Consider the following 54,958-nt stretch of genomic DNA (forward strand, 5'->3'; position numbering starts at 1 on the left):
AGATCGTCGCCGAGCATATCGGGGTCGAACAGCGCATTGAGGTCGACCCGGCCGTCGCGGATCATGAAGGAGAGATCTCCAAGCCCCCAGATCGCCACCGCATATTCATTGGCGACGAAGCCGAGCGGCCGCGCGCGGGCGCGCTCGAGGCGCCGCGTCAGCAGCATGCCGAGGGTTTGATGCGCGAGGCGTCCCTCGAAGGGGTAGCAGACCAGATAGTGCTTGTTGGCACGCGGAAAGCTCTCGACCAGAAGCTCGCGCACGGCCGGCACCTGCGAGACGTCCTTTTGCAGCGACAGCCAGTCGCGCACCTGTTCCGGCAATGCGCCCCACGCGCGGCCGTCATCGAGCAGCCGGCGCACGCGTTCGGCGAGATAGGTCGAGAGCGGAAACTTGCCGCCCATATAGGACGGCACTTTCGGGTCCTTGTCATGCGCGCGCGAGACATAGACCTGGTCCTCGACCAGGGTCTCGTAGCGCACCACCTCGCCCGAGAACACGAAGGTATCGCCGGGGCTCAGGCCCTCGATGAAGGCTTCCTCGATCTCGCCGAGCAACCTGCCGCCGCGCGCGATCACGCCGGTCGAGCCGCCCGCCTCTCCCTGCCTCCCGCCGCGCGAGCGCACCAGCCGCACCTTCAGCATGTCGTCCTCGACGATGGTGCCGACATTCATGCGGTAGCTCTGCCGCACCTTGGGATTGGCGACGCGCCAGCGTCCCTCCTTGTCCTGCTTGATGCGGGCGAAGCGCTCGTAGGTCTTCAGTGCGTAGCCACCGGACGCCACGAAATCGACGACGTCGTCGAAATCCTGCCGCGACAGGTCGGCGTAGGGGGCTGCGGTGCGAATCTCGGCATAAAGTTCATCGGACAGGAACGGCTCGCCGCAGGCACAGCCCAGCACATGCTGGGCCAGCACGTCGAGGCCACCGGTGCGCAACGGCGGCGTATCCTGCGCGTTCTCGGCGATCGCGTCGATGGCGACGCGGCACTCCAGCACTTCAAAACGGTTGGCCGGCACCAGCACCGCGCGCGAGGCCTCGTCGAGGCGGTGATTGGCGCGACCAATGCGCTGCATCAGGCGCGAGGAGCCCTTGGGCGCGCCGATATTGACGACGAGATCGACATCGCCCCAGTCGACGCCGAGGTCGAGCGAGGATGTGCAGACCACGCCGCGCAAGCGTCCCGCCGACATCGCGTCCTCGACCTTGCGGCGCTGGGCGACGTCGAGCGAACCGTGATGCAGCGCGATGGCGAGGCCGTCGTCGTTCATGCTCCAGAGATTCTGGAACAGCATCTCGGCCTGGCTGCGGGTATTGACGAAGACCAGCGTGGTCTTGTTGGCCTTGATCAGCTCGTAGATTTCAGGGAGCGCATGGCGCGCGCTATGGCCGGCCCAGGGCAGGCGCTCGCGCGTGTCGAGCATCTCGACCTCGGGCGGGGCCGCACCGCCGGCGACGACGATGTCGGCGGCGGCTTGCTTGCCGCCCGGCTGGGGCACCAGGAAGCGCGCGAGTTGATCCGGCTCGGCCACGGTTGCCGACAGGCCGATCGCGCGCATCTGCGGCGCGAGCCGCCACAACCGCGCAAGGCCCAGCGACAGCAAATCGCCGCGCTTGGACGTCACCAGTGCATGCAGCTCGTCGAGCACGATGCGTTTCAGGGAGGAGAACAGGAACGGCGCGTCGTCGGAGGAGAGCAGCAGTGCGAGCTGCTCGGGCGTCGTCAGCAACACGTCCGGCGGGTAGCGCCGCTGCCGCTGCCGCCGCGACACCGGCGTGTCGCCAGTGCGGGTCTCGACCTTGATCGGCAGGCCCATCTCGGCGACCGGCCGCTCCAGATTGCGCGCGATATCGACGGCGAGCGCTTTCAGCGGCGAGATGTAGAGCGTGTGCAGGCCACCGGTCCGTTGCACGCTCCGGCCGGTGGAGACGAGGCTTCTCTTCTCACCCGCCTCCCGCTCGATCGGCTGCATCGACAGTTCCACCAGCGTGGGCAGAAATCCCGCCAGCGTCTTGCCGGCGCCGGTCGGTGCGATCAGCAGCGCGCTGGCGTCCTCGCGCGCCTTCTCCAGCAGCGCCAATTGATGCGCGCGCGGCGACCAGCCGCGGCCCGCGAACCATTGCTGGAAGCGGTGAGGCAGCAGCGCGGCCGGCTCGGTCGATGTTTGGAGAATACGGGGCGGCACGGCATGACAGGTAAGCCGTGGGGATGGCTTCGTCGAGGGGTGGGGCCCTCCCCGCCTGCAGCGAGGAGGGTTGCCGCATATGGCATTTTGCGAGACCTGAGCGCGCGCCTCATCCTTCGAGACCACCGCTTCGCGGTCTCCTCGGGATTAGGCCAGGAAGCACCGGTGTCCCCGGAACGACAGCCACGCACTCGATCCTCATCCTGAGGGCCCGCCAGCGGCCGGCGTCTCGAAGGATGGCCGCGGGCGAGCTCGCTTCCGCGCAGCGGTGTCACGCCCCGGCCGGCACCTGATCGAGAAATCCGGTCACGCTTCTGATGCGGCCGTCCTTTAGCACGGCAAAATCAGTGCCCTTGATCGGGCTATCGGTGCCATCGGGACCAAGGCCCCAGGAAAAACGAACGTGCTCGCCATAGCCGTTGGGCTCACCGATCAGGCTGAACTTGAAATCCGGAAAGCGCTGCTGCACGCCTGCGATCAGCGCCTCGATGCCGTCGCGGCCATGGCCCTTCATCAGGGGATCGACATAGCTCGCATCCGCGGTCCAGTTTTCGCTGAGCAGCTCGCGGCGCCGGCCGGCCGTGCGCTCGTTCCAGAGCTCGATGTAGCGGCGGGCGATGGTGACGGGGTCGGTCATGGTGCTCTCCTTCGATGGCGCCGTGTTGTCCGGCTGACCTGACTATCGAAGGTTCACGCGCGTTGATCGATTACCTCGGAGGTCATCAACGCGCGTGAAGTTTTCGCGAAATCACTTCGCCGCAATGACCATGATCTCGACGGTGTATTGCGGCGCCGCCAGCTTGGCTTCGACGGTGGCGCGCGCCGGGGTGTTGCCCGGCGAGACCCAGGCGTCCCACACCGCATTCATCTCGGCGAAGGTCTTCATGTCGGTGATGTAGATCGTGGCCGAAAGCAGCTTCGACTTGTCGGTGCCGGCCTTGGCGAGATGGCCGTCGATGGTCGCCAGGATGTCCTGGGTCTGCTTCGTCACGCTTTCGCCGGCGGCTTTGTTCGCGACGACGCCGGCGAGATAAACGGTGTTGCCGTGCACGACGACCTGGCTCATGCGCGGGCCGGTTTCGAAACGTTCAATGCTCATTGGGGATCTCCTCACTGGAATGGCGGCCCTGTCTAGCCCAGCGACCCGCGCTCTGCCACCCCAGGGGTGCATGCGCTGCCCGCTCAACGAGACTGGCTGAAGAACGACCAGATCGTCTCGGCGCCGTCGATGTCGCCGTTCTGCGGGCCGAGCAACTTGGTTGCGACCCTTGGGAAGCGGGCATCCGGGGCGAAGCCGGGCATGCGGTGGCCGCCCTGGTTGATGCGATAGAGCATGACGTCGTGCCCGGGCGGGCAGCGCGAGGTGATCCGCGTGACCGTGGATTGATCCGCAACGTTCCTGTCGGGCAGATCGGACACGCTGGCGTCACCCGTCTCGCAGCCATTGAGCTTGCGCCAGAACGCCAGCGTCTCGTCGGTCGACCAGAATCCGTCCGCGGCATAATAGCTCGATCCGCGTCCGCCCTCGTAAGGCACCAGCGGATCGGCGGTGCCGTTCATGAGCAGCATCGGCAGCGGCCGGGACGGATGACAGGTGACCGCGGCCTCGTCGGTGAGATTCATGATCACGCTCGCGCCCGCGGCAAACAGATCGGCGCGGGCACAAACCAGCGTCATCGCCATGGCGCCGCCATTGGAGAGGCCGGCGACATAGACGCGCTTTGCATCGGCCGTGCCGTCGGCCACCAGCTTTTCGACGAGCTTGGCGATGAAGGCGACGTCATCGGTCCCCACCGGTGGGCCGCGCAGGGCAGGTCCCGCCTTGGTCCGCGCATCGGCCCAGGCGTGGTTGAGCCCGTCGGGAAACACCACGGCAAAACCTTCGCGTTTCGCGACCTGCGGCCACCCCGTCCGCGCGATCATGTCGGCGCCGCGCTGGGTCTTGCCGTGCAGCACGACCACCAGCGCGGCAGGCTTTTTGGCCGGCAGTTGCGTGGTGTAGGAGCGCTTCACGCCGCCAACGTCGATGGTCTCGGCGGATGCGGCCGAGGCGGCGGCCAATGCCGCGACCAGCGCGCCGATGCACAGCATCCACCGCCGCATGATCTAGCCCACCGCTTTGGCCGCGGCACGTCCCGCATTGCGGCCCGAGAACAGGCAGCCGCCGAGGAAAGTACCCTCCAGCGAGCGATAGCCGTGCACGCCGCCGCCGCCGAAGCCGGCGGCTTCGCCGACCGCATAGAGGCCGGGAATGACGCGTCCCTCCGCGCCGAACACACGGGAATCGAGATCGGTCTCGAAGCCGCCCAGCGTCTTGCGGGTGAGGATGTTGAGCTTCACCGCGATGAGCGGCCCATGCGCGGGGTCGAGGATGCGGTGCGGGGAGGCGGTGCGGATCAACTTGTCGCCGATATAGCGGCGCGCGTTGTGGATGTTCATCACCTGCGCGTCCTTGACGTAGGGATTGGCGATCTCGCGGTCGCGCGCCTCGATCTGCATCCTGATGTGCTCGAGCTTGAGAAGGTCGCTGCCGGCAAGCTTGTTCATCTCCGCAACAAGGTCGTCGATCTTGTCGCGTACGATGAAGTCGACACCATGGCTTTTGAACGCTTCCACCGGCGCCGGCGCGCCCTTGTTGGTGGCGCGGCGCAAGGTCATGCGCCAGCTCTTGCCGGTCAGATCGGGGTTCTGTTCCGAGCCCGACAGCGCAAACTCCTTCTTGATGATGCTCTGGGTCAGGATGAACCAGGAATAATCATAGCCCGTCGACATGATGTATTTGAGCTGGCCGAGCGTGTCTGAGCCGGGGAAGAGCGGCGCCGGCAGCCGCGTGCCTGTTGCGTCGAACCACATCGAGGAGGGTCCGGGAAGGATGCGGATGCCGTGGCGCGGCCAGATCGGCGACCAATTCTGGATGCCCTCGACATAATGCCACATGCGGTCGCGATTGATCAGGCGCGCGCCTGATTTCTCCGTGATGCCGATCATGCGGCCATCGACATGTTCGGGCACGCCGGAGATCATGAATTTCGGGGGATCTCCAAGCCGCTTCGGCCAGTGCTGCCGGACCAGCTCGTGATTGCCGCCGATGCCGCCGGAGGCCACGATCACGGCCTGCGCCTTCAGCGCGAACTCACCGACCACGTTGCGCGAGGAGCTCTTTCCGCGCTCGATATTGTCAGGCGCGAGGACGGCGCCGCTGACGCCATCCACCATGCCGTTGGTGATCGAGAGCGCGTCGACGCGGTGGCGGAACCGGAAGCTCAGCCGGCCGCCGCTGGCGGCCTCGCGCGCGCGGCGCTCGAACGGCGCGACGATGCCCGGGCCGGTGCCCCAGGTGACGTGAAAGCGCGGCACGGAATTGCCGTGGCCCATCGCGTCGTAGCCGCCGCGCTCGGCCCAGCCGACCACCGGAAAGATGCGATGGCCCATGGCCCGCAGCCAGGCGCGCTTCTCGCCGGCCGCGAACGCCACATAGGCCTCGGCCCATTGCCGCGGCCAGAAATCCTCGTCCCGGTCGAAGCCCGCCGCACCGACCCAGTCCTGCATGGCCAGGTCGAAGGAATCCTTGATGCCGAGCCGGCGCTGCTCCGGGGAATCGACCAGGAACAGTCCGCCGAACGACCAGAATGCCTGGCCGCCAAGCGACTGCTCGCCCTCCTGGTCGACCACGATCACGCGCTTGCCCGCCTCGGCGATCTCGGTTGCGGCAACCAGCCCCGATAGTCCCGCGCCGACAACGACCACGTCCGTCTCTTCAGCCATGTTTCCCCCCACCATGAATTCCCCTGTATTTGCCCGGATTGAAGCCAGCGGTTGTAACTGAGATCAAGTATGGGGCGCGCAAGACATCATTAACTTGTTCCACTTTGGGATGGAGACTCTCCGAGTGCAGCGCGGACGCAACACTGGATTTGAATTTGTTTCGAGCGAGCCGGCCTGCCTAGACAAAACCTCGGTTAAGACGGACGCTAGCCGTGCATCACCACCTGACACGCAGATTCGAATTCGACCGGGGCGGGGGCCAATGAAGTTTCTGACGGGGTTGCTTGCGGCGGTTCTGTTGATCGCTGGCATGGGGGCTTCTCACGCGGTGGTTCGGATCGCGGACGACCGCGGCGGCCGGATCGGAACCTACGTCGACAAATACCAGGATCTGCGTCAGTCGGGCGAAACCGTCATCATCGACGGCCTCTGCGCCTCCGCCTGCACCATCGTCCTCGGCGCTATCCCGCACGACCGGATTTGCGTGACCTCGAGCGCGACGCTTGGCTTCCACGCGGCCTGGGATTTCGGCAACAATGGCCGCGCGGTCACCAATATTGAAGCAACCCAGATGCTCTATGCGATGTACCCGTCGCAGGTGAGGCGCTGGATCAGCCAGCGCGGCGGCCTCACCCCGAACATGCTCTTCCTGAAGGGCAGGCAGCTCCAGGCCATGTACAAGCCCTGCTACATGGACGCGCAGGCCTCGGCAATCAAGCCGTCGCGCCGGTCTCTCCCGCAGGCGGACCGGATCGATTCCGCCCGCGGCCAGCTCCTGCGCTGACGTTCTCGACCTGACTGGGTCGTTCTGAGCCGCCGGCGGCGCCTTGCCCGCTGGCGGCGTCTTGTCCGTTGGCGGGCCGAAGCTTATCTGAAGGTTGGGAACCCGGGCTTTTTGCCCCATCATTGCCATGGCTCAACCACTGCACCCGGCACATCGCCTACAGGACAATTCGCCCACTGCCGGCCGGACATCATCCGTGCTGCTGTGGGCGGGCGCCGCGACCGGTGGACTGCTGGTGCTCGGCGCGCTGGCGCTGTGGTTCCACTACGGCACGCAGATGTTCTTCGAAATGATCAGGACCGGTTTCGCCGCCTGCTTCTGATCCGCGACAGGAAGTTTCCCGCTCATGAGTTCCGCCACCCGTCCGCTGGTGATCGCGACCGCCTTCGCCGCAAGCCTCGTTGTCGGGCTCCTGATCATGTTCTGGGCCATGGGCGGGGTCAGCAAGGTGGCGCAGCCGGCGGCGATCGGCGGTCCGTTCCAGCTCACCGATCAGAACGGCAAGGCCGTCACCGACAAGAACCTCAAGGGCAAGCCGACCCTGATCTTCTTCGGCTACACCCATTGCCCCGACGTCTGCCCGACCTCGCTGTTCGAGATCTCGGAAGTGCTGCGCGCAATGGGCAAGGATGCCGACAAGGTCAATGCGATCTTCATCTCGGTCGATCCCGAGCGCGACACGCCGGCGACGATGAAGGATTACCTGTCGAGCTTCGATCCGCACCTCCAGGGCCTGTCCGGCGACCCCGCCGAGACCGCAAAGGTCATCACCTCCTACCGGGTCTACGCCAAGAAGGTCCCGACCAAGGACGGCGACTACACCATGGACCACACCGCGCTGATCTATCTGATGGACCGCGACGGGAGGTTCGTGTCGCCGTTTAACCTGAAGCGGACGCCGGAAGAGGCGGCGGCGGATTTGAAGAAGTATCTCTGAGGGCCCAGCAGCCTGCCGCGAGTTCCGCTGCAACCCCTCCCGCTTGCTTGCGGGAAGGGAGAGCACCCACCTTGGCCGCATTCCGCGCTCGCGTTCCCGGTGGGATGGTCTATAAGGCCCTCCGATCTCACTGAAATTCGTTCATTTCCGGCCGATGGCTCCATCGCACCAGGCGAAATCGTCCAAATCTGCCCGTGGCTTGCTGACGGCACTGGCCGTCGGCGCCTGCCTGCTCACAGGCCTGCCCGGGGCCGAGGCCCAAGCTCCCGCCAAGCGGCCCCCGGCGGCACCTCAGGCCACGCCGCAGATCGCGCCTCAAGCCGCCCCGCAGGCCGTTCCCGGCTTCTGGGATCCGCGGCGGCGACCGGAACGGCCGGACCTGTCGCGCCTGACCGTGATCCGCTTCCTGACCGAGACCGACTACCCGCCGTTCAACTACACTGGCGCTGACGGCAACCCGGCCGGCTTCAATGTCGATCTCGCCCGCGCGCTGTGCGAGGAGATCAAGGTCACCTGCACCGTGCAGATGCGGCGCTTCGAGACGCTGGTCGATGCGCTCTCCTCCAACCGGGGCGATGCCATCATTGCCTCGATGGCGGTGAGCCCGCAGCTGCGCGCCCGAGTTGACTTCACCGATCCCTATTACCGCGTGCCGGCGCGCTTCGTCTCCCGCAAGGACGCGGTGATGCCGGAGATCCGCCCCGAATATCTCGAGGGCAAGAAGGTCGGCGCCATCGCCGGCTCCGCGCACGAGGCCTATCTCAAGGCCATGTTCACCGACGCCGAGCTGCATCCCTACCCCAACGACGACGCGATGCGCGCCGCCTTGCGCAAGGGCGAGGTCGATTTCATCTTCGGCGACGCCATCTCGCTCGCATTCTGGATCAACGGCACCGATTCCGGCGATTGCTGCGCCTTCTCCGGCGGCCCCTTCGTCGAGAGTCGTTTCTTCGGCGAGGGCATCGGCATCGCGGTGCGCAAGGGCAACGACGTGCTGCGCCAGGCGCTGAACTGGGCGCTGTTCCGCGTCTGGGAAAAAGGCCGCTACACCGATCTGTGGCTGCGGTATTTTTCAGTGAGCCCGTTTTAGTTCTTCGCCTCTCCCACCGCCGTCATTGCGAGGAGCCCTTGCGACGAAGCAATCCAGGCCGTCACCGCGGAAGTAGTCTGGATTGCTTCGCTTCGCTCGCAATGACGGCGGAGGCGGCTGTGTCGCCTCACAAAATTGCATTCTGCCCGGAAATCGCTATTTTCCGCGGCCCGGAGGCCCTTCTTGATGTCCGTTATCGATCCCGACATGAACCCGAGCGATTTGCGTGCGCTCGCCGAACAATCCAACGCCTGGCCGTTCGAGCAGGCGAAGGCCATCGTCGCGCGACTGAAGAAGAGCCCGAAGGACGAGGTGTTGTTCGAGACCGGTTACGGGCCGTCAGGCCTGCCGCATATCGGCACGTTCGGCGAGGTCGCGCGCACCTCGATGGTGCGACATGCCTTTCGCGTGCTGACCGAGGACAAGATCAAGACACGCCTGCTCGCCTTCTCCGACGACATGGACGGGTTTCGGAAGGTGCCCGACAACGTGCCCAACAAGGAGATGCTGACGGCGCATCTCGGCAAGCCGCTGACGCGGGTGCCGGATCCGTTCTCGAACGAATATGCGTCATTCGGCGCGCACAATAACGCGCGCTTGCGCGCGTTTCTGGATCATTTCGGCTTCGACTACGAGTTCGCGAGCTCGACCGACTACTACACATCAGGCCGCTTCGACGCGACGCTGCTCAAGATGCTGGCCGCCTACGACGAGGTGATGGCGATCATCCTGCCGACGCTGGGCCCCGATCGCCGCGCCACCTATTCGCCGTTCCTGCCCATCAGCAAGACGACGGGCGTCGTGCTGCAGGTGCCGATGATCCGCCGCGACGTCGCCGCGGGCACGGTGACCTATGTCGATCCCGATACCAATCAGGAGGTCGAGACGCCCGTCACCGGCGGCAATGTGAAGTGCCAATGGAAGGCCGACTGGGCGATGCGCTGGGTCGCGCTCGGCGTCGACTACGAGATGGCCGGCAAGGACCTGATCGACTCGGTGAAGCTGTCCGGCGCCATCGCGCGGGCGCTCGGCGCCACGCCGCCGGAAGGCTTCAACTACGAGCTCTTCCTCGACGAGAAGGGCCAGAAGATATCGAAGTCCAAGGGCAACGGCCTCACCATCGACGAATGGCTGCGCTACGCCTCGCCGGAATCGCTGTCGCTGTTCATGTATCGCGAGCCGAAGGCGGCCAAGCGGCTCTATTTCGACGTCATCCCGCGCAATGTCGACGACTACCAGCAATTCATCGACGGTTTTGCCAAGCAGGACGGCAAGCAACAGCTCGGCAATCCGGTCTGGCACATCCACAACGGCCGTCCGCCGAAGGGCGACATGCCCGTGACGTTCCAGCTTCTGCTGACGCTGGTGTCGTCGTCGAACGCGGAGAATGCCGAGACGTTGTGGGGCTTCATCGGGCGCTACCGTCCCGGCGTGAGCCCGCAGACGCATCCGAAGCTGGATGCGATGGTTGGCTATGCCATTAATTATTATCGCGATTTCGTCGCGCCGACGAAGACGTTCCGCGAACCCACCGAGACCGAGCGCGCCGCGCTGCAGGATCTGCGCGATGCGCTGTCGCAGCTCGCGCAGGACGCATCGGCCGAGGACATCCAGAACGTCGTCTACGAGATCGGCCGCCGCGAGCCGTTCCTCGATCCGGTCAAGAAGGGCAAGGACGGCCGCCCCGGCGTCACGCTGGACTGGTTCAACATGCTCTACCAGGTGCTGCTCGGCCAGGAGAAGGGCCCGCGCTTCGGCTCCTTCGTCGCGGTGTACGGCGTGCAGAACGCGGTCAACATGATCGATGGCGCGCTGGCGCGGAGCGCGTGAGGCCGGTGTAGCCCGGATGGAGCGAACCGCAATCCGGGGTTCTCACCAGATGCACGAGCCGTCCCAGATTGCGCTTCGCTCCATCCGGGCTACGAACTCCCGCTCAGATCGACCTTAGCACGTAGCGCCTGTTGTCCTTCTGCACCGGGCGCGCATTCATCGGATAGAGCTTTGCGAATGCGGCGACGTCGGTGGCCGACACCTGGATCGCGGTGGTCAGCAGCAGCCATTCGACCACCTCCGAGCACGGCGGCGTCGTCAGCGAGCCGGGATAGCGGAAATAGCTGAGCTTTTGGGGCAGCATGGCGTGCGGATCGATGCCGGCATCGGCCTTCACCGCCGGGCCTTCCGCCGCCGGCATGGTCTTGACGATCTTGCCGAAGGCCGCGTTCGGCCTGCCCTCGGCCATCAGCACGCCGACCACGGCGAGCCCGCCGGCCTCGTTGCGATGGACGAAATGCGCCTCCATCGGAAAATTCTTGCCGCCGATCATGTGCTCGCTCGGCCGGTGGAAGTGCACTTGAAGCAGCTTGTACTTGACGTCGCCGAGCATCAACGTGCTGCCCTCGGCGAAATTGAGCTGGATCGTGTGGCCGTTGTTGACGATGGTGTCGGCGCTCTTGCCCCAATTCAGTTTCAGAACCGGCAATTGCGACTTGATCGTCCCCTCGATGTCGATCGGCGATTGCTGCAGGCCGACCGCACAGGCCTTGTTGGCCGCGTCGAGATCGCCCCATTTGGCCGGGCCGCCGACGCCCTCATAGCTCCAATGCGCGCCTTCGGCGGCAAAGGCCGGCTTGCACAGCGGACAGAGCGCGAGACCCGCGAGGGCCTTCAAGGCATGACGGCGATTCATCATATTCCCCTAAGATAAAGGTGGGCCGGCAATATCGGCCGCAACCCATGCGAGAGGGTCGGTGAGTCGCAATGGCGATCACGGGGATCAGGAAGGCTCACGCCTTGTTGCGGAAGGTCTCCAATACCGCCGCGACGATCTTCTGTCCGTTTCTGCGCAGCTTCCTGGAATCGTCCGCGTAGGGGAGCAATAGCCCGATCTTGCAGATCATCGCGTCGATCATCCGGCTGAGCAGATCGACATCCTCCGCATTCAATTCGCCGTCGCGCTTCAGCGCCCGCAGCGTCGCGATCAGGAGCGCGGTCGGATAGGTCTCCTCGATCTCGCGATAGCGCGGTTCGCCGAGCACGGTCTGCGCTTCCTGGATGACGATGCGCGCATAGGCCGGCTCTTCGCAGGCGTCGAGATAGGCGTCGATGCCGGCGCTGAGACGGTCCCAGATCTTGCGCTCGCCCCTTGCCGCGGCCTCGATTCTGGCGGCCGCCTCGCGCTGCATGGCGACCACCACGGCGTCGAACAGCGCCTTCTTGTCCTCGAAGTGATGGTAGAACGCACCGCGCGTGACCCGCGCCGCCCGCGAGATGGCCTCCATGCCCGCCGCCTGAAATCCATTGGCGGCGAACGCTTCGCGTCCGGCATCGAGCAGCGCCTGCCTGGTGGCCTCGCTGTACTCTTCCCGACGGCTCTTTGGAGGATCCTTCGCCCGCATCGCGCGCAACCTAATGCTTGACGCGTCTGTATCAAACCGCATATAACATACACTATGTATGTATTAGACACATGGAATGTCATGAGGTGCCCTATGGACAGCAGGCGGATGTTCGAGCTGGCGGAACGGCTGGCGATCGCGAAGAGCCGGCAGGACGTTCCTGCGGCGCTGGAGGTGCTGCATCCGGACATGGTGCTGGAGACGCCGGCCTTCGGCACCAGGGTGCAAGGTCTCGCCGAAAACGAGCGCATCCTGACGCGCTTCTTCAAGTCCTTCCCCGACTATCACGTCACGCTCGACGGCCACGCCAATTCCGCCGATACGCTGATCTGCTGGGGCACCGCCCGGATGACGATGACGGGCGATCGCTTCGGAGGCGAGCCCAACGGACGCCGTGCCGAGCTGCCCGTGTTCATCGCCTTCTCCTTTCGCGACGACAAAATCGTGCATGAACGCTTCGTCTTCGATCTCTCCGAACTGTGCGCCCAATCCGGCCTCTCGACCGACGCGGTCAGGCGCAAGCTGTTCGGCGATGTGCCACGGGCGGCATAGCCGGCACATTCCATCCAAGACGTCCATCCGAGACAATCAAGGAGTGCCAGACCATGGCCGATCCCCGCCTCAAATCCGTCGGCGATCTCGAGACCCGGCATCTCCTGGACATCGTCGTCGATCTCGATCCGCGCCTCAATTTCGGTGCCGGTCCCGTCGGGCAGCGCGTGCTGTTCCGCGCAGCCAAGGGATCGTTCGAAGGCCCGCGCCTGCGCGGCGAGGTGCTGCAGGGCGGCGGTGACTGGGCCTTGTTTCGCGCCGATGGCACCATGACGCTCGATGTCCGCCTGTCGCTGCGGACGCATGATGGCGAGCTGATCTATATGACGTATGGCGGCCGCTGGGTGACGCCGCAGGCTCTGCGCGCCGAGATGGCGGATCCCGCGCGGCGCACCAAGGTCGATCCCGCCCGATATTACTTCCGCACCAATCCGCTGTTCGAAACCGGCTCGCAGAGCTACGCCTGGCTCAATGACATCGTCTGTGTCGGCAGGGGCTATCTCGTCGAGGGCGCGGTCGCCTACAAGATCTTCGAAGTGCTGTGAGGCGTTTCGTGAATGCGGTGAGCGAGTTGCGTCATGCCGGTGGTCGCAATGACGGACCTTCCCTCGCGCGGTCACTGGTGGCAGAGGGACTCGGCACCGCCTACCTCCTCATCGCGATCGTAGGCTCCGGTATCCTTGGCGAGAGGCTGGCCGCAGGCAATATCGCTCTGGCCTTGCTCGCAAATGCGCTCTCGACGGGGGCAGCGCTCTAGGCCCTGATCGTCTGGCTCGCGCCGTTGTCGGGCGCTCATTTCAATCCACTGATCTCGCTGGTACTGGCATTTCGCGGCGACATCGCGCCGCGCGTCGCCGGATTATATGTGCCAGCCCAGTTGGCCGGCGCCATCGCCGGCGTCGCCATCGCTGACGCGATTTTCGACATGCCGCTCTACTCGCTGTCATCCCATCTGCGCAGCGGTCATTCGCAATGGCTGAGCGAATTCCTGATCACGTTTGGCCTGATCGGAATGGTGTGGACCTGCTCGCGCGTGCAGCCCTCCGCTCTTGCGGGCGCGGTCGCCGCCTATATTGGAGCCGGCTTCTGGTTCACTGCGACGGATTTTGCCAATCCAGCAGTCGCTCTGGCGCGCGCATTCACCGACACTTTCTCCGGAATTCGTCCGATCGACGTCCCCGGCTTCCTCATCGCGGAAATGCTGGGCGCTGTGGCGGCCGTGGCGTTGTTTCGCTGGCTCGTGCCGAGCTTGCGCTGACGACGAGCACCGTCACTGGCTCGTCCACACGATCCGGGCGACCCACGCCACCTCCCCGACGGCCATCGTGCGTCCGGCCGGTGACGCATCGAGCGACTGCAGCTCCAGGGCCTTCGCGGTACGGCGCCTCAGTGTTGCGATGGTCACCTCACCTGCCTTGCTTCTCACCACCACGCGATCGCCCTTGCGGATCTGCGCGCCCGGCGACACCAGGACGATGTCGCCGTCGCGGTAAACGGGGGCGAACGCATCGCCGGAAATCTCCAGCGCAAACGTGTCGCTGTTCTCGGTGGTGGGAAGCGCGGTTTCGGTCCAGCCCTTTCCCGAGGGAAGGCCGGATTCGTCGAAGGCGCCGCTCGTGCTGGCCTGCGCGAAGCCGAGCATCGGGACCGAGCGGCCATGACCGGCGTCGTCGTCGATCAGCCTCGCAAAGCTCTCGATCGAGGCGCCGGCCGCCGCCAGCGCCTTCGCGATCGATTCGGTCGAGGGCCAACGCTCGCGGCCGTCAGAGGTGACGCGCTTGGACCTGTTGAAGGTGGTGGGATCGAGCCCGGCGCGCTTGGCGAGGCCCGACGGCGACAGGCCGGCGCGCTCCGCCAGCCGATCCAGCGCGACCCAGATCTGGTCGTGAGTCAGTATCCTCTGCGCTTTGGCCTGTCTGACCATGGAAGGTCCAGCCCGTCGCAACTCAGGAAAACTGTCCTCAAATCAACCGATTTTCCGTTTTTCGCGCAAGAGGCGGCGGGCGAGGCGCTTTCAACCCGGACGGACACCGGTTCGCGTCCAGAAAACCCGCCAAAACGGAGATTTGGAGCCCGCTCCGATTTCATCGGAACGGAATAGGCTCTAAGCCTTGAGTTCGGAGGGGGCGGCCTTTACGGTCGCCCCCGGGTTTTGAGGACCCGCAAGAGGCGAAAAAACCTAGAAGACTCAAAGAGCAAACAGGGCTGCGGTAGCGGTGGTCAAGATCTACAAAATCTGTCCGGCCTCGGCCTGGCGCGAGGCGGAGCGGCAGGGTGTCTACCGGGGCAGCGCTGACGATGCGCGCGACGGCTTCATCCATTTCTCGACCGCCGCCCAGGTTCCCGAGACCCTCCGCAAGCACTATTTCGGGCAGCGCGCGCTGTTCCTGGTCGAGGTCGACGGCGACGCGCTCGGAGCCGAGCTGCGCTGGGAGCGCTCGCGCAATGACGAGCTGTTTCCACACCTCTATGGCGAGCTCGATTTCGGCGCCGTGCTGTCGGTGATGAACCTCAACATGCGCTCCGACGGCAGCCACGACACTCCGGAGCTTGCGCCGTGATCCGTGCTTTCGACGCCTTTTCCCTGCCGGTGCTGCGCTGGCTCGATCCGGAGGATGCGCATCGCCTCGCGATCCAGGGCCTGCGCTTCCTGCCGCCGGCCAAGCCGCGTGCCGACGATCCCAAGCTCGCGGTGCGCGCGTTCGGGCTCAATTTCCCCAATCCGATCGGCATGGCCGCCGGCTTCGACAAGAGCGCCGAGGTGCCGGATGCGCTGCTGCGTCTCGGCTTCGGCTTCGTCGAGATCGGCTCGGTGACGCCGAAGCCGCAAGCCGGCAATCCGCGGCCGCGACTGTTTCGCCTGGAGCGCGACGAAGCCATCATCAACCGCATGGGTTTCAACAATGACGGCGCGGATGTCGCGTTGCGCCGCCTCGCCGCGCGCGCGCAGCACGGCGGCATCGTCGGCGTCAATGTCGGCGCCAACAAGGATTCGCCGGACCGCGTCGCCGACTACGTCAAGCTGATCGAGACCTTTGCGCCGGTCGCGAGCTATTTCACCGTCAATGTCTCCTCGCCGAATACGCCCGGCCTGCGCAATCTGCAGGAAGGCGCGCTGCTCGACGAGCTCCTCGCGCGGGTGATCGACGCACGCGAGCGGGTGCGCCAGAAGGCCGGCGACACGCCGGTGCTGCTCAAGATCGCGCCTGATTTGAGCCTTGCCCAGCTCGACGACGTCGTGCAGGTCGCGCGCTCGCGCCGGGTCGACGGCATGATCGTGTCGAACACGACCATCGCGCGACCGAGCACGCTGCGCGAGCAGATGCGCGCCAAGGAGCAAGGCGGCTTGTCCGGCCGGCCGCTGTTCCGCCTGTCGACGCGCATGGTCGCGGAGACCTATGTGCGCGTCGAGGGCGCATTCCCGCTGATCGGCGTCGGCGGCGTCGATTCCGGCGGCGCCGCCCTGACCAAGATCCGCGCCGGCGCCAGCCTGATCCAGCTCTATTCGTCGCTGGTCTACAAGGGCCTCGGTCTCGTCGACGAGATCAAGCGCGATCTCACTTCGACGCTGCTCCGCACCGGGCGGGATTCGCTCTCCGAGATCGTCGGCGCGGATGCGGCGACGCTGACGGCGGAAGACTGGCCGGGCATGTAAGGCAGTCCCGTGCCCCGGACGCAGCGCAGCGCTTCTTCAGCGGTGCGCTGCAGAGGCGGGCCCATGTGGCAGCGCGTCCGGGACACGAGCTACGATTTCGAGAACGTCGCCCGGTACAACGCCGGATACATTGCCCCCTGCAATCCGCCGCGTGCCACGTAGAACGCGATCAGCGCGCACCACAGCCCGGCATTGCCGAGGGACTGCAGCGCCCACCAGGTGATGAGGAAGATCGCGAGCGAAGCCAGCATCAGGTTGCGCATCTGGCGCGCCCAGGTCGCGCCGACATAGATGCCGTCGAAGCCGAAGGCGAACACGCCGGGGATCGGCGCAAGCACGATGAATGGCAGGAAGTCGCGCGCGGCGCGGCGCACGTCCTCGCTCGCGGTCATGACGTTGATGATATCAGGTCCGAACGTCGCGAACAGCGCGGCGACGACCATCGCGAAGCCGAGCCCCCACAGCAGCACCAGCCGGGTCGAATCCGCAAAGCCCTTTGCGTCGCGTGCGCCAAAGCTTCGGCCGCAAAGCTGCTGGGCGGCGTTGGCGAGGCCATCGAGGAAGAAGGCGCTCACCAAAAGGAAATTGTTGAGCACGGAATTCGCCGCGAGCGTCACGTCGCCGGCACGCGCGCCCTTGGCGGTGAAGAACAGGAACACCGCGATCAGCGCCGCGGTGCGGATCAGGATGTCGGTGTTCACCGCCAGGAGCCGCATCAGCTTTGCGCGATCGAACAGAATTGCGCGAGGCACCTTGAAGCCGCCAACGGCATATCGGCGGCAGACGATGACGCCGAGCACGAATCCCGTCGTCTCCGACAGCACCGCAGCGATGGCCGCGCCCGCGATGCCGGTGTCGTAGACCAGCACCAGCAGGATCGTCGCCGCCATGTTGATCAGGTTGATGACGACCTGGAGGCCGAGCGCTGGATTGGCGCGGGCCTGCCCCACCAGCCAGCCGAGAATGACGTAATTGGCGAAGGCGAAGGGCGAGGACCAGATCCGGATCATGAAATAGGTCTTCGCGGCGCGCGTCACGCCTTCGCTGCCGCCCATCAGGTCGAACAGTACGGCGGCCAGCGGCAATTGCAGCAGGATCAGCGCGGCGCCGACCAGGCCCGCCACGATGAAGCCGCGCACCAGGATCACGGTCTGCTCGCGCGCCTCGCCGGCGCCGAGCGCCTGTGCGGTGAAGGCGAGCGTGCTCATGCGCAGGAAGCCGAACAGCCAGAACAGGCAGTCGAAGATCACGGAGGCCATCGCGACGCCGCCGAGCAGGGCGGCGTCATCGAGCCGTCCGATCGCCGTGGTCGAGACCACGCCGATCAGCGGCGTGGTGAGGTTCGCGACCATCGCAGGTCCGGCGATGGTGAACACCTGGCGGGAGCCGATCCTGGGATGAACGGGCGCGTTCATGTCAGAACACGAGCACCATGCCGTCTTCGGCGGCGAGGTGCTCGATGTCGTCCAGGCGCGACAGCATGTCGTCGCTCATATGGGTGAGGACGAGACGTTTTGCGCCGATGGCCGGCAAATTCCGTTCCAAGGTCTTCAGGCTGAGATGGTTCTTGACCACCCTCTCGTACATATAGGCTTCCGCAATGAAAAGGTCGGCGCCATGCGCCAGCGGAATGAGCGTATCCGTCCATTCGGTATCGGCACTGTAGGCGAGCGTGCGGCCCTCGGCCTCGACGCGGTAGGCGAGGAAGGGACCTCCGGATTCGCCGTGCACGACCGGATAGGGCGTCACGCGCACCGCCCCGAAGGTCTTGCTTTGCTCGGGCGCGAGCTCCACGACCTCCAGCTCGAAACGCTGTTTGGTCCTGGAGGAGTGCTCGAACAGCGCCTCCATCACCTGGGCGAGCCGTGCCTCGATGCCTGCAGGGCCGGCGATGGTCAGCGGCCGCATCCGCCGCGAAAACTGCGCGTCGAGCAGCAGGAACGGCAGCCCGGCGAAATGGTCGCCGTGGAAATGCGTGATCAGGATCAGGTCGATGTCGTCGCGCGCGATCTCGAACCGCTTCAACGCCGGCAGAGCCGACGCGCCGCAATCGATCAGGAAATTGGTCGCGCGCCCCGAGACGTGGAAGCAGGTGTTGAGCCTGCCTCCTGAGCCGAAGGCGTCGCCGCAGCCGACAAAGCGCAGTTGCATCGGCTGCGCTACTCCTTTGACCTTTAGCGGCGGCGCGGCGCGCCGAAGACGCGCGAGAGCAGCCAGATCGGGATCACGATGACCGCGCCGAGCAGGAAGTAGCGCCACAGCCAGTTCACGGTGTCGAAACCGAGATCCCACAGGCGCTCGAACAGCAGGCGGATGCTGGTGAGGATGTTCCAGGGATCGAAGCCGATCGCGGCGAGCACGACGCCGACCAGGATCGAGAGCAGGACCAGGCGGAACGCGACCGCCAGCGGCGAGCCGCCGAGAAAGCGGTTCAGGCCATCGCTGTGGCCGGCCGGCAAATCTCTGACGTCTTGGACCATCTCAAACTCCTCAGGCGGATTCGACCCCATTATAGGGCACGGCGAGGGACATGGGGAACCCGTATGGGGGCGTCAATCGGGTTACGGGAGTTTAATTCGGGCAGGCGCGCCGGGACCACCGTCGACTATCACATCTCCATCTCCGCCGGCTCCGCCTTCAGCATCCTCTCCAGCGTTTCCAGCCTGTCCGCTTCCTTCGGCGGCTTGTCCCAGCGCAGGCGGCTGATGCGGGGGAAGCGCATGGCGACGCCGGATTTGTGCCGCGGCGAGCGCTGCAGACCCTCGAACGCCACCTCCAGCACCAGACCCTGGTCCGGCTCGTGCACGACATGGCGAACGGGGCCGAATTTTTCCGTGGTGTTGCGGCGGACGAAGCGGTCGATCTGGAGCAGTTCCTCGTCGGTGAAGCCGAAATAGGCCTTGCCGACCGGCACCAGCTCATCGCCGCCCTCGCCCGCGGTCCAGACGCCGAAGGTGTAGTCGGAGTAATAGGACGAGCGCTTGCCGTGACCGCGCTGTGCATACATCAGCACGGCATCGATGATGTGCGGATCGCGCTTCCACTTCCACCACTGCCCCTTCGGCCTGCCCGGCAGATAGGATGCATCGCGCCGCTTCAGCATGACGCCCTCGACCGCATCCGCGTCCTCGCCGGCGCCGGCGCTTGCCGGATCGGCGCGCGCGGAGGTCAGCGCGTCCCAGCTTGCGAAGGGCACGGTGGGCGACAGATCGATGCGGGGATCGCCGAGCTTCGCGATGAAGGACTCCAGCCGCTCGCGCCGCTCCGCGAACGGCAGCTCGCGCAGATCGTTCTCGTCGTCGCCGAGCAAATCATAGGCGCGCAGATGGATCGGAAATTCCTTGATCAGCTTCGGCGAGACGACCTTGCGGTTGAGCCGCTGTTGCAGAACGTTGAAGCTCTGCACGCGACCCTCGCGCAGGATCAGCAACTCGCCGTCGATGGCGCCCGGCAGCCGCAGCGACGGCACGAGGTCCGGGAAACTGCCCGTGATGTCCTCGCCGGTACGCGAATAGAGCCGCGCGGTGACATGACCGCGGTCGTCCCGCCCCGCCACCGCTTGCACGCGGATACCGTCCCATTTCCACTCGGCGATATAGTCGGCGGGATCGAGCGCGGCAAAATCCGTATCCTCGATCGCATGCGCGAGCATCACCGGCCGGAACGGTGCGGGATCGCGATTGACCGGCTTGTCGCCGCGGCCTTCCAGCCAGGCGAACAGGTCGAGATAAGGCGGCGAAAGCCCCGGCCAGATCAGCTCGACCTCGTGCGGGTCCTTGTCGCCGAGCGCGGCGGCCGCGGTCTTGGCGAGGCGCGCGGAGATGCCGATACGAAGCGCGCCGGTGACGAGCTTCAGCAGCGCCCAGCGGCCGGTCTCATCCAGCTCGTCGAGCCAGCGTTCGAGCTGCTTCGGCAGCTCGGTCTTGCCGAGCGTGCGAAGCGTGGTGACGACTTCGCTGAGCGATGGCGGCGGCGGGTTGTTGTGGCCAGCCAGCGCAGCCTTCGGCCACATCAGCGCCACCGTCTCCGAGAGATCACCGACATAGTCGTAGGACAGTCCAAACAGCACCTCATCGGTGCGCGACGCAATGAGATCGCGGATCAGCGCGGGCTTGGCATGCTTGAAGCTGAGCGCGCCGGTGAGCGCGGCCAGCGCGTAGCCGCGGTCGGGATCGCCGACCTCACGAAAATAGCCGGTGATCAACCGCAGCTTGTTGTTGCGGCCGGGCTCATAAGCGAGACGGTCCAGAAGCTCGGCGAAGCGGTTCATGCTTCGGCCTCGTCTTGAAGCGGCGTCTCGCTCTCCTCCTCGTCGCCATAACCGACGAGATCGAGCGGCTGCGCTTTCAGGCCTTTGCTCCGGCACCAATGCACCAGCGCATCTTCCTGGCCGTGCGTAACCCAGATTTCGCCCGCGCCGGTCGCGCCGATCGTAGCGATAAGGCCGTCCCAATCGGCGTGGTCGGAGATCACCAGCGGCAGCTCGACGCCGCGCTGCCGCGCCCGGGCGCGCACGCGCATCCATCCCGAAGCGAACGCGGTGACGGGATCGGGAAAACGCCGCGTCCAGAGATCTGATGTCGCCGAGGGCGGTGCCAGCGTGATGGTGCCGGCGAGCGCGGCCTTTTTCACGCCTTTCACCGGCCTGAGCTCGCCGAGCGCGATACCGCGGCTCTGATAATACTCGGTGATCTTCTCCATCGCGCCATGCAGATAGATCGGCGCCTCATAGCCGGCCTGCCGCAGCAGCGCGATCACGCGCTGGGCCTTGCCGAGCGAATAGGCACCGACGAGATGCGCGCGTTCCGGAAACAGCGCGACGGAGGCGAGCAGCTTCTTCACCTCGTCCGCGGCATCGCCGTGCCGGAACACAGGCAGCCCGAACGTTGCCTCCGTGATGAAGACGTCGCAGGGCACCAGCTCGAACGGCGCGCAGGTCGGGTCGGGCGCGTCCTTGTAGTCGCCGGAAGCGACGATGCAGGTGTCCTTGCAGGTCACGGCGACCTGCGCCGACCCCAGCACGTGGCCGGCCGGGTGAAACTTCACGCGGACATCGCCGAGCCGGATCTCCTCGCCGTAGCGGATGGCTTGCGTCGATCCGGCAAAATTCTCGCCGTAGCGCAGCCGCATCATGTCCAGCGTTTCCTGCGTCGCCAGCACCGCGCCGTGGCCGGCGCGGGCATGGTCGGAATGGCCGTGGGTGATCACGGCACGCTCGACCGGGCGAACGGGGTCGATATGGAAGCCGCCGGGCTTGCAGCACAGGCCGCTCGCGACTGGCAGCAGGATGTCTTGCGGACGCATCGTTGTCATATAGGGAGGAGCCGTTCCAAATTAAGCCGTGATGCGCGGGCTTGACCCGCGCATCCATCCTCTTAAACAGTTCCATTTTTGATGGATTGCCGGTCAAGTCCGGCAATGACAAGTGGTTCCCAATGCCTCTGCGCCTATTCCAGTCCTCCGGCGATCTCATGGCTGACCGCCGCTTCGAATTCGCGCGCGACCTCCAGCTCAAGGGCGACCTGACCGCCGCCGCGGACCTCCTGGAGCAGGCGCTCGAGCTCGCGCCTGACTTCACATCGGCCTGGTTCACGCTCGGCGAAATCCGTCAGCAGCTCGGCGAACGCGACAAGGCGATCGCGGCGTTTCGAGAGGCGCGCCGGTCCGACCCTGGCGATCAGCACGGCGCCGGCCTGCATCTGATGCGGCTCGGCGATGCCGAGATGGCGGAGATGCCCAAGGCCTATGTGCAGGCGCTGTTCGACCAGTACGCGCCGCGCTTCGAGCATACGCTCATCAACGATCTCGGCTACCGCGCGCCCAGCTTGATCTTCAAGGCGGTGCTGGCCGCACGGGTCGCCGCCAGGAAGCCGGCCTTCTTCAAGCGCACCATCGATCTCGGCTGCGGCACCGGCCTTGCGGCAGCCGCCTTCGCCAAGCAGGTTGACCATTTCATCGGCATCGATCTGTCGCCCGGCATGATCAAGCAGGCGCGCGCCACGGGCCTCTATGCCGAGCTCGAGGTCGCCGACATGATCGAGGGCCTGCGCACCAAGAGTGATGGATTCGCAAACCTCATCGTCGCCGCGGACGCCTTCGTCTATCTCTCCGATCTCGCACCGGTGCTGACCGAAACTAGGCGCGTGCTCGTCTCGGGCGGCGTGCTCGCCTTCACGCTGGAGACGCATGACGGCAGCGGCGTCGTTCTCAGCGAGGGCCTGCGTTATGCCCACTCCGCGGAATATGTGCGCGGCGCGCTCACCAGGGCCGGCCTGAAGCTGCTGACGCTGGAGCCCGCCTCGCCGCGCAACGAGAACAACGAGCCGGTGCGCGGTCTCGTCGTCGTCGCCGAGAAAACTTGAGTCCAGGCGCTAGGCGCCCTGCGATTTCAGCATCATTGCGTCGCAAAGCCGCGACTTCCCACTTGCGAGCCGAGCCGCAATGCCAGCACAATGCTCCCGCTAGGGAGAAACAAATAATGACGAAGAATCCATCGCGGCGCGATTTCAGCGCCGCCGCGCTCGCCACCATCGCCGCATCCACTCTACCCGCGCCGTACGTCTGGGCCGCCGAGAAGAAATACGATGCGGGCGCCAGCGACACCGAGATCAAGATCGGGCAGACCGTGCCGCATTCCGGCCCCGGCTCGCTCTACGGCGTGCTGGGCCGCGTCGGCGAAGCCTATTTCCAGATGCTGAACGAGAAGGGCGGCATCAACGGCCGCAAGGTCAAGTTCCTCACGATGGACGATGCCTACAGCGCGCCGAAATGCGTCGAGGCGACGCGGCGCCTGGTCGAGCAGGAGGAGGTGCTGGCGCTCTACGGCTCGCTCGGCACTGCACCGCAGACCGCCGTGCACAAGTACCTGAACTCCAAGGGCGTGCCGCAGCTGCTGCTCAACACCGGCGCGTCGAAGTGGAATAACCCGAAAGAGTTCAAATGGACGATGGCGGGCCTGCCGCTCTATCCGACCGAGGCGCGCATCCTCGCGCGCCACGTCGTCAGCGTGAAGCCGAACGCGAAGATCGGCATCCTCTACCAGAACGACGATTTCGGCCGCGACTTCCTCGGACCGTTCAAGAAAGTGCTGGCCGATGCCGGCGGCACCGCGCAGGTGATCATGGAGCAGACCTATGATCTCACCGAGCCGACCGTGGATTCACAGCTCATCAACCTGTCGAAGTCGGGCGCCGACGTCTTCTACAACATCTCCACCGGCAAGGCCTCGTCGCAGTCGATCCGCAAAGTCGCCGAGCTCGGCTGGAAGCCGCTGCAGCTTCTCTCCGCCGGCTCGACCGGCCGCTCTATCCTCAGCGCCGCCGGGCTCGAGAACGCCACCGGCATCGTCGCCATCCGCTACAACAAGGAGGTCGGCCTGCCCAAATGGGAAAAGGATCCGGATGTGATGGCGTTCGAGGAGCTGCGCAAGAAATACACTCCGGCGATCGACCCCGACAATACGATCGCCTTCGCCGGCTACGGCCAGGCCGCGAGCATGGCCGAGATCCTGCGCCGCTGTGGCAACGATCTCACCCGCGCGAACGTGCTGAAGCAGGCCTCGACGCTCGCGGGCTTCCATTCGCCCTACTTCCTCGACGGCGTCAGCTACAGCTACACGCCCGAGGACTACACGCCGATGAAGACGCTGTTCATCTCCACCTTCACCGGCAAGGATTGGGATATTTCCGACAAGCCGATGTCGGAGTAGGCGATACATTTCCCTGCGGCCGTCCTTCGGGACGTCCGCTCGGGCGCTAACTCGCGACTGCCAGCCGATAGGCCCGCGCGGCGTTCATTCCAAAAGCCTTGTCCCGCACCTGCGGGCCAAGCCTCGCCAGGCACGCCTCCAGCGCGCGCTTGATCTCGCCGTAGCTGCCCGCAAGCAGGCACACCGGCCAGTCCGAGCCGAAGATCAGCCTGTCCTCGCCAAAGCACTTTGCTGCGTGCGCGACGAACGGAAACAGCCGGTCCGCATCCCAGTCGTCCCAGACCGCCTCGGTCGCGAGTCCGGAGATCTTGCACCAGACATTGCCGCAAGCCGCGAGCGCTTTGATGCGGTCGGACCATTCGTCGCTTCCACCCTCCGCGATCGGCGGCTTGGCGGCGTGATCGAGCACGAAGCGCGCTTGGGGGAAGGCCTGCGCAGTTGCGATGGCGGCGGCGAGCTCGCGGGTGCGGACGAGGAAATCGTAGGCGAGATCGTGCGCGACCACGGCGGTGAGGCCACGCTGGACGTCCTCGCGGAGCAGCCAGTCGGGATCGGCCTCGTCATGCACCTGGTGGCGGATGCCGACGAGCTTGTCCCCGCCCGGCAAGCCGCGCAGCCGGTCGAGCGTGTCGCCGAGCGCGCCGTCCGTCAGGTCGGCCCAGCCGACGACGCCAATCACGGACGGCGTCGCCTGCGCGATGCGCAGAAATTCCTCGGTCTCCTCGACCGACGAGCGGCATTGCACCACGATGCTGGCGTCGATGCCGTTCCCTTTCAGCAACGGTGCGAGGTCGGCCGGACCGAAGGCGCGGCGGATCGGCGTCAGCTCGGGCGCGTCCATCCAGGGATAATCGGCGCGCGCCGGATCCCAGAAGTGCTGGTGGGCGTCGATGATCATGCCTACGCCCCGCCCGGCAGCGGCGCCCGCGCATCGACGAGGTTTCGCGCACGCAGTTCCTGCCAGAACGCCGCCGGCACCGCCATCTCCGACATTGCGATGTTGTCGGAAACCTCGGCGGCGTTGCGCGCGCCCATCACCGCGACCGTCACCGCCGGATGCGCCATGCAGAACTGCAGCGCGGCGGCTTTCAGCTCGGTGCCGTGCTTGCGGCAGAGCGCGTCGAGCTCGAGCGCCCGCGCAACCAGTGCGGCATCGGCATCCTGATAGTTGAACTTGGCGCTCGTATGCGGATTGGCCAGAATGCCGCTGTTGTAGATACCGCCGAGCAGGATTCCGATGCTCTTCGCTGCGCAGGCCGGAAACAGCGCATCCAGCGCGCCCTGGTCGAGCAGCGTGTAGCGACCGGCGAGCAGGAAGCAATCGACAGGCACGGCCTCGGCAAAACGCGTCAACATCTCCGACTGGTTCATGCCGGCGCCAATCGCCTTCACCGTGCCGTCCTCGCGCAGCCGCTGCAACGCGCGGAAGGCGCCAGTGACGGCGTCGTCATAGTGATCGTCGGGATCGTGCACCAGCAGGATATCGACGCGGTCGAGCCCGAGGCGGGCAAGACTCTCCTCCACCGATCGCATCACGCCGTCATGGCTGAAATCGAACACCGGCCGCTCGCGCGGCGTGCCCTTGTAGTGCTCGTCCTCGGTGGCGTTGCCTTCCGGCGCACGCAGCAGGCGGCCGACCTTGGTCGAGATGACGAAGGACTCGCGCTTCTGTTGCCGCAGGAAGGCGCCGAGCCGCCGTTCCGCGAGACCAAAGCCGTAGAGCGGCGCGGTATCGAAGAAGCGCACCCCGGCTGACCATGCACGCGCGATCGTTGCTTCCGCATCGGCATCGCTGACAGGGCTGAACAATCCGCCGAGCGGGGCGGAACCGAGCCCGAGCGAGGTGACGTCGAGCGAGCCCAGCCGCGACCGTTTCATTCCCATTGCCCTGTCTTCATTCCAACAATCCAGATCATCTCCCCCGCTCGCGGAAACCGCAAGCGGGGGAGGCATGCAGGAGCGCGGGGCTGGCGGACGCTCCTACTTCAACATCTGCGCGACGTTGTCCTTGGTCACGAGATCGAGGCCGGTGTAGACGATCTCCGGCACCTTCTCGCCCTTCTTGATCGCGAGCAGGGTGTCCATGGCTTTTACGCCCATCTCGAACGGACGCTGGCCGACCAGAGCGTTGGCGTAGCCGTCGCGCAACAGCTCGAGCTGCATCTTGAGGGTATCGGCGACGACAAGCGTGAACTTGCCGGAATCGATGTCCTTCTTGTTGCGGGAGGCGAACGCCTTGAAGCCTTCCGGGGCGAACATCGGCCAACCGCCGATGGGAACGATGGCGGCGAGATCAGGCGTTGCGGTGCGCATATCCGTCATCTGCTGCACCGCGAGCGCGGGATCGTCGTTGCAGAATGTCGGCGAGCCCGCGACCTCGGTCCATTTCGAGCCCTTCAGCGCCTCACGCACGCCGTCGACGCGCTCGGCGAGATTCTTGGCACCGGGACCGCCCGAGACCATGGCGTATTTGCCGCCGTCAGGCCGCAATTTCAGCAATTCCTTGCCGAGCGCGACGCCGAACTCCTTGTTGTTGGTGCCGATATAGGCGATGCGCTTGGAGCCGGGTGCATCGGCATCGAAGGTGATGACGGGGATGCCGGCGGCGGTCGCCGCCTCGATCGACTTGGTCATGGCTGCGACGTCGGCGACCGAGATGGCGAGACCGTCGACCTTCTGGGTGACGAAGTCCTGGATGATCTGGGCTTGCGTCGCCGGCTCGTGCTCGACCGGCCCCTTGTAGATGCACTCGATGTTGCCGAGCTCCTTGGCGCGCTTCAGGCAGCCGTCGCGCGCGAAGTCGAAGAACGGATTGTTCATCGCCTTGGGCACGATGACGAAACGATAGTTCGCGGCGAAAGCCGGCGTCGCCATCATCGCAACCGCGATGCCGGCAAGAAGCAGTTTCCTCATTGTCTCCTCCACCCTTGTTTGGTGCCCGTCCTCTTTGGAACGACCGGGAAGCGGACAGGCGGCATTTCTTGCCTCCCCGGAACGACGTCAATTCAGGTCATCCGCGAGCGGATGCGGTCGACCAGCACGGCCAGGATGATGATCACGCCCACCAGCGTCTGCTGCCAGTAGGAAGAGACCTGCGCCAGCACGAGGCCGTTGCGGATCACCTCCAGCAGCACGCAGCCGACGATGGCCCCCAGCGGGCCGCCGATGCCGCCGGCGAGATTGGCGCCGCCGATCACGGCCGCCGCGATCACGTTGAGCTCGTAGGACGTCGCCATGTTGGCCGGCGCCGATCCGAGCCAGCCAGAGATAATGATGCCCTGAAGGCCTGCAGCGAGCGCGCAGATCACATAGACCTCGATCTTGACGCGCACCACCGGGATGCCGGTGAGCTCGGCCGCCTTCTCGTTCCCGCCGAGCGCGAAGACGTGACGGCCGAACGCGGTATGGTGCAGCACCACGGCCATCGCCAGAGCGAGCACCACGAGATAGACGAACGGCACGGGCAGGCCGAGCACGTTGCCCGAGGTCGCTGCATAGAAGTAATCGGCGTCCGGCCCGCCCGGGAAACTGCCGCGGCCGTTGGAGACGACATAGCCGAGCCCGCGCACGATCGAGAGCATGCCGAGCGTGGTGACGAAGGGCGACAGCCCGAGCACCGCGATGCAGAAACCGTTGACCAGCCCGGCGATCAGCGCGACGCCGAGCCCGGCGAGAACGGAGATCACCAGGATCAGCCCCGGCACATTGGCAACGACAGTCTTGCCGTCAGCCGCCATGTGCACGAACAAGGCGCCGGCGGGCGAGCCGGGCGCCGACAGCTCGGTCATCACCATCGAGGTGATCATGGCGGAGAAACACATCATCGATCCCACCGAGAGGTCGATGCCGCCGGTGATGATTACGAAGGTCACACCGAGGGTCGCAATGGCGATGAAGGAAAAGTTCTTCGCCACGTTCTGCATGTTGCCTTCGGTGAAGAAATACGGGCTGGCGAAATGCATGATCACCAGCAGCACAGCGAGCGCGAGCAGGACGTAGCCGGTTTGGGAGGCGAAGATGCCGCGCTGCCACCATTTGATCCGGCCGACATTCGAGAAGGTGATCGGGCTTTCCATGGGCATGGCCATCACGCCGCCTCCTTCGCGCCGGTGATGAGGGCGGTGATCTCCTCTGGCGACGTCTCGTGGATCGGCTTGTCCGCCCGCTTCTCGCCGCGGCGCATGACGACGACCCGGTCGCACACGGCGAACACGTCGGGCATGCGGTGCGAGATCAACATCACCGCGACGCCCTGCTCCTTCAGCCGGTGGATCAGGCCGAGCACCTGCTCGACCTGGCGCACCGAGATCGCGGCGGTCGGCTCGTCCATCATCACTAGCCGTGCGTTGGAAAGCCGGGTCCGCGCGATCGCGACCGCCTGGCGCTGGCCGCCCGACATCTGCTTGACGAGATCGTCGGGGCGCGTCTCCGAGCGCAGCTCGCCGAACAGCTCCAGCGCGCGCGCCGCCATCGCCTTGTGATCGAGCAAGGCAATGGGTCCGAATTTGCGCTTCAGCTCGCGCCCGAGGAACACGTTGGCGGCCGCCGTGAGATTGTCCGATAGCGCGAGGTCCTGGTAGACGACCTCGATGCCGACGGCGCGGGCATCGATCGGCCGGCTGAAATGGACCGCGTTGCCCGCAAAGCGTATCTCGCCGTGGCTGGGACGGAAATTGCCGGCGATGACCTTGACCAGCGTCGACTTGCCGGCGCCATTGTCCCCCATCAGGCCGACCACCTCGCCCGGGAAGACCTGCATGTCGACGTCGTGCAACGCGCGGATCGCGCCGAACTCCTTGCCGATGCCGGAGAGCTCGAGGACCGGCGTCGCGTCAGCATTTGCCATCAGCAGCTTTCCTCAGACATAGCGGTTGACCAGGGATTCCAGATATTCCTGCCGACCCGATTGCGGCTGCGGGTCGAAGCCGGGCGCAAGCGCGCGGTCGGCGAGATCGGCGAGCGAACGCTGGCCACCGAGAATGGCGCGACCCTCGGGCCTGGCCCATCCCTCGTAGCGCTTGGCAAGCGGCGTGGTGAGCGCGCCGGCGTCGATCATGTCGGCCGCGGCGAGGAAGGCGCGCGCGCAGGCATCCATCGAGCCGACATGGGCATGGATCAAATCGTCCGGGTCGATCGACTGCCGCCGGATCTTGGCATCGAAATTCAGCCCACCCGTGGTGAATCCACCGCGGTTCAGGATCTCGTGAAACACCACCGCCAGCTCCGGCACGTTCATCGCGAACTGGTCGGTGTCCCAGCCGAGCAGATCGTCGCCGCGGTTGATATCGAGCGAGCCGAACACACCGAGCGCCTCCGCGAGCGCGACCTCGTGATGAAAGGAATGGCCGGCGAGGATGGCGTGGTTCTGCTCGATGTTGAGCTTGACGTCCTTCAGGAGGTCGTAGCGTTCGAGGAAGCCGTAGCAGGTGGCGACGTCGAAATCATACTGGTGCTTGGTCGGCTCCTTCGGCTTCGGTTCGATCAGGATCGGGCCCTTGAAACCTATCTTGTGCTTGTGCTCGACCACCAGCGAGACGAAGCGGCCGAGCTGGTCGAGCTCGCGCTTGAGATCGGTGTTGAGCAGCGTCTCGTAGCCCTCGCGCCCGCCCCACAGCACATAATTCTGGCCGCCGAGCCGGTGCGTCACCTCCAGCGCGGCGCGGACCTGGCCTGCCGCATAGGTGAAGATCTCGGGGTCCGGATTGGTCGCCGCGCCCGCCATGTAGCGGCGATGTGTGAACAGATTGGCGGTGCCCCAGAGCAGGCGGACTTTTGCGGATGCCATCTTCTGCTCGAACAGATCGGCGATCGCGTTGAGATTGGCGACGGACTCGGCGAGCGAGGCGCCTTCCGGCGCCGCGTCGACGTCGTGAAAGGTGAAGAACGGCACGTCGAGCAGGCGGAACAGCTCGAAGGCGATATCGGCCTTGGCCCGCGCCATCGTCATCGCGTCGGCGCCCTGGTGCCACGGCCTCAGGAACGTCTCGCCGCCGAAAGGATCGCCGCCCGGCCAGCAGAACGAATGCCAATAGCAGACCGCAAAGCGCAAATGATCCTCGAGCCTGCGGCCCTGGACCATGCGATCCCTGTCGTACCAGCGGAACGCGGGCGCTTGCCCCGCGTCCTTGCCGGCGAAGGTGACGGGTGCGCTTGCATCGAAGAATTTGACTGGCGCGTTCACTTAAAGGGTCTCCTTCAATGCGGGATAAAGCGCACGCCATCGCCGATAGGCCTCCTCATAGGCCGCAGCGACGGACGTCCGGGGCATGAAGCTCGCGAGCCGCCGCGGACCGGTGCAGACCTGCACCGGATCCTCACCTGTCGCAGCGAGCCGGCCGAGCCGCGCGGCCCCGAGCGCGGCTCCCACCTCACCTTCCTCGACGCGGTGAACGGGAATATTGAGCACGTCGGCGCAGATCTGCGCCCACAATGGCGAGCGCGAGCCGCCACCAACGAGATCGAGCTCGGCAACAGGCCCGCTCGCCGCGCTCAGCGCCGCCAGATTGTCGCGCGCGGCAAAGGCCACGCCTTCGAGCACGGCCTGCACGATCTGCGCCCGCCCGGTCGCGCCGCGCAGGCCGACAAAGGCGCCGCTCGCCGCGGCATCGTTGTGCGGCGTACGCTCGCCGTCGAGATAGGGCAGAAATCTGATCGGGCTCGGTCCGTCGACGCGCTCACCGAGCGGAGCCAGCAGCGTTGCGGCCGGCGTCTCCATCACACCGGACAGCCAGGCGAGCGAGGCCGCAGCCGAGAGCATCACACCCATCTGGTGCCAGAGGCCGGGCAGCGCGTGGCAGAAAGCATGCACGGCCGAGGCCGGTGCCGGCGCGAAGCGATCGGTGACGCGAAATACGACGCCTGATGTCCCGAGCGACAGGAAGGCATCGCCGGGCGTGATGGCGCCGAGCCCGATCGCACTGCCTGCATTGTCGCCGGCGCCGCCCGCGACCACGACGTCCTCAGCCATGCCCCAGCGCTGCGTGAATTCCGCCGCCAGCACCGCGCTGGCCGCGCTGCCCTCGACGAGGCGCGGCATGTGATGCAGATCGAGCCCGGTCGCATGCAGCAGCAGCGCCGACCAGCGGCGCTGGCCGACGTCGAGCCAGAGCGTGCCGGCGGCGTCGGACATGTCCTCGATCATCTCGCCGGTCAGGCGATAGCGGACATAGGCCTTCGGCAGCAGCACTTTCGCCACGCGCGCGAAAATATCGGGCTCGTGTCGCGCGATCCAGAGCAGCTTCGGCGCGGTGAAGCCGGGCATCGCCAGATTTCCGGCGATCGTGTGCAGCGACGGACAGCGCCGCTCCAGCAGGGCGCATTCGCTTTGCGAGCGACCGTCATTCCAGAGAATCGCGGGACGCAACGGCCGGCCGGTCTCGTCGAGCAGCGTCGCGCCGTGCATCTGGCCCGACAGGCCGATGCCGGCCACATTCGCAACCTCGCGCGGATGGCGGGCGGCGAGATCATCGACCACGCCGATCGCCGCATCGACCCAGGAATCAGGATCCTGCTCGGACCACAGCGGCGCCGGATGCGACAGCACAAGCTCGCGCGTTGCCGTAGCGACAATCGCGCCGGCTTCGGTCACGAGCACCGCTTTCACACCGGATGTGCCGATGTCCAGTCCGAGATACAAATCATCCTCCTCTTGACCCATGACGATGCGCGATCTTGGTCGTCGCGCTGGCCGTCAGAGGCAGTTCGAAATCCACCTGCCGCTAGGGCAGATTATCCCGCATCACGATGTCGATCCTGATCTTCTCCTGTTCGCGCAGGATCGGCTCGCCGCGGGCGAGCGCAAGCAGCACGCGCACCGCGGCGCGCGCCTCATGTCCCGGGTTCTGCGAGATCGCCGCATCCATCACGCCCTGCAGCAGCAGCCGCCGGGTCAGCACGGTGACATCGTGGCCGACGAAGACCACTTGCTTGTCGCGGCCGGCGTCACTCAACGCCTTGGCGACACCCTGCGTGCCGGCGCCGACATTATAAAGGCCGACAATGTCGGCATGTCGGCCGAGCAGCCGCGCCAATAATTGTTCCGAACGATCGTCCTCGTCGCGCCCTTCCAGGACCGGCAGCACGCCGAGACCGGGGAATTCCGACGCCATCACCTGGTTGAAGCCGAAGATGCGCTCGGCGTGGTCGCGCAAGCCCTGCGAGCCCGCGACGATCGCAACCTTGCCGGAGTTTTGGCCGACCAGCCGCCCGACCAGCGCACCGGCGGTGCGCCCTGCGGCGATGTTGTCGATGCCGACATAATGGTGGCGGCGCGACGACGGCACGTCCGAAACCAGCGTCACCACCTTGGTTCCGGCATCGACGAGATCGTTGATCGCGGCGCGGACGCTCGGATGATCCAGCGCTACCACGGCGACGCCGTCGCAATCGCCCGACAGCGCCTCCAGGGTGCCTGCGAGCACCGACGGGTCGAATACGTCGGTTGTGACCGTCTCGACGCTGAGACGGCGCGCCGAGAGCCAGGCCGACATCTCGCCGAGATAGGCCTCGATCTGCTGCATGAACGGGTTCGATCCCGACGGCATCACGAAGGCAAAGCGGCGGGCGCGGCCGCGCGCGAGCTCCGCCGCGGCCACATGCGGTTGGAACGAATTGCGCTCGATCGCCGCCTTGACGCGCCGCACCGTGTCGGGCCGCACGCCCGGCCGGTTGTGCAGGACACGGTCCACCGTCGCCAGGCTCACGCCCGCCTCGCGGGCGATGTCCTTCAGCGTCAAGGCGGTCGGGGTGAGCGTCTCAGCCATGCCTGAAGGCTAGCAGAGGTGTTTTGAGGTACGCAACTCATTTTGAGGGATGGCGCCGTTTCCGGGCCCGGGTTGCACAGAGCCCCCTTAGCCGACCGTCAGGTCGAGGGTCAGGAACAGGCTGTTGGGATCTTCGGCATAACCCTCGAACGGGCCGCACAGGACGAAGCCATGCGCCTGGTAGAGCGCATGCGCCGGCTTGAAATAATCCCATGAGCCGGTTTCGAGGCTCAGCCGGGTCATGCCGCGCGCGCGGGCCTCGGCAATGATGTGGCGCAGCATCTGCCCGCCAAAGCCGCGCCGCCGCGTGGTCTGAAGCGTGTGCATCGACTTCACCTCGCCGTGGCTCGCTGAAAGCGACTTCAACGCACCGGTCGCAACCAGCGTCTCGCCGTCCCAACCGGTCCAGAACGCGACCTCTGGTGCACGCAGGCCCGCGAGATCGAGCGCATGGGCGCTGCCCGGCGCCGTCTGCGCCCGCGCGGCGCTGACGTGATGATCGAGCAGCGCGACGACGCGCGGATCATGGGTGTCGCCGGTTCGGATCTGCATCGTGCTCGTCTCCACGTCCTGTCCTCACATCTTGCCGTAGGACGCGCCGCGCCGCGTGATGATGACGTAGCGCGCGTCCTGCTTGGTTTCGTTCTCGAAGATCACGGCGCGCATCACGTCGAAATCCAGGCAATCGCCCTCGCGCAGCCGCACCGCCTTGGCGTCGATGTGCACGGCAATCGCGCCCTCCAGCATCAGCAGTTGCTGAGTGAAGGCGTTGCGGCCCCAGGGGCTGTAAGAGACGCGCGCGCCGGCCGGAAGGTCGACGACGATGATCTCGATGCCGCTGGCCGCATCCGGCGGCGAGGCGTGCCGCCGGCGATAGCCGCTGTCGGGGTCGCGCCAGAGCGGCTGGTCTGCCAGCCGCACCAAGCGCTCCGGCGGCTTCTCGGTGAGCGCGACGACATCGCTGAGCGTGACGTCGAGCGCCGCGCAGAGCTTGTTCAGCAGCGCCGCCGTCGCACTGCTCTGCGCCCGCTCGACCCGCCCGATCATGGCCCGGCTGACGCCGGAGCGCGTTGCCAATTCGTTCAACGTCATGCCCGCCTGCGTCCGCAGCGTCTTCAAGCGGCGACCGATGGCGCGGTCGAGTTTCTGCTGGTCCATGGGTTTCATCCGAACACCGCCCGATACGAGGACCGCACCCGCCCGGGTGAGAGAAGATTAGCGCGCGGGGAGGCACACGCGCGGAGCGGCAGTCCAATATATTAGAATCTTTGCGGGGGCCGTATGGCCGACTAGGATGCGCCCCAACCACAAATAAGATCGGAGGCGACGAATGGGTGGCCCGACGCAGCGGATGATCAAGGCCAACGGTATCAACCTCAACATCGCCGAGCAGGGCAAGGGACCACTGGTCCTGCTCTGCCACGGCTTTCCGGAAGGCTGGTACTCCTGGCGCCACCAACTCGACGCGCTGGCAGCGGCCGGCTACCACGCGGTTGCGCCCGACATGCGCGGCTATGGCAAGAGCGACCGGCCTGAAGCGATCGATCAGTATACGATCCTCCACATGGTCGGCGATCTCGTCGGCGTGCTCGACGCCTTCGAGGCGAAACACGCCGTCATCGTCGGGCATGATTGGGGCGCCACGATCGCCTGGCACACGGCGCGCCTGCGGCCGGATCGCTTTCGCGCCGCCGCCATCCTCAGCGTGCCCTATCGGCCACGGGGGCCGGTGCGACCGACGAGTGTCATGCCGCAGACGGCGGATACGCAGTTCTATCAGCTGTACTTCCAGGAGCCGGGTATTGCCGAAACCGAATTCGAACGGGATCCGCGTGCAACACTGGGCGCGATGCTCTATGGCGGCTCGGGCGAGGGAGCGGCGGCGATCCGCGCCAATGCCGAGCGTCAAGGGCGGACCGCTGGCGCCGGCATGGTCTCGCGCAAGGACGGGATGCTGCCGAAGGTGCCGGTGCCGCTGCCGTCTTGGCTGAGCGCCGCCGACCTCGAACACTACGGCGCAGAGTTTGCCCGCAGCGGATTTCGCGGACCGCTCAATTACTACCGCAACATTGATCGCAACTGGGAACTGATGGCGGCCTTCGAAGACGTGAAGGTGACGGTGCCCTCGCTCTTCATCGCGGGCGACCACGACATGGTCCTCGCCTTCCCCGGCAGCGCCGAGCTTCTCGCCAACATGAAGCAATGGGTGCCGCAACTGCGCGAGATCAGGATGCTGCCCGGCTGTGGGCACTGGACGCAGCAGGAGCGACCGGCAGAGGTCAGCGCGGCGATCGTGGAGTTTCTGCGAAGCCTGCCGAATTAAGGGCTTGGAGCGGGCGAAGGGAATCGAACCCTCGTATGCAGCTTGGGAAGCTGCCGTTCTACCATTGAACTACGCCCGCGTTGTGCGCTGGTCACGCCCGTTCTGATTAGCCGAGACGGCGCGTCCCGCCAAGCGGTTTGGCGCATGCGGCCCGACGCTCGTTAACTTTTCAGTAAGATTCCACGTGCGCCGGATTGTGGCGGTGTTATGATCGCTTGTCTGGGGAGAGACGTGCACTGAGTGGGGCGTGTGCATGGTGGGGCATGGCTATTCGATATTCGACACGGCCATAGGCCGCTGCGGCATCATCTGGAGCGGCACCGGCGTGGTCGCGGTGCAGTTGCCGGAGGCGCGGGAGATCGACACCCGCCGCCGAATTTTTCAGGTCCATCCCGAGGCGCGCGAACAGCGGCCGTCCGAAAATGCCGAGCTTGCGATCGAAGGCATCAAAGGCCTGCTGCAAGGCGACGATCCCGATTTTTCCGAGGTCAGCCTGGATGCCGGCGGCGTGCCCGGCTTCAACCGGCGCGTCTATGAGTTCGCCTGCTCGATTCCGCGCGGGGAGACGCGCACCTATCGCGAGGTCGCCAAGGCGCTGGGCGCCTCCGGCGCCGCGCATTCGGTGGCGCAGGCGATCGCCAAGAATCCCTACATGCTGATCGTGCCCTGCCACCGGGTGCTGGAGGCCGGCAATTACACCGACCGGCTCTCGCCCTATGGCGGAGTGATCTCCAAGCGGCGGCTGCTGGCGCTGGAGGGCGCCCATCCCGTCGCCAGCAAGACGCTGTTCGAGGTGCTGCTGCCCGTTGCTCCGCCGAGGCCGTCCAGCTAAGGCGCGATCTCGATCGCACCTTGACTTTGATTTTTTGGGCATGATCTTGTCGGACAACCGCTACACACTTGTCCGGATCATGCCTAGATAAGGCGGCATGGACGCGACCACACTGCTGACGTCACAATCGATCACGGTCTTCGAGTTTCGCTGCGATGCGGGACCAGGCGACACGCCATTTGCCGAGTGCCGCACCGGGCATTCCATCGCCTATGTCCGCTCGGGCAGCTTTGGCTGCCGTTGCCGCGCCGGGTTCTTCGAGCTGGTGGCGGGCTCGATGCTGGTCGGCGCGCCCGGCGAGGAATACACCTGCACGCATGAGCATGTCAGCGGCGATGTCTGCCTGGGGTTCTTCCTCAGCGAGGACATGGTCGATGCCCTCGGCGGGCGGCGCGAGATCTGGCAGGTCGGCGCCACGCCGCCGCTCCCAGAATTGATGGTGCTGGGCGAGCTCGCCCAGACGGCGGCAGATGGCAACAGCGACATCGGCCTCGACGAGGTCGGCCAGATCCTGGCCGGCCGCTTCGTCGACGTGGTCTCGGGCAAGGCGCGCAAGCCGGCCGCACCGAATGCGCGCGACCGCCGCCGCGCTGTCGAGGCCGCCCTGTGGATCGACGACAATTCGCATGAAGAGGTCGATCTCGAACAGGCCGGGAAGCAGGCGGGCCTCAGCCCGTTTCACTTCCTGCGGCTGTTCTCCAGCGTGCTCGGTGTCACCCCGCATCAATATCTGGTGCGCTCGCGGCTGCGGCACGCGGCACGGCTGCTGGCCGATGACGACATCGCGGTCACCGATGTCGCCTATGACGTCGGCTTCGGCGATCTCTCCAACTTCGTCCGCACCTTCCATCGCGCCGCCGGCGTATCGCCGACCAAATTCCGCCAGGCCTCGAAGGGGGAGCGCGGGATCTTCGCCGAACGCCTCGTCCTCAACTGAGACAGGCCGGCCGCCATCACGGGTAATAGTCTGTTGACCAGACGGACGCGTCGCGCTGGGCTTGCGGCATGCCGCGCGCTACTACAACCCAAGAGCGAATGAACGCTCTCTCAGTGCGGCGAGCGGCGGATGAACGGTGCCCCGAATGACGTGATTGCGGCCACAGCGGTCGCGCTTGCCGTCAGCCTCGCCTTCATCGCCGGCTGCGCCGTTTATTATGGCCGCCAGATCACCTCGCGCCGGATTCCGATGCAGTGGGGCGCTGACGGTCAGCCGACCTGGTTTGCGCCGCGCCTGATCGGGCTCTGGTTCAGCTTCGGCGTCACGGCAGTCCTCTCCGCCTTCCTGCTCGTTCTCGCCCTTCATGACCCGCAAAAGCTCACGGCGCTGATCGTCGCAACGGTGGGCGTGATCGGAACGAACATGTGGGTTCAGGTCTATCACCTGAGACGGGTGATCCGATGGCAATCAGAGGCACCGGCGAACTAGCCGGGCGCGAGCGCAAGATTCTCCAAGAGCCTCCCGCCTCTCCCCGACTAGGTTCGTCTCCGGCGCGCGCCATTTGCGGCGCGCTTTGCAAATGGAGACGAAAATGTACGACCACATCGGACTTCGCGTTGCCGACCTCGACGCTGCGACGCGCTTCTACACCGCGGTGCTGGCGCCACTCGGCTACGTCCTGTGCTCCAGCGGCGACGGTTATGCCGGCTTCGGCCCGAAAGGCGAGCCCGCGCTCTGGCTGCATCTCAACAAGGGCCGCAAGGCCGACGGCGCGCACATCGCATTTCGTGCCGGCAATCATGATGCGGTCAAGGCGTTTCACAGTGAAGGCCTGAAGAGTGGCGGCCGCGACAATGGCGGCGCTGGGCCGCGCAAGGATTACAGCCCGACCTATTATGCGGCGTTTCTGATCGACCCTGACGGCAACAATGTCGAGGCGGTTTGCGTGTGAACGTCAGCCGCTCGCGAGATCTCGTAGGGTGGGCAAAGCGGAAGCGTGCCCACCACCTGCTCGTGACAATGGCCCACGGAACGTGGGCACGGCGCTATGCGCCTTTGCCCACCCTACACGACTGCATTTGAGGAGACTCCCATGGCCTCCATCCACAACGACATCCCCCTCCCCGCCCCGGCGCACGCCGTCTGGGATGCGGTGCGCGACTTCGGTGCGCTGCATGAACGGCTGGTGCCGGGCTTCGTCACCGCCTGCACGCTCGACGGCGATGCACGCATCGTCACCTTCGCCAACGGCGCGGTGGCCCGCGAAGTGCTGGTCGATTGCAACGATGCGCGACGGCGTCTCGTCTATGCCATCAGCAACGAGCGGCTCAAGCACTACAGCGCCTCGGTGCAGGTGATTGCCGAGGGCGACGACAAGAGCCGGATGCTCTGGACCATCGACATGCTGCCGAACGATCTCGCGGCTTACGTCGAAGGCCAGACCAGGGAGGCCGTGATGGCCTTGCACAGAGCCTTTCCACCGGTCGCGACCTGATCAGGCTGTGTGAGTTTTTTCACAGAGCTCCGCCCTCGCCGTCCGCAATCATGCCCGCGTGCGTCCGGTTGGCTCCGCTTTCTCGGCGGCGCTCCGCACGCGAGGAGCATGCCATGAGAGGTGCGGACAAGGTGATCTGCCAGGCGGCCGCCGTGCTGCTGCTGTTTTCCGTCGCGAGCTCGCCGGCGAAGGCGCAGTTCCTCGGCGGCGGCGGCGCCGGTGGCGAGGACATGATGACCCAGATGGCCCCGATGCTGGAGATGATGAAGGCGAAGATGGGCAAGCGCCGTTTCGCCATGATGATGCAGACCATGGGCCCGATGATGAGTCGCATGATGGAGAATGGCGGCGGCATGATGGGCGGCGGCTTCGGCGCGCCCAATTACGGCGGCGCAACGCCGATGGGCGGAGGCGGCTATATGCCGACCGGATTCAGTGGCATGGGCGGCGGCGACATCATGGGCATGCTCGGTGGCACCGGCGGCGGCGACATGATGGCGATGATCCCGCAATTGATGCGGCTCGCCAATGTCGGCGGCGGCGGCCATCGCCGCCACAGGCATCGCTAGTCGGGAACAGCCGAGAGAGCCGGCCTGATCGCGCCCTTGCTCGCGCGCGGCTCCCAGCGCGTCAGCAAGACGCTGGAGGACGAGAGCAGGCCGAGCACGACCATCGAGCTCGCAGCCAGCCAGAAAAAACTCTGCGCGGTGGCCTCGTGCGTCGACAGCCACCAGCCGACCGCCGCGATGTAGATCAACCGTGCCGTCTGCGCCAGCACCGGCCCGATCACCTTGGCTGCGCCTTGCGATGAGAAATACATCGTCGTGGCGAGGCCGAAAAACGCGTAGAACGGCCCGACCGTCGAGAGATATTGATGGCTCGCCGCGCGCACGGCCTCGCTGTCGGTGAAGATGTTGATCCAAAGATCGGGAAACAGCGCAACGACGCACGCCGGCGCGCCGACGGCCACGAAGGCGGCAGCACTGGCGATCCACGCGACCCGCCGCGCCCGCGCGACGTTGCCTGCGCCGATCGCCATCCCGACCATCGGCACGCAGGCGATGCCGAACGAGAACGCAATCGAGGTGAGCAGGAATTCGAGCCGCGCGCCGATGCCGTAGCCGGCGAGGATCGCGGTGCCGAACTGGGCCAGCATGTGGGTGAAGATCGAGATCGTCAGCACCGATTGCAGCGGCGAGAAGCAGGCGATGGCGCCGACCTTGAGAATGTCGAAAAACATCGCCCATTGGATCCGCAGGCCGCGCAGCCTCAAGGTGACACGCGCACGACCCGAGAACAGGTACCAGCCCATGATGCCGATGCTCATGCAATAGGCGATCAGCGCGCCGGCCGCGACGCCGCGCATGCCGAACTGCGGCACCGGTCCGATGCCGAGACCGAGCGTGCCGCCGAGCACGATCTGCCATGCCGCGGAGTTGAGGATGAGGAACGACGGCAGCTTCATGTTGCCCGTGCCGCGCAATACGCCGGCCATGGTGTTGAGCAGCCAGGGCAGCACGGCGCCGCCGAAAAACACCTGCGTATAGGCGACCGCATGCATCAGCACATCGCCGCGGCCGCCGAGCATTTCCAGCACTGTCGGCCCGAAGATCAGCATCCCCAGCATGAAGACGAGGCCGAAGCCGATGCCAATCAGCAGCGCATGCATCGCGAGCGTGCCGGCGCGCTCGCGATCGCCGGCGCCGAGCGCGCGCGCAATGGCGGAAGCCACCGCGCCGCCCATGGCGCCGCCCGACATCGTCATGGTCAGGATGATGGCCGGGAACACCAGCGCCATCGCCGCCAGCGCCTCGACGCCGAGCCGTCCGATATAGGAGGTCTCCGCGATCACCGTACAGGTGCCGGCCGACAGCGCGATGACGTTGGGCCAGGCGAGGCCGAGCAGCGTGCGCAGGATCGGCCCGTCCGTCAGCGCGCTTCGCACCGGCTCCGGAGGCGGCGGCAGCGGACGCTCTTGCTCATCGACCGGGATCTCGGCGATGTCGGACATATCCTCTCCGGGCATGAGCGCTCTTCGCGGCGCGGCAATGCGTAGGTGTGACAATCAATTTGTTCGCGCGCAGGCGCGGCGGAGGCTTGTTAGCACGGCGCGGAGCAATTCCTCCTGCGCCAGATGCAGGCGTGCCCTGCGGCAGCGCATTCCGATGGGTGAAGCTATTCGATCGTCCAGACCAGCGGCGGACGACCGCCGGCGGCGGGGCGCAGATGCACCGCGATATGCCGCCCGCAACCCGCAGCCAGGCCTTCGAACAATCCCGCCAGCACCCTGGCGCAAGCGGGATGATAGTCGGCGACGTCATCCATCAGCTTCCAGCTCTGCTGGCGGAGTTCGAACACGTTTTCGGATCGCGTCGTCTCGACAGCGTCGTCCTGCGCTGCAAACAGCGCGCCCAGGAACGAGGCGAACGTGCTCGCGCCGCCGCGGTCCATCGCCAGCGCGGCGGCGACGTCGTCGAAATACTGCATGCCGATCAGCTTGCCGGTGAGGTGCAGCAGGTAGCCGGCGTCTTCCGGGCCGAACAGCTGGACCATCACGGGCGCGGCGGTGCGCACATATTCCATCGCGTAGTTGCGATAGGCCTTCTCCAGGCGCGGTTTCGGCCAGCTTGCCACCGGCAAAGCCGGCGCGGCTTTCGCATCGAACAGCGGCGCTTCGAGGTGGCGTGCGAACACGAGCCGCTGATCGAGCTCGAGCGGATGATCGTATTGATGGTAGTAACCTTCCAGTCCGTCCTGGCCGTCGACACTCTGCTTGGTGCAGACGAAGCCGAGACGGAGGTCACCGAGGGCTGCGCCATTGTTGGCGTGCCAGCCGCGCAGCATCGCGCGGGAGACCTCGCCGGGCACGCCGCAGATCGCCGTGCCCTTCCAGATCCAGCGCGGCGGCGGATAGCGGATCCAGGCCTTGGTATCGCTCTCGTGCATGTACTCGACATGCACGCCGCCGATCCAGTTGGAGAGGTAGTGATATTGCGCAGCCGCCACCGCCGGCGGCAGATGATCGATGCCGAGCTTTTGCAGGCCCGGCAGGAAGCGCTCCTGCTGCTGGCGGCGAAACACGCGGAAGACGAACTCCGCCGCATCGGCCGTGCCGCGCCGCGTGACGACGGTGAGGATGAGCCCGGTGAAGTAGGCGTGGTAGAGGTCGGCGACCGCGCGCCAGCGCTTCCATTGAGCTTCCTGCGCGGGGTCCGATGCGGCGGTCATGTTCACTCCCGATCGTTGTTTTGATCGAGTGTGTCACTGGGCCTTCAGGCAAGCAACATGACGCCCAAGCAGAGCGCCCTGCGTGACCGCCAGCCAATTCCGCATCACGAAGTTTGCGGCGGCGTCTTGGCCGCGCGCTCGCGCTCGACCCGTTCGGTGACGTCGCGCGCCATCGCCACGGATCCGAGCACATTGCCGCCGGAATCGCGCACCAGCGCGAAAGTCATCTCGATGTAGAGCTTGCGTCCGCTCTTGTGTTGCGCGCGGGTCAGCGTCGGCCTGCCCGCAAGCTTCATCGCGCCGCTGGCGAGCGCGGCCTCGAAGCCCTTCCAGTGCGCCGCGCGGAGATGTTCGGGAATGATCAGATCGAGATTCTGGCCGAGCGCTTCCGCGGCGGAGAAGCCGAACAGGGCCGTTGCCGCGCGGTTCCACCGCATGATCGTGCCGTCGCGATCCGAATAGATCAGCGCATCCGCGACGTCTTCGGCGATCTTGGCGTCGAGCTCGGATTGATTGCTCATGTCGGCACCTCGTAGCCTGATTTCGCCTCGTATCCTGACACACCGGTGTCATCGCCCGACTTGATGGGGTGATCCAGTATTCCAGAGGCGATCATCGTCGAACCGACAGGCCGCGGCATACTGGATGCCCCGGTCAAGCCGGGGCATGACAGTAGAGCGCGGAGCTACACCCGGAAATGCTTCGATAGTTTGAGGCCCTGAGCCTGGTAGTTGGAACCGATGCGCTGGCCGTACATCGCGTCTGGACGCGCCAGCATCCTCTCGTAGACCAGGCGGCCGACGATCTGGCCATGCTCCAGGATGAACGGCACTTCGCGCGAGCGCACCTCCAGCACGGCTCGCGATCCGAGCCCGCCGGCACCGGCATAGCCGAAGCCGGGATCGAAGAATCCGGCATAGTGCACGCGGAATTCGCCGACCAGCGGATCGAACGGCACCATCTCCGCGGCGTAGTCGGGCGGCACCTGCACGGCTTCCTTCGAGGCCAGGATGTAGAACTCGCCGGGATCGAGGATCAGGCTGCCGTCGGGACGTGCCGAGATCGGCTCCCAGAAATCCTCGACCGCGTAGCCGGAGCGACGATCGACGTCGACGACGCCGGTGTGGCGCTTGGCGCGATAACCGACGAAGCCGCTGCCTTTCTCGCCGGACAGATCGACGGAGACGGCGACGCCGCCGGAGAGATCGGCATCGTCGATGTCGACGAGGCGCTCGGCGGCATGCAGGCCATCGAGCTCGTCGGCATTGAGGATGGCGTCACCGGTGCGGAAGCGCACCTGGCTGAGGCGCGAGCCCTCGCTGACCAGCACCGGAAACGTCTTCGGGCTGATCTCGGCATAGAGCGGGCCGTGATAGCCGGCGCCGATCATGTCGAAGCGGCGGGTGCCGTCGGCGATGACGCGGGTGAAGACGTCGAGCCGGCCGGTGGAGCTTTTCGGGTTCGCGGCCGCGACGATCTCCGGCGGCAGCGCGAGGCTTTCCAGGAGCGGCACGATGTAGACGCAATTGGTCTCCAGCACCGCGCCGTCGGCGAGGCTGAACTCGTGCAGCTTCAATTCGTCGATGCGCTCGGCCACCGTGGCGCCGGGACCCGGCAGGAAGCTGGCGCGGACGCGGTAGGCGATGTCGCCGAGGCGCAGGTCGAGGCTCGCCGGCTGGATCTGGCTCTCGACGAAGTCGTAGGCGGGCAGGATGAGGCCCGCGTCCGCCATCGCCGCGATCATGCGGTCGGGCAGGATACCATTGGCGTCGGGCGCGACCGTAAACGTCAACCGGGGATCCTCATCAGGGGTCAAATGCATCCGGACATGCGGGAAATACAAGCCTTTTACGGCTATCCGATGGACGCCTTGACGGAAAGGGCATTGCGGAATATGAGCATCACTTATCCCGTGGTGATTTGAGCCGGCCGGCTTGCAGCCACGTTAAATAAGTCGCTAAACAGGCCGGGGACCTCTGTGATCCCGGCCCGTGGAGATATCCAGGCCGGTTTTTTTGTGACCGTTTTCGACGAAGCGGTCACGTCGGAGGGTCCTATGTCGAAGTCGCCTGCTGCTTACCGTCCCGAAACCCGCCTGGTCCATTCCGGCACCCTGCGCTCGCAATATGGGGAGACGTCGGAGTCGCTGTTCCTGACGCAAGGCTACGTCTACAACAGCGCCGAGGAATGCGAGGCGCGGTTCAAGGGCGAGGATCCGGGCTTCATCTATTCGCGCTATTCCAATCCCACCATCGCGATGTTCGAGCGCCGCATGATCGAGCTCGAGGGCGCCGAAGCCGCCCGCTCGGCGGCAACTGGCATGGCCGCGGTGACGACCGCGATCCTGGCGCCGCTCAAGGCCGGCGATCATGTCGTGGCTTCCCGCGCGCTGTTCGGCTCCTGCCTCTATGTCATTCAGGACCTGCTGCCGCGCTACGGCATCGAGACCACGCTGGTCGACGGCCTCGATCTCGACCAGTGGCAGCGCGCGGTGCGGCCGAATACCAAGACGTTCTTCCTGGAGAGCCCGACCAACCCGACGCTCGACGTGCTCGACATTCCCGGCATCGCCGAGATCGCGCACAAGGGCGGCGCGCGGCTCGTCGTCGACAACGTGTTCGCAACCCCGATCTGGCAGAGCCCGCTCGCGCTGGGCGCCGACGTCGTGGTCTATTCCGCGACCAAGCATATCGACGGCCAGGGCCGCTGCCTCGGCGGCATCATCCTGTCCTCCGAAGCCTTCATCGCCGAGCACATCCACAATTTCATGCGCCAGACCGGCCCGTCGATCTCGCCGTTCAACGCCTGGGTTCTGCTCAAGGGCCTGGAGACGCTCAGCGTGCGCGTGCGCGCGCAGACCGATACCGCGGCGCGCATCGCCGAGGTGCTGGCGAGCCATCCGAAGATCGCACGGCTGGTCTATCCCGGCCGCGCCGATCATCCGCAAGCGGCGCTGGTGAAAAAGCAGATGCGCGGCGGCTCGACGCTGGTCGGCTTCGAGGTCAAGGGCGGCAAAGCGGCTGCGTTCCGCGTGCTCAACGAGCTCAAGCTCGCGCGAATCTCGAACAATCTCGGGGACGCCAAGAGCCTGGTCACGCATCCGGCGACCACGACGCATCAGCGCCTGAAGCCGGAAGACCGCGCCGCCCTCGGCATCGGCGAAGGCTTCATCCGCTTCTCCGCAGGGCTTGAGCATGCAGACGATCTGATCGAGGATCTGACCGCCGCGCTGGAGAAGGCGTAAGGGCTTCGTAGGGTGGGTTAGCGCAGCGTAACCCACCTTACAGCACCGCCTCACATCGGCCGATACGTCCGCACGTCCGCCGGCACGTTCACCCCCAGCTTGATCTGGCCGACGGAGCGGATGATGTCGTCGGCGAGCAATTGGGCGAAGCAGGCATAGCCCCAATCGTTCATGTGCAGCCCGTCGGCAATGACAAAGCTCTCGACCGGGATCGACTGGTTCTCGTGCCAATCCCGCATCACCTCGAAACGGGGGAAGATGCCGACCTTGCGGAGCTCGGCGACATTGCCGAGCAGCTTGATCATCTTGCCGGCGCTCTCCTTGCGCTGGTTGACGGCCGGCGAATATTGCGGATCGACCAGCACGATGTCGGTGCCACCGGCGGCCTGAATGCGGCTGATGCCGTCCTCGACCAGCTTGGCGGTCTCGCCGGGATCGAGATTGCGCAGTACGGCGTTGGTGCCGACCTGCCAGATCACGAGATCCGGATGAGTATCGATCACCTGCGTCTGCAGGCGCTTCATCATCTCGGGGGCGTCCTCGCCGCCGACGCCGGCATTGACGACGGTGATGTCGGCGCTCGGATAGTGCCGGCGCAGCTGCGCGGCAAGACGGTTCGGATAGTTGAACTCCGGCGAACTCGCCCCGAATCCCTGCGTCGAGGACGAGCCGAATGCGACGATGACCACGGGCTGGCCCGCGGCGAGCTTGCCTGCGACATGCGGCAGCGTGCCCATCGCCTTCGCACCGCCCTTCGGCGGCAGGCAGGGTACGCGGCTGAAAATGTCGGCGGCGGACTTGGCGACCTGCTTGACCTTGTCGACGGCGCGCGAGGTGACGCCGCGCTGCTCGGGCGAGGTCGCGGCGACAGTGGTCTGCGAGGGGGAAGCGGGAGCAGGATCAGCCGTCTGCGGCGCGGTGGATGTCGCCTGCGCGGTTTGCGTCTGCGCATGCGAGTGCGAGGCCGGCGCCAGCAACAACAGCATCGCGGCTACAGGCGCGGCCAACCATGTCGTCAGGCAAAAAGGGCGGAGAGAACTCATTAACGCTAGACCTCAATTTTGCTGCTGGGCCGGCTCCAGATGGGCAGCGTCAATCACGAACTGTGCCAACGCCCGGCCGAGGCAATCATGGACCTGTTTCGCCAGCTCGGGCCCGCGGGACGGGCTGAACAGGTCGAACTGACCCTGATCATTCCACTGCCGCATGATCGCGAAACGATCGAACAGGGGAATATCGTGCTCCTGCGCCACCACGCGCATATTATCGAGAAACGGTTGCGCCGAGATCATCGTTTCGGTGCGCGGGCTGTACTGCAAATTCATCAAGACGACGTCGGCCCCTGCCTTTTGCAACGCAACAACTCCATCGGTCACGGCGCTGCGAAATTCGTCGGGATCGATGGATCGGATGGCATCCACGGTCCCGGTCTGCCAGATGACCAAAGTAGGCGTTTTTGCTTCCAACAGCTTAACGAAGGTGGAGGCGGCCTCCTCCGCGGTTCTCTTGCTCTGTATTTCTACGGAGACGTGCACCACCTCGGACGGCGGCAGCTTCTCCTTGAGCATCGCCTCCATGCGCGCCGGATAGGAGCTGCCCTCCGAAGACGGAATCGTGGTCGAGCGGCTGCCGATGACGAGGATGTCGAGCGGTTTGCCGGCCTTGATGGCATCGGCGACCTTGGGAAGCCGGCTTTCGCTGGTAAGTAGATAAGACGGCAATTCGCATGCCGCGGGCGCGGCAGACGCAGCGTCCCCCGCGCGCGCCACAGGCGCGGCGAGGCTACCGCATAGCAGGATCAGGCTCAGGAGAACCTTCGCCTTCATCAGCCCCCTCCCGCCAGATCGGCATTGCCGACGGCGTTCTTGGTTTTCGCACCGCTCTTGTCAGCCACCCGCTTGTACCACGAAATCACCCACGCCACGCCCCACATGATCAGGACCCCGGAGAGACTAATCAACGCATGCATGGCCGCGCCGCCGGAGACTTCGGCGAGGATGAAATGGCCCGCAAAGGCCAGGAAGACGCCGAGACAGAAGATCTCGAGCGAATGCTGGCCACATAGAATCAATGGTCGCAGCCAACGCGATTTCAAGCCCGGCCAATCCCGGGGCAGGAAGCGCACGGTAAGCGCGGCCAGCGCCAGGAAGTGCGTGAAGCGCAGCACGTCGAGATCGGTCTTGTTGATCGGATACATCCATTGCTCGATCCGCTTCGGCATGAACTGGGAGAGCTGCGGCACGTACCAGGTCAGCGTCACGTAGAACGCCGCGACGAGATAGGCGATCGCCATCCACATCGTGACGCGTGACGACAGGATACGGGACATGCGCCGCGCACCTCCGAGCGCACACCATGCACCGAACACGAACAGCAATTGCCAGGCGAAAGGATTGAAGGCCCAGAAGCCGTTCGGATAGGCCGAAAGATAAAGATCGTACTCCCAGGTCACCGCGTAGAGTACGACCGAGAGGCCGAGGGTGACGTCGGGTCGCCACTTCATCGACCACAGGATCAAGGGCAGCGCCATCATCAGCACGATGTAGAGCGGCAGCACGTCCATGTTGACGGGACGGAAGCGCAGGAGCAGCGCCTGCACGATGGTGACGTCCGGATGCTTGAGGAAGTCCATGATACCCATCTCTTCGGTGTAGAGCGGGTTCTCGAACCTGGTCGCGACATAGGAGATTTCGGCGAGGAAGATCGTGAACAGGAAGACGTGGGCGACATAGATCTGCCAGACCCGGCGCAGGATGCGCGCGGTGGCGATGAGGACGCCGCTCTCCAGCATCGCCCTTCCGTAGACGAAGGCCGCGGTGTAGCCGGAGATGAAGATGAAGATCTCGGTGGCGTCGCTGAAGCCGTAGTTGCGGATCGTGAACCACGTCAACAGGCTGGCCGGCAGATGGTCGATGAAGATCAGCCACAGCGCCAGCCCGCGGAACAGGTCGAGCCGGAGCTCCCGCTCGCCGATGGCGGGCAGCGTGATCGCCGGCGCCCTCACGCGCGGCCTGGTCCCCGCGGGCTTGGCCCCCGCGGTTCCCGCGATCGTCTGTCCCGTCACTTGGTCGGCAATGGTCATCGGGGGTCAGAAACCCTTCCGCAAATCGCGACTGTCAAGGAGTGTACCGGTCCGGTCGTCATCTCGCAAAGCGGCCGGATCAGAAGGGGGTGCTTGCCTTGGAATGTTTTCCGAGGGTGTCATTTCCTCTGAATTCTGGCGGGACGATGTCGCCAGGCGGCCCGCAGCGTTTGGTTCCGGAGCGGGATTTCGGTATGGTAGCAGCCATGTACCGCGCCGTGACCCGCCAGATTGAAGTGACCGTCGAGCCGAACTTTGTTCCGGAGCAGTCGTCGGCCGACCGTTCGCGCTACTTCTGGTCCTACACCATCGTCATCACCAATTCCGGCGAGGAGACCGTGCAGCTCAAGACGCGGCACTGGATCATCACCGACGCCTCCGGCCGCCAGCAGGAGGTGAAGGGCGAGGGCGTGGTCGGCGAGCAGCCGATCCTGGGCCCCGGCGAGCGCTTCGAATACACCTCGGGCGTGCCGCTCTCGACCGCCTCCGGCTTCATGACCGGCCGCTACCAGATGGTCACCGAAAGCGGCGAGCGCTTCGAGATCGACGTTCCCGCATTTTCGCTGGACAGCCCGGACAGCAAGCGGGTGCTGAATTAGGGCGGTGCCGGTTTTGCAGGTGCCGTAGGGTAGGCAAAGGCGCGAAGCACCGTGCCCACGTATCTTTAGCGACCGAGAGAGATCGTGGGCACGGCGCAAGAGCGCCTTTGCCCACCCTACGACGTCGAGTTTGTGACAGGCACCTCGACTCACAGACACGCCTTCGCAGCCTCGCGGCTGAATTTGCCCGAGCTTTGCTTCATCTCTCACCCTCTTGTCCAAGAGGGCACAGGGAAGGCCGGGTGCCGACAGGCACCCGCGGTCCGCTGCGCGACATGCACGCGCAAAAAGAACCGCACAGCAGCATACAGGTGGTGCCGATCACTCGGCCTTCCCTGCGCGATGGTCGGACGGCTTATGCCGTGCTCTCCCGGGAGCCGAACTTTCCTCTGGCCTCCCTCGCCCCGCGAATTGGATGATGCAGTCTGCCCGGTTGGGCTCGCTCGCACCTCCGAAGGGCTTGACCGTGGCAACGACGGCCAGGACCACACGGTTTTGCCGTACGCACGGCCCGCCATGTCGCCGCAGTATTCCCAGCCCTGTCGACGGAGCTGAGAACTTACAGGCGAGACGAAGCCTGGCAGCGCCGTCGTCCGCACGCGGTTACGGGCTCACAGGGACTACCCGCCCTGCCCGCACCTCTCGTGCCGACGCTGCCGCGTCCACCGCAGACCCGGCTCGCGAAAATGACGACCTCATGATCGCCCCTCTTGAGTGAGCCGGGATGCACGACACATACGCCGAAACCGAATTTCGGTAAAGTGGAATATTTTCGCGCGAGTGGATTGACAGAGGCCGACACAGGCGAGGTGTCCACCCATCTTTCACGATTTCAGGGACGTGGGCCCGCTTCCGCCTTCGCTCTTCGAGCTACGGCGGACAAGTCGCTTTGCCCACCCTACGCGAGCTCGCTACGCGTCTTCGACACCCGCTTCATCCGGCGTGAAATCGTACACCGAGCTGCAGAACTCGCAGGTGACGACGACCTTGTCGTCCTTGACCATCGCGGCGCGATCGTCGGGCGAGAAGCTCTTGAGCATCGAGGCGACGGCATTGCGCGAGCACGAGCACTGCGCCTTGAGGACCTGTGGCTTGAACACGCGCACGCCGCGCTCGTGGAACAGGCGGAACAGCAGGCGTTCGCCGGAGAGCTCGGGATCGATCAGCTCGACGTCTTCGACCGTCTCGATCAGCGAGCGCGCTTCGACCCACGCGTCGTCTTCAGTGACGCTGTGCACCTCGACGCCATCCGGGGCGTCGCCGGGATGCAGATCGGCCTGCCGAGCGCGCTCCGGCGCCTTCGGCAGAAACTGCATCAGCATGCCGCCGGCGCGCCAGCGATGCTTGCCGCCGTCGCTTGAGCGCCACTCCTCGCCGACCGCGAGGCGCACGCGCGTCGGGATCTGCTCGGAGCGCAGGAAATATTCGTGGGCGGCGTCCTCCAGGCTGCCGCCATCGAGCGCGACGAGGCCCTGGTAGCGGCTCATGTCGGGCCCCTGGTCGATGGTCATGGCGAGATGACCGCGGCCGAGCAGCGCGCCGGAATTCATGCCAGATTCCCTGGCCTCGCCGAGACGCGCGGCGTCAAAGCGCGCATAGGCGCGCAGGCGATCCGGCGCCATGTAGTCGACGACCAGGAACGACACCGGGCCGTCGGTCTGGGCCTGCAGAATGAAGCGGCCGTCGAATTTCAGCGCCGTGCCGAGCAGCGTCGTCAGCACGATAGCCTCGCCGAGCAGCTTGCCGACCGGCGCGGGATAGTCGTGCTTGGTCAGGATCTCGTCGAGCGCCGGGCCAAGCCGCACCAGGCGACCGCGCACGTCGAGCGCATCGACCTCGTAGGGCAGCACGGCGTCATCGATCGAAACCGCCGATGGTGCGCGGACCGGGCCTTCGGGCCCGGCTTTCATGTCAGGAGATTGGGAAACCATGGCGGTCTATCTGGGGTCGGAGGTCGGGAAATGGAAGGGGGCGCGGGACGGCGTGTTCCGGATGCGAGTGGGTTGCACATCGCTACAGCAAACTCGGTGTCGTCCCGGACAAGCGAGCGCTGATCCGGGATCCATACCCACAGGGTCAGGTGTGGCGCGAGCTGGCAACCGCGAGTCCTCGCCAAATCACGTCCTGTGGCTATGGGTCCCGGATCGTCGCGCGCTTTTGGCGCGCTTGTCCGGGACGACGGCGGAGGGTGGCGCGGTCGCCCTCGCCACGGATTACTTCACCGCATCAAAGCACCAGGCCAAAATCCCCTTCTGCGCGTGCAGGCGGTTTTCGGCCTCGTCGAACACGACCGATTGCGGGCCGTCGATCACTTCATCGGTGACCTCCTCGCCGCGATGGGCGGGCAGGCAGTGCATGAACAGCGCGTCGGGCTTGGCCAGCGACATCAGCTTGCCGTTGACCTGGTAGGGCTTGAGCACGTTGTGGCGGTGCTCGCCCTCCTTGTCGCCCATCGACACCCAGGTGTCGGTGACGACGCAATCGGCGCCGCGCACGGCGGCTTCCGGATCGGTGCCGAGCACGATCGGCGCGCCGGTCGTCTTGATGAAGTCGCGCATCGCCTTTTTCGGCGCGAGCTCGGGCGGCGTTGCGACGTTGAGCTGGAACTTGAAGCGCTCGGCGGCGTGGGCCCAGGAGGCCAGCACGTTGTTGTCGTCGCCGGTCCAGGCGACCGTCTTGCCCTCGATCGGGCCGCGATGCTCCTCATAGGTCATGAGGTCGGCCATCACCTGGCAGGGATGCGAGCGCCGCGTCAGGCCGTTGATGACGGGCACGGTGGCGTTGGCCGCAAGCTCCAGCAGCGCCTCGTGATTGAGGATGCGGATCATGATGGCGTCGACGTAGCGCGACAGCACGCGCGCGGTGTCGGCGATGGTCTCGCCGCGCCCGAGCTGCATCTCGGCGCCGGTGAGCATGATGGGCTCGCCGCCGAGCTGGCGCATGGCGACGTCGAACGACACCCGCGTCCGCGTCGAGGGACGCTCGAAGATCATCGCCAGCGTCTTGCCTTCGAGCGGCTTGACCGGCTGCTGCGCCTTCTGCTTCGCCTTCATGGCGGAGGATGCGGCGAGCATGCGCTTGAGCTCCGAGAGCGGGAGCTCGTTGATGTCGAGGAAATGTTTCGGCGACTTGCTCATCAGCTTGCCGCCCGCTTGGTCTGGCTGGACGAGATCGCAGCGCAGGCGCGCTCGAGCCTGACGACGCTGTCCTCGATCTCGGCTTCAGTGACGATCAGAGGCGGCAGGAAGCGCACGACATTGTCGCCCGCGCCGACGGTGAGCAGCTTTTCACCACGCAAGGCAGCCACGAGATCGCCCGACGGCACCACCGCCTTGATGCCGACCAGGAGGCCCTCGCCGCGCACTTCGCTGACGACATCGGGGTGACGGTCGATCACGGAGGCGAGCTTCTGCTTGAGCAGCAGCGACATTTTCTGCACGTGGTCGAAGAAGCCGGGCTCGAGCATGACGTCGAGCACGGCGTTGGCCGCCGAGATCGCCAGCGGATTGCCACCGAAGGTCGAGCCGTGCGAACCGGGTCCCATGCCGGAAGCCGCTTCCGCCGTCGCCAGCACCGCGCCGATCGGGAAGCCGCCGCCGAGCGCCTTGGCCAGCGACATCACGTCGGGTGTAACGCCGGTGCGGCGATAGGCGAAGAGATCCCCAGTGCGGCCCATGCCGGTCTGCACCTCGTCGAAGGCGAGCAGCAGGCCCTTGTCGTCGCAGAGCTGGCGCAGCGCCTTGAGGAAGGCAGGCGTCGCCGCGCGCACGCCGCCCTCGCCCTGGATCGGCTCGATCAGGATGCCGGCGGTGTCGGGCCCGATCGCCTTCTTGACGGCGTCGAGGTCACCATGCGGGACCTGGTCGAAACCATCCATCGGCGGGCCGAAACCTTCGAGATATTTCGCAGAGCCGGTCGCTGCGAGGGTCGCCAGGGTGCGGCCATGGAAGGCGCCTTCGAAGGTGATGATGCGGTAGCGCTCGGGATGGCCCTTGGAGAAGTGATGATGGCGGACCAGCTTGATCACGCCCTCCAGCGCTTCGGCGCCGGAATTGCAGAAGAACACGAAGTCCGCGAAGCTCTCGTTGCACAGGCGCACGGCGAGCTTCTCGCCGTCCGGGCTCTGGAACAAGTTCGACATGTGCCACAGCTTCGTCGCCTGCTCCTGCAGCGCCTTGGTTAGATGCGGGTGGCAATGGCCGAGCGCATTCACGGCGACGCCCGAGGTGAAATCGAGATAGCGCTCGCCATTGGTCGCGATCAGCCAGCAGCCTTCGCCGCGTTCGAAACCGAGGTCGGCCCTGGCGAAAACGGGGAGCAAATGCGGCGCTGCGCTGTTAGTCATGACGGCCACTTGAATGTTGCGGACGGTGTGACGCGCGCATTGGGCAACGCACCATCGACCGGCCCGGAAAACGAAACGTGCCGCCTTTTAAGGGCGGCACGCGCAACTATCTTATGCCTGGCAAGACGGGTGTCAATGCCGCTGGGAAAGCCTCGGGAAACGCTGAATCCGTAGTCTTGCGGTGCCGGTTTCGCGGGTTTTCACCACGGAACATGTGGAAGCGAGTCGGCGGACTCTTGCGCGGGAGTCACGCCATATTGTAGCGTTTGGATTGTCAGATACGACATCTCGTGCAGCGGTTCTGATCCCAAGAGTCCTCATGTACCGGCGTAAACGTTCGGGCGTCAGTGGCGCGCCCGGCGAGCCTTAAGGGATTCTGACGACACGGGTTTTTGAAGGCTTAGGCATTCGCTGCAAGGCCCCAGGATGGTTGGCCGGCAGCGAGGGAAAGGGTGCAATGACGGTTTTGACCTGGTCCGATGATCGCGTCGAGCAGCTGAAAAAGCTCTGGGAGGCCGGACTTTCGGCCAGCCAGATCGCAGCAGAGCTCGGCAATGTGACCCGCAATGCCGTGATCGGCAAAGTGCACAGGCTCGGTCTGTCCGGCCGTGCCAAAAGCCCTTCATCGGCAGCACCCCGGCCGCGCAAGGCGCGTCCCGCGCAGCACATGATGCGGGTGACCCGCCCCATTGCGCGCGGCAACACCGCGCTGGCGCAGGCCTTCGAGGTCGAAGTGGAGGCCGAACCGGTCACCTACGACAACGTGGTGCCGATGAGCCAGCGGCTGTCGCTGCTGGAGCTGAACGAGGCGACCTGCCACTGGCCGGTCGGCGATCCCTCGAGCCCGGATTTCTTCTTCTGCGGCGGCAAGGCGCTCTCCGGCCTGCCCTATTGCGCCCAGCACTCGCGCGTGGCGTATCAGCCCGCAGCGGACCGCCGTCGTGCACCGGCCAAGCCGAGCACGCGGTAAGTTAGCTGATTTGCTGACTGCAACGACGGCTGCCGTAGCGCGACGGCGCCTCAACCAACTCGGTGTCGTCCCCGCGAACGCGGGGAGCCATAACCACAGGGCGCAGATGTTGCGCTAGACGGTCACTCCGAGTCTTCGCCAAACCACGCCCTGTGGTTATGGGTCCCGGATCAGCGCTTCGCTTGTCCGGGACGACACTGAGTGTGTCGCCAGAATTTCCCAGAACCCCTTACGTCTGCTCCGCCTTCGCGAAGCGATCATCGAGCGCATAGCCCGCGCCGCGGACGGTGCGGATCGGGTCCTGCTCGCGGCCGAGATTGAGCAGCTTGCGCAGGCGGCCGATATGGACGTCGACGGTGCGCTCGTCGATGTAGATGTCGCGGCCCCAGACGCTGTCGAGCAGCTGCTCGCGCGAGAACACGCGGCCGGGATGCTCCAGGAAGAACTCCAGCAGCCGGTATTCGGTCGGTCCGAGATCGATCGGCCGGCCCGAGCGCGCCACGCGGCGCTTGTCGCGGTCGAGCTCGATGTCGCCATAGGCGAGCACGGTGGCTAGCCGCTCGGGACTGGCGCGCCGCAGGAGGCCCTTCACGCGCGCCAGGAGCTCCGGCACGGAGAACGGCTTCACGATGTAGTCGTCGGCGCCGGTCGCAAGGCCACGTACGCGCTCGCTCTCCTCGCCGCGCGCGGTGAGCATGATGATCGGCAGTTGCTTGGTCTCGGGACGGGTGCGCAGGCGGCGGCACAGCTCGATGCCCGACAGGCCGGGCAGCATCCAGTCGAGCACGATCAGGTCGGGAATGTGCTCCTTGAGGCGGGTGTCGGCGTCGTCGCCGCGCATGACCGTCTCGACGTCATAGCCGTCGCCTTCGAGGTTGTAGCGAAGAAGCTCGGTGAGAGCTTCCTCGTCCTCAACCACCATAATGCGTGCGCCCATGGTGTCGTCGCTCCTTGAGGTCTTCAGCTATTCGGGATCGTCGTGGCGAAGTTGGTCATGTCCCCCTTCGGCCGCTTGTCGGTGATCGCCTGGCCCTCGATCATGTAGAACACGGTCTCGGCGATGTTGGTG

At 65.6% G+C, this 54,958-nt stretch carries 56 protein-coding genes, 1 tRNA gene, 1 pseudogene and 1 riboswitch (2 of these 59 running past the window's edge); of the genes and pseudogenes, 22 read left to right on the forward strand and 36 right to left on the reverse strand.

The genetic code is table 11. The features are described from left to right. The 5 genes from ACFDR6_RS03765 to ACFDR6_RS03785 form a co-directional block, all read right to left on the reverse strand. A protein-coding gene (locus ACFDR6_RS03765) for a ligase-associated DNA damage response DEXH box helicase (protein ID WP_375857438.1) crosses the window boundary here: on the reverse strand, positions 1-2,186 show its 5' portion. 412 nt of this gene lie to the left of the window's left edge; the window shows 2,186 of its 2,598 coding nt (coding positions 1-2,186); it begins with the start codon at positions 2,184-2,186; the stop codon falls past the left edge of the window. Between the two features lie 271 nt (positions 2,187-2,457). Beyond that, positions 2,458-2,823 carry a nuclear transport factor 2 family protein gene (locus ACFDR6_RS03770; protein WP_375857440.1) on the reverse strand — a complete coding sequence of 122 codons (366 nt, stop codon included), beginning with the start codon at positions 2,821-2,823 and terminating at the stop codon, positions 2,458-2,460. Positions 2,824-2,934: 111 nt separating this feature from the next. Next, positions 2,935-3,285, reverse strand: a complete 351-nt coding sequence (locus ACFDR6_RS03775; protein ID WP_375857441.1) for a RidA family protein — start codon at positions 3,283-3,285, stop codon at positions 2,935-2,937. A gap of 83 nt (positions 3,286-3,368) precedes the next feature. Then, complete coding sequence (locus ACFDR6_RS03780) at positions 3,369-4,289, reverse strand: CE1 family esterase (protein WP_375857442.1); 921 nt, start codon at positions 4,287-4,289, stop codon at positions 3,369-3,371. A 3-nt stretch (positions 4,290-4,292) separates the two neighbouring features. Next, complete coding sequence (locus ACFDR6_RS03785) at positions 4,293-5,951, reverse strand: FAD-binding dehydrogenase (protein ID WP_375857443.1); 1,659 nt, start codon at positions 5,949-5,951, stop codon at positions 4,293-4,295. A gap of 262 nt (positions 5,952-6,213) precedes the next feature. Here ACFDR6_RS03785 and ACFDR6_RS03790 point away from each other — a divergent pair, with 262 nt between their 5' ends. From ACFDR6_RS03790 to ACFDR6_RS03810, 5 genes are all read left to right on the forward strand, one after another. Beyond that, positions 6,214-6,735 (forward strand): hypothetical protein, encoded by a 522-nt coding sequence (locus ACFDR6_RS03790; protein ID WP_375857444.1) that lies wholly within the window; start codon positions 6,214-6,216, stop codon positions 6,733-6,735. A 196-nt stretch (positions 6,736-6,931) separates the two neighbouring features. After that, positions 6,932-7,057, forward strand: a complete 126-nt coding sequence (locus ACFDR6_RS03795; RefSeq protein ID WP_375857446.1) for a hypothetical protein — start codon at positions 6,932-6,934, stop codon at positions 7,055-7,057. Between the two features lie 24 nt (positions 7,058-7,081). Then, positions 7,082-7,672 (forward strand): SCO family protein, encoded by a 591-nt coding sequence (locus ACFDR6_RS03800; RefSeq protein WP_375857447.1) that lies wholly within the window; start codon positions 7,082-7,084, stop codon positions 7,670-7,672. 154 nt (positions 7,673-7,826) lie between these two features. Beyond that, positions 7,827-8,762: an ABC transporter substrate-binding protein gene (locus ACFDR6_RS03805; RefSeq protein ID WP_375857449.1), complete on the forward strand. Its 936-nt coding sequence runs from the start codon at positions 7,827-7,829 to the stop codon at positions 8,760-8,762. Between the two features lie 186 nt (positions 8,763-8,948). Then, entirely contained in the window at positions 8,949-10,592 is a 1,644-nt protein-coding gene (locus ACFDR6_RS03810) for a lysine--tRNA ligase (protein ID WP_375857450.1), read from the forward strand. 103 nt (positions 10,593-10,695) lie between these two features. Here the strand turns inward: ACFDR6_RS03810 and ACFDR6_RS03815 are convergent, their stop codons facing one another. Both ACFDR6_RS03815 and ACFDR6_RS03820 read right to left on the reverse strand, forming a co-directional pair. Next, positions 10,696-11,448, reverse strand: a complete 753-nt coding sequence (locus tag ACFDR6_RS03815) for a carbonic anhydrase (RefSeq protein ID WP_375857451.1) — start codon at positions 11,446-11,448, stop codon at positions 10,696-10,698. Between the two features lie 97 nt (positions 11,449-11,545). After that, positions 11,546-12,157 (reverse strand): TetR/AcrR family transcriptional regulator, encoded by a 612-nt coding sequence (locus ACFDR6_RS03820; RefSeq protein ID WP_375857453.1) that lies wholly within the window; start codon positions 12,155-12,157, stop codon positions 11,546-11,548. A 93-nt stretch (positions 12,158-12,250) separates the two neighbouring features. Here ACFDR6_RS03820 and ACFDR6_RS03825 point away from each other — a divergent pair, with 93 nt between their 5' ends. The 3 genes and pseudogenes from ACFDR6_RS03825 (at position 12,251) to ACFDR6_RS03835 (ending at position 13,967) form a co-directional block, all read left to right on the forward strand. Further along, positions 12,251-12,709, forward strand: coding sequence for an ester cyclase (locus ACFDR6_RS03825; RefSeq protein WP_212084175.1), 459 nt, complete (start codon positions 12,251-12,253; stop codon positions 12,707-12,709). A 53-nt stretch (positions 12,710-12,762) separates the two neighbouring features. Next, the gene (locus tag ACFDR6_RS03830; protein ID WP_212084173.1) at positions 12,763-13,254 is read left to right on the forward strand and encodes a DUF3237 domain-containing protein; all 492 of its coding nucleotides are present in this window, start codon (positions 12,763-12,765) and stop codon (positions 13,252-13,254) included. Between the two features lie 26 nt (positions 13,255-13,280). Next, a pseudogene (locus tag ACFDR6_RS03835) lies at positions 13,281-13,967 on the forward strand (aquaporin). Between the two features lie 12 nt (positions 13,968-13,979). Here ACFDR6_RS03835 and ACFDR6_RS03840 read toward each other — a convergent pair. Then, complete coding sequence (locus ACFDR6_RS03840) at positions 13,980-14,633, reverse strand: S24 family peptidase (RefSeq protein ID WP_212084171.1); 654 nt, start codon at positions 14,631-14,633, stop codon at positions 13,980-13,982. Between the two features lie 292 nt (positions 14,634-14,925). Between ACFDR6_RS03840 and ACFDR6_RS03845 the strand changes: the two genes are divergently transcribed. Both ACFDR6_RS03845 and ACFDR6_RS03850 read left to right on the forward strand, forming a co-directional pair. After that, on the forward strand, positions 14,926-15,270 hold the full coding sequence (locus ACFDR6_RS03845) for a DUF952 domain-containing protein (protein ID WP_212084169.1): 345 nt from the start codon (positions 14,926-14,928) through the stop codon (positions 15,268-15,270). Then, a complete protein-coding gene (locus ACFDR6_RS03850) occupies positions 15,267-16,364 on the forward strand; it encodes a quinone-dependent dihydroorotate dehydrogenase (RefSeq protein ID WP_212084167.1) in 1,098 nt (365 codons plus the stop codon). The genes ACFDR6_RS03845 and ACFDR6_RS03850 overlap by 4 nt, the downstream gene beginning before the upstream one ends. An 89-nt stretch (positions 16,365-16,453) precedes the next feature. Here ACFDR6_RS03850 and ACFDR6_RS03855 read toward each other — a convergent pair whose 3' ends face one another. The 5 genes from ACFDR6_RS03855 to ACFDR6_RS03875 all read right to left on the reverse strand — a co-directional run bounded on the left by ACFDR6_RS03855 (position 16,454) and on the right by ACFDR6_RS03875 (position 21,668). Next, the gene (locus ACFDR6_RS03855) at positions 16,454-17,779 is read right to left on the reverse strand and encodes an MATE family efflux transporter (RefSeq protein ID WP_375857454.1); all 1,326 of its coding nucleotides are present in this window, start codon (positions 17,777-17,779) and stop codon (positions 16,454-16,456) included. Position 17,780: 1 nt separating this feature from the next. Next, a complete protein-coding gene (locus tag ACFDR6_RS03860) occupies positions 17,781-18,515 on the reverse strand; it encodes an MBL fold metallo-hydrolase (protein ID WP_375857455.1) in 735 nt (244 codons plus the stop codon). A gap of 23 nt (positions 18,516-18,538) precedes the next feature. Then, positions 18,539-18,844, reverse strand: coding sequence for a DUF6460 domain-containing protein (locus ACFDR6_RS03865; RefSeq protein WP_212084161.1), 306 nt, complete (start codon positions 18,842-18,844; stop codon positions 18,539-18,541). A 128-nt stretch (positions 18,845-18,972) separates the two neighbouring features. Next, positions 18,973-20,634: an ATP-dependent DNA ligase gene (locus ACFDR6_RS03870; protein ID WP_375857456.1), complete on the reverse strand. Its 1,662-nt coding sequence runs from the start codon at positions 20,632-20,634 to the stop codon at positions 18,973-18,975. After that, positions 20,631-21,668 carry a ligase-associated DNA damage response exonuclease gene (locus ACFDR6_RS03875; RefSeq protein ID WP_375857913.1) on the reverse strand — a complete coding sequence of 346 codons (1,038 nt, stop codon included), beginning with the start codon at positions 21,666-21,668 and terminating at the stop codon, positions 20,631-20,633. The genes ACFDR6_RS03870 and ACFDR6_RS03875 overlap by 4 nt, the downstream gene beginning before the upstream one ends. A gap of 131 nt (positions 21,669-21,799) precedes the next feature. Between ACFDR6_RS03875 and ACFDR6_RS03880 the strand changes: the two genes are divergently transcribed. Together ACFDR6_RS03880 and ACFDR6_RS03885 are read left to right on the forward strand one after the other, a co-directional pair. After that, positions 21,800-22,726, forward strand: coding sequence for a class I SAM-dependent DNA methyltransferase (locus ACFDR6_RS03880; protein WP_375857458.1), 927 nt, complete (start codon positions 21,800-21,802; stop codon positions 22,724-22,726). Positions 22,727-22,842: 116 nt separating this feature from the next. After that, on the forward strand, positions 22,843-24,072 hold the full coding sequence (locus tag ACFDR6_RS03885) for an ABC transporter substrate-binding protein (RefSeq protein WP_317241444.1): 1,230 nt from the start codon (positions 22,843-22,845) through the stop codon (positions 24,070-24,072). Positions 24,073-24,118: 46 nt separating this feature from the next. Here the strand turns inward: ACFDR6_RS03885 and ACFDR6_RS03890 are convergent, their stop codons facing one another. The 10 genes from ACFDR6_RS03890 to ACFDR6_RS03935 form a co-directional block, all read right to left on the reverse strand. After that, positions 24,119-24,970 (reverse strand): amidohydrolase family protein, encoded by an 852-nt coding sequence (locus tag ACFDR6_RS03890; RefSeq protein WP_375857460.1) that lies wholly within the window; start codon positions 24,968-24,970, stop codon positions 24,119-24,121. 2 nt (positions 24,971-24,972) lie between these two features. Beyond that, positions 24,973-25,950: an aldo/keto reductase gene (locus tag ACFDR6_RS03895; RefSeq protein ID WP_212084151.1), complete on the reverse strand. Its 978-nt coding sequence runs from the start codon at positions 25,948-25,950 to the stop codon at positions 24,973-24,975. Between the two features lie 102 nt (positions 25,951-26,052). Beyond that, complete coding sequence (locus ACFDR6_RS03900; protein WP_212084149.1) at positions 26,053-26,985, reverse strand: sugar-binding protein; 933 nt, start codon at positions 26,983-26,985, stop codon at positions 26,053-26,055. A gap of 92 nt (positions 26,986-27,077) precedes the next feature. Further along, a complete protein-coding gene (locus ACFDR6_RS03905; protein ID WP_212084147.1) occupies positions 27,078-28,160 on the reverse strand; it encodes an ABC transporter permease in 1,083 nt (360 codons plus the stop codon). Further along, on the reverse strand, positions 28,160-28,918 hold the full coding sequence (locus ACFDR6_RS03910) for an ATP-binding cassette domain-containing protein (RefSeq protein ID WP_317241447.1): 759 nt from the start codon (positions 28,916-28,918) through the stop codon (positions 28,160-28,162). The genes ACFDR6_RS03905 and ACFDR6_RS03910 overlap by 1 nt, the downstream gene beginning before the upstream one ends. A gap of 12 nt (positions 28,919-28,930) precedes the next feature. After that, positions 28,931-30,253 carry a xylose isomerase gene (xylA, locus tag ACFDR6_RS03915; RefSeq protein ID WP_375857461.1) on the reverse strand — a complete coding sequence of 441 codons (1,323 nt, stop codon included), beginning with the start codon at positions 30,251-30,253 and terminating at the stop codon, positions 28,931-28,933. Beyond that, positions 30,254-31,708 (reverse strand): xylulokinase, encoded by a 1,455-nt coding sequence (xylB, locus tag ACFDR6_RS03920; RefSeq protein WP_375857463.1) that lies wholly within the window; start codon positions 31,706-31,708, stop codon positions 30,254-30,256. Between the two features lie 82 nt (positions 31,709-31,790). Beyond that, positions 31,791-32,834: a LacI family DNA-binding transcriptional regulator gene (locus ACFDR6_RS03925; RefSeq protein WP_317241450.1), complete on the reverse strand. Its 1,044-nt coding sequence runs from the start codon at positions 32,832-32,834 to the stop codon at positions 31,791-31,793. Positions 32,835-32,921: 87 nt separating this feature from the next. Further along, entirely contained in the window at positions 32,922-33,386 is a 465-nt protein-coding gene (locus tag ACFDR6_RS03930) for a GNAT family N-acetyltransferase (RefSeq protein ID WP_375857465.1), read from the reverse strand. 24 nt (positions 33,387-33,410) lie between these two features. Further along, the gene (locus ACFDR6_RS03935; RefSeq protein WP_375857466.1) at positions 33,411-33,992 is read right to left on the reverse strand and encodes a helix-turn-helix domain-containing protein; all 582 of its coding nucleotides are present in this window, start codon (positions 33,990-33,992) and stop codon (positions 33,411-33,413) included. A gap of 172 nt (positions 33,993-34,164) precedes the next feature. On the opposite strand from ACFDR6_RS03935, the gene ACFDR6_RS03940 reads away from it, so the two are divergent. Next, positions 34,165-35,157, forward strand: coding sequence for an alpha/beta fold hydrolase (locus ACFDR6_RS03940; protein WP_375857467.1), 993 nt, complete (start codon positions 34,165-34,167; stop codon positions 35,155-35,157). A 5-nt stretch (positions 35,158-35,162) separates the two neighbouring features. Here ACFDR6_RS03940 and ACFDR6_RS03945 read toward each other — a convergent pair. Beyond that, positions 35,163-35,236, reverse strand: a tRNA-Gly gene (locus ACFDR6_RS03945). A 174-nt stretch (positions 35,237-35,410) separates the two neighbouring features. On the opposite strand from ACFDR6_RS03945, the gene ACFDR6_RS03950 reads away from it, so the two are divergent. The 6 genes from ACFDR6_RS03950 to ACFDR6_RS03975 all read left to right on the forward strand — a co-directional run bounded on the left by ACFDR6_RS03950 (position 35,411) and on the right by ACFDR6_RS03975 (position 38,990). Beyond that, the gene (locus ACFDR6_RS03950; RefSeq protein ID WP_375857469.1) at positions 35,411-35,989 is read left to right on the forward strand and encodes a methylated-DNA--[protein]-cysteine S-methyltransferase; all 579 of its coding nucleotides are present in this window, start codon (positions 35,411-35,413) and stop codon (positions 35,987-35,989) included. Positions 35,990-36,086: 97 nt separating this feature from the next. After that, entirely contained in the window at positions 36,087-36,926 is an 840-nt protein-coding gene (locus ACFDR6_RS03955) for a helix-turn-helix transcriptional regulator (protein ID WP_375857470.1), read from the forward strand. A gap of 129 nt (positions 36,927-37,055) precedes the next feature. Next, a complete protein-coding gene (locus ACFDR6_RS03960; RefSeq protein ID WP_375857472.1) occupies positions 37,056-37,415 on the forward strand; it encodes an SdpI family protein in 360 nt (119 codons plus the stop codon). Between the two features lie 103 nt (positions 37,416-37,518). Continuing rightward, positions 37,519-37,878: a VOC family protein gene (locus ACFDR6_RS03965; protein WP_026202432.1), complete on the forward strand. Its 360-nt coding sequence runs from the start codon at positions 37,519-37,521 to the stop codon at positions 37,876-37,878. A gap of 141 nt (positions 37,879-38,019) precedes the next feature. Beyond that, positions 38,020-38,421, forward strand: coding sequence for an SRPBCC family protein (locus ACFDR6_RS03970; protein ID WP_375857473.1), 402 nt, complete (start codon positions 38,020-38,022; stop codon positions 38,419-38,421). 113 nt (positions 38,422-38,534) lie between these two features. Beyond that, on the forward strand, positions 38,535-38,990 hold the full coding sequence (locus ACFDR6_RS03975) for a hypothetical protein (protein ID WP_317241456.1): 456 nt from the start codon (positions 38,535-38,537) through the stop codon (positions 38,988-38,990). Here ACFDR6_RS03975 and ACFDR6_RS03980 read toward each other — a convergent pair. From ACFDR6_RS03980 to ACFDR6_RS03995, 4 genes are all read right to left on the reverse strand, one after another. After that, positions 38,987-40,432 (reverse strand): MATE family efflux transporter, encoded by a 1,446-nt coding sequence (locus tag ACFDR6_RS03980; protein WP_375857475.1) that lies wholly within the window; start codon positions 40,430-40,432, stop codon positions 38,987-38,989. The two genes, ACFDR6_RS03975 and ACFDR6_RS03980, sit on opposite strands and share 4 nt — an antisense overlap. 164 nt (positions 40,433-40,596) lie before the next feature. Continuing rightward, positions 40,597-41,649 (reverse strand): hypothetical protein, encoded by a 1,053-nt coding sequence (locus ACFDR6_RS03985; RefSeq protein ID WP_375857476.1) that lies wholly within the window; start codon positions 41,647-41,649, stop codon positions 40,597-40,599. 104 nt (positions 41,650-41,753) lie between these two features. After that, positions 41,754-42,170: a PAS domain S-box protein gene (locus ACFDR6_RS03990; protein ID WP_375857477.1), complete on the reverse strand. Its 417-nt coding sequence runs from the start codon at positions 42,168-42,170 to the stop codon at positions 41,754-41,756. Positions 42,171-42,334: 164 nt separating this feature from the next. Beyond that, positions 42,335-43,471, reverse strand: coding sequence for a 2'-deoxycytidine 5'-triphosphate deaminase (locus ACFDR6_RS03995; RefSeq protein ID WP_375848060.1), 1,137 nt, complete (start codon positions 43,469-43,471; stop codon positions 42,335-42,337). A gap of 80 nt (positions 43,472-43,551) precedes the next feature. Further along, positions 43,552-43,631: riboswitch (SAM riboswitch) on the forward strand. Positions 43,632-43,705: 74 nt separating this feature from the next. On the opposite strand from ACFDR6_RS03995, the gene ACFDR6_RS04000 reads away from it, so the two are divergent. Next, positions 43,706-44,893 (forward strand): O-succinylhomoserine sulfhydrylase, encoded by a 1,188-nt coding sequence (locus ACFDR6_RS04000; RefSeq protein WP_375857478.1) that lies wholly within the window; start codon positions 43,706-43,708, stop codon positions 44,891-44,893. Between the two features lie 50 nt (positions 44,894-44,943). On the opposite strand, the gene ACFDR6_RS04005 is transcribed toward ACFDR6_RS04000, so the two are convergent. From ACFDR6_RS04005 to ACFDR6_RS04015, 3 genes are read right to left on the reverse strand one after another with little or no spacing between them, the layout of a single operon-like run. Next, entirely contained in the window at positions 44,944-45,936 is a 993-nt protein-coding gene (locus ACFDR6_RS04005) for an SGNH/GDSL hydrolase family protein (protein WP_375857479.1), read from the reverse strand. 12 nt (positions 45,937-45,948) lie between these two features. Beyond that, on the reverse strand, positions 45,949-46,719 hold the full coding sequence (locus tag ACFDR6_RS04010) for an SGNH/GDSL hydrolase family protein (protein WP_212084111.1): 771 nt from the start codon (positions 46,717-46,719) through the stop codon (positions 45,949-45,951). After that, positions 46,719-47,975 (reverse strand): OpgC domain-containing protein, encoded by a 1,257-nt coding sequence (locus ACFDR6_RS04015; protein ID WP_375857480.1) that lies wholly within the window; start codon positions 47,973-47,975, stop codon positions 46,719-46,721. The genes ACFDR6_RS04010 and ACFDR6_RS04015 overlap by 1 nt, the downstream gene beginning before the upstream one ends. Before the next feature lie 206 nt (positions 47,976-48,181). Between ACFDR6_RS04015 and apaG the strand changes: the two genes are divergently transcribed. Further along, positions 48,182-48,574: a Co2+/Mg2+ efflux facilitator ApaG/CorD gene (apaG, locus tag ACFDR6_RS04020; protein ID WP_212084606.1), complete on the forward strand. Its 393-nt coding sequence runs from the start codon at positions 48,182-48,184 to the stop codon at positions 48,572-48,574. A gap of 911 nt (positions 48,575-49,485) precedes the next feature. On the opposite strand, the gene ACFDR6_RS04025 is transcribed toward apaG, so the two are convergent. From ACFDR6_RS04025 to ACFDR6_RS04035, 3 genes are all read right to left on the reverse strand, one after another. After that, positions 49,486-50,505, reverse strand: coding sequence for an Hsp33 family molecular chaperone (locus tag ACFDR6_RS04025; protein ID WP_212084107.1), 1,020 nt, complete (start codon positions 50,503-50,505; stop codon positions 49,486-49,488). Between the two features lie 282 nt (positions 50,506-50,787). Then, a complete protein-coding gene (gene argF, locus ACFDR6_RS04030) occupies positions 50,788-51,711 on the reverse strand; it encodes an ornithine carbamoyltransferase (protein WP_212084105.1) in 924 nt (307 codons plus the stop codon). Continuing rightward, on the reverse strand, positions 51,711-52,919 hold the full coding sequence (locus tag ACFDR6_RS04035; RefSeq protein ID WP_212084103.1) for an aspartate aminotransferase family protein: 1,209 nt from the start codon (positions 52,917-52,919) through the stop codon (positions 51,711-51,713). Before ACFDR6_RS04035 ends, argF begins: the two co-directional genes overlap by 1 nt. A gap of 457 nt (positions 52,920-53,376) precedes the next feature. On the opposite strand from ACFDR6_RS04035, the gene ACFDR6_RS04040 reads away from it, so the two are divergent. Next, positions 53,377-53,889: a GcrA family cell cycle regulator gene (locus tag ACFDR6_RS04040; RefSeq protein ID WP_212084101.1), complete on the forward strand. Its 513-nt coding sequence runs from the start codon at positions 53,377-53,379 to the stop codon at positions 53,887-53,889. A gap of 229 nt (positions 53,890-54,118) precedes the next feature. Here the strand turns inward: ACFDR6_RS04040 and phoB are convergent, their stop codons facing one another. Further along, positions 54,119-54,826, reverse strand: coding sequence for a phosphate regulon transcriptional regulator PhoB (phoB, locus tag ACFDR6_RS04045; RefSeq protein ID WP_008143479.1), 708 nt, complete (start codon positions 54,824-54,826; stop codon positions 54,119-54,121). A 23-nt stretch (positions 54,827-54,849) separates the two neighbouring features. Beyond that, positions 54,850-54,958: the end of a phosphate signaling complex protein PhoU gene (phoU, locus tag ACFDR6_RS04050; RefSeq protein WP_212084098.1), read on the reverse strand. The gene runs 608 nt beyond the window's last position; the window shows 109 of its 717 coding nt (coding positions 609-717); its start codon lies beyond the right edge, outside the window — the gene reads right to left on this strand; it ends in the stop codon at positions 54,850-54,852.

The organism is Bradyrhizobium tunisiense (assembly GCF_042263385.1).
GTDB lineage: Bacteria > Pseudomonadota > Alphaproteobacteria > Rhizobiales > Xanthobacteraceae > Bradyrhizobium > Bradyrhizobium tunisiense.

Coding starts and splice junctions, on each gene's coding strand:
- ACFDR6_RS03770 (WP_375857440.1), bottom strand. CDS start 2,823: ATGACCGACCCCGTCACCATCGCCCGCCGCTACATCGAGCTCTGGAAC.
- ACFDR6_RS03775 (WP_375857441.1), bottom strand. CDS start 3,285: ATGAGCATTGAACGTTTCGAAACCGGCCCGCGCATGAGCCAGGTCGTC.
- ACFDR6_RS03780 (WP_375857442.1), bottom strand. CDS start 4,289: ATGCGGCGGTGGATGCTGTGCATCGGCGCGCTGGTCGCGGCATTGGCC.
- ACFDR6_RS03785 (WP_375857443.1), bottom strand. CDS start 5,951: ATGGCTGAAGAGACGGACGTGGTCGTTGTCGGCGCGGGACTATCGGGG.
- ACFDR6_RS03790 (WP_375857444.1), top strand. CDS start 6,214: ATGAAGTTTCTGACGGGGTTGCTTGCGGCGGTTCTGTTGATCGCTGGC.
- ACFDR6_RS03800 (WP_375857447.1), top strand. CDS start 7,082: ATGAGTTCCGCCACCCGTCCGCTGGTGATCGCGACCGCCTTCGCCGCA.
- ACFDR6_RS03805 (WP_375857449.1), top strand. CDS start 7,827: ATGGCTCCATCGCACCAGGCGAAATCGTCCAAATCTGCCCGTGGCTTG.
- ACFDR6_RS03810 (WP_375857450.1), top strand. CDS start 8,949: ATGTCCGTTATCGATCCCGACATGAACCCGAGCGATTTGCGTGCGCTC.
- ACFDR6_RS03815 (WP_375857451.1), bottom strand. CDS start 11,448: ATGAATCGCCGTCATGCCTTGAAGGCCCTCGCGGGTCTCGCGCTCTGT.
- ACFDR6_RS03820 (WP_375857453.1), bottom strand. CDS start 12,157: ATGCGGGCGAAGGATCCTCCAAAGAGCCGTCGGGAAGAGTACAGCGAG.
- ACFDR6_RS03825 (WP_212084175.1), top strand. CDS start 12,251: ATGGACAGCAGGCGGATGTTCGAGCTGGCGGAACGGCTGGCGATCGCG.
- ACFDR6_RS03830 (WP_212084173.1), top strand. CDS start 12,763: ATGGCCGATCCCCGCCTCAAATCCGTCGGCGATCTCGAGACCCGGCAT.
- ACFDR6_RS03840 (WP_212084171.1), bottom strand. CDS start 14,633: ATGGTCAGACAGGCCAAAGCGCAGAGGATACTGACTCACGACCAGATC.
- ACFDR6_RS03855 (WP_375857454.1), bottom strand. CDS start 17,779: ATGAACGCGCCCGTTCATCCCAGGATCGGCTCCCGCCAGGTGTTCACC.
- ACFDR6_RS03860 (WP_375857455.1), bottom strand. CDS start 18,515: ATGCAACTGCGCTTTGTCGGCTGCGGCGACGCCTTCGGCTCAGGAGGC.
- ACFDR6_RS03865 (WP_212084161.1), bottom strand. CDS start 18,844: ATGGTCCAAGACGTCAGAGATTTGCCGGCCGGCCACAGCGATGGCCTG.
- ACFDR6_RS03870 (WP_375857456.1), bottom strand. CDS start 20,634: ATGAACCGCTTCGCCGAGCTTCTGGACCGTCTCGCTTATGAGCCCGGC.
- ACFDR6_RS03875 (WP_375857913.1), bottom strand. CDS start 21,668: ATGCGTCCGCAAGACATCCTGCTGCCAGTCGCGAGCGGCCTGTGCTGC.
- ACFDR6_RS03880 (WP_375857458.1), top strand. CDS start 21,800: ATGCCTCTGCGCCTATTCCAGTCCTCCGGCGATCTCATGGCTGACCGC.
- ACFDR6_RS03885 (WP_317241444.1), top strand. CDS start 22,843: ATGACGAAGAATCCATCGCGGCGCGATTTCAGCGCCGCCGCGCTCGCC.
- ACFDR6_RS03890 (WP_375857460.1), bottom strand. CDS start 24,970: ATGATCATCGACGCCCACCAGCACTTCTGGGATCCGGCGCGCGCCGAT.
- ACFDR6_RS03895 (WP_212084151.1), bottom strand. CDS start 25,950: ATGAAACGGTCGCGGCTGGGCTCGCTCGACGTCACCTCGCTCGGGCTC.
- ACFDR6_RS03900 (WP_212084149.1), bottom strand. CDS start 26,985: ATGAGGAAACTGCTTCTTGCCGGCATCGCGGTTGCGATGATGGCGACG.
- ACFDR6_RS03905 (WP_212084147.1), bottom strand. CDS start 28,160: ATGGCCATGCCCATGGAAAGCCCGATCACCTTCTCGAATGTCGGCCGG.
- ACFDR6_RS03910 (WP_317241447.1), bottom strand. CDS start 28,918: ATGGCAAATGCTGACGCGACGCCGGTCCTCGAGCTCTCCGGCATCGGC.
- ACFDR6_RS03925 (WP_317241450.1), bottom strand. CDS start 32,834: ATGGCTGAGACGCTCACCCCGACCGCCTTGACGCTGAAGGACATCGCC.
- ACFDR6_RS03930 (WP_375857465.1), bottom strand. CDS start 33,386: ATGCAGATCCGAACCGGCGACACCCATGATCCGCGCGTCGTCGCGCTG.
- ACFDR6_RS03935 (WP_375857466.1), bottom strand. CDS start 33,992: ATGGACCAGCAGAAACTCGACCGCGCCATCGGTCGCCGCTTGAAGACG.
- ACFDR6_RS03940 (WP_375857467.1), top strand. CDS start 34,165: ATGGGTGGCCCGACGCAGCGGATGATCAAGGCCAACGGTATCAACCTC.
- ACFDR6_RS03950 (WP_375857469.1), top strand. CDS start 35,411: ATGGTGGGGCATGGCTATTCGATATTCGACACGGCCATAGGCCGCTGC.
- ACFDR6_RS03955 (WP_375857470.1), top strand. CDS start 36,087: ATGGACGCGACCACACTGCTGACGTCACAATCGATCACGGTCTTCGAG.
- ACFDR6_RS03960 (WP_375857472.1), top strand. CDS start 37,056: ATGAACGGTGCCCCGAATGACGTGATTGCGGCCACAGCGGTCGCGCTT.
- ACFDR6_RS03965 (WP_026202432.1), top strand. CDS start 37,519: ATGTACGACCACATCGGACTTCGCGTTGCCGACCTCGACGCTGCGACG.
- ACFDR6_RS03970 (WP_375857473.1), top strand. CDS start 38,020: ATGGCCTCCATCCACAACGACATCCCCCTCCCCGCCCCGGCGCACGCC.
- ACFDR6_RS03975 (WP_317241456.1), top strand. CDS start 38,535: ATGAGAGGTGCGGACAAGGTGATCTGCCAGGCGGCCGCCGTGCTGCTG.
- ACFDR6_RS03980 (WP_375857475.1), bottom strand. CDS start 40,432: ATGTCCGACATCGCCGAGATCCCGGTCGATGAGCAAGAGCGTCCGCTG.
- ACFDR6_RS03985 (WP_375857476.1), bottom strand. CDS start 41,649: ATGACCGCCGCATCGGACCCCGCGCAGGAAGCTCAATGGAAGCGCTGG.
- ACFDR6_RS03990 (WP_375857477.1), bottom strand. CDS start 42,170: ATGAGCAATCAATCCGAGCTCGACGCCAAGATCGCCGAAGACGTCGCG.
- ACFDR6_RS03995 (WP_375848060.1), bottom strand. CDS start 43,471: ATGCATTTGACCCCTGATGAGGATCCCCGGTTGACGTTTACGGTCGCG.
- ACFDR6_RS04000 (WP_375857478.1), top strand. CDS start 43,706: ATGTCGAAGTCGCCTGCTGCTTACCGTCCCGAAACCCGCCTGGTCCAT.
- ACFDR6_RS04005 (WP_375857479.1), bottom strand. CDS start 45,936: ATGAGTTCTCTCCGCCCTTTTTGCCTGACGACATGGTTGGCCGCGCCT.
- ACFDR6_RS04010 (WP_212084111.1), bottom strand. CDS start 46,719: ATGAAGGCGAAGGTTCTCCTGAGCCTGATCCTGCTATGCGGTAGCCTC.
- ACFDR6_RS04015 (WP_375857480.1), bottom strand. CDS start 47,975: ATGACCATTGCCGACCAAGTGACGGGACAGACGATCGCGGGAACCGCG.
- apaG (WP_212084606.1), top strand. CDS start 48,182: ATGTACCGCGCCGTGACCCGCCAGATTGAAGTGACCGTCGAGCCGAAC.
- ACFDR6_RS04025 (WP_212084107.1), bottom strand. CDS start 50,505: ATGGTTTCCCAATCTCCTGACATGAAAGCCGGGCCCGAAGGCCCGGTC.
- argF (WP_212084105.1), bottom strand. CDS start 51,711: ATGAGCAAGTCGCCGAAACATTTCCTCGACATCAACGAGCTCCCGCTC.
- ACFDR6_RS04035 (WP_212084103.1), bottom strand. CDS start 52,919: ATGACTAACAGCGCAGCGCCGCATTTGCTCCCCGTTTTCGCCAGGGCC.
- ACFDR6_RS04040 (WP_212084101.1), top strand. CDS start 53,377: ATGACGGTTTTGACCTGGTCCGATGATCGCGTCGAGCAGCTGAAAAAG.
- phoB (WP_008143479.1), bottom strand. CDS start 54,826: ATGGGCGCACGCATTATGGTGGTTGAGGACGAGGAAGCTCTCACCGAG.